Source organism: Streptomyces sp. NPDC057136 (genome assembly GCF_042670885.1).
Lineage (GTDB): Bacteria > Actinomycetota > Actinomycetes > Streptomycetales > Streptomycetaceae > Streptomyces.
Genome location: NZ_JBHUUV010000025.1, coordinates 1 through 57,671, shown reverse-complemented (window position 1 = coordinate 57,671; position 57,671 = coordinate 1). Strand labels below are relative to the sequence as shown.

Sequence of the window (57,671 nt, the reverse complement as noted above, 5' to 3'; positions counted from 1 at the left end):
ACGCGTTCGAGCAGCGCCCGTACGCGTTCCCGCTCCTGTGGTTCCACTGATCCGGCCATGCTCAGATGACTCCGTTCGTCTTCAGCAGCCGCAATTCCTCGTCGTTCAGGCCGAGTTCGCCGACGTACACCTCCGCGTTGTGCTCACCCAGCAGCGGTGAGGTCACGACGTCGACGGGGGAGTCGGACAGCTTCAGCGGACTCCCGACCGTGGTGAACGTGCCGCGCTGCGGATGGTCGACGCGCACGACCATCTCGTTGGCGACGAGGGACTCGTCCTCGACGATCTCCTTGGTGGAGAGGATCGGACCGCACGGAATGTTGTGGGCGTTGAGCTGCTCCAGCACCTCCCACTTGGGGAGGGTGGCCGACCACTCCTCGATCAGCTGGAACATCTTGCCGAGTTTGGGCAGCCGGGACTCCGGCGTCGCCCACTCGGGATCGTCCGCCAGCTCCGGCCGGCCGATGAGAGCGGACAGTGGCTGCCAGCCGACAGGCTGCACGATGACGTACACGTAGTCGTTGGGGCCACCCGGCGCGCACTTGACCGCCCACCCGGGCTGTCCGCCACCGCTCGCGTTACCGCTGCGTGGCACCTCGTCGGCGCCCTCGGTGTTCTCGGCGTTCGGATACTCGGGGAGCGGCCCGTGCGCGAGCCGTTGCTGGTCGCGGAGTTTGACCCGGCACAGATTCAGGACGGCGTGCTGCATCGCCACGTTCACCCGCTGTCCGCGCCCGGTGTTCTCGCGCTGGAACAGCGCCGCGAGGATGCCGGCCACCGCGTGGACGCCGGTGCCCGAGTCACCGATCTGCGCACCGGTGGCGAGCGGCGGCCCGTCCTCGAATCCGGTGGTGGACATCGAGCCGCCCATGGCCTGCGCGACGACCTCGTACGCCTTGAAGTTGGTGTACGGACCCTCGCCGAAGCCCTTGATGGAGGCGTAGATGATCCGCGGGTTGATCTCCTGGATGCGCTCCCAGGTGAAGCCCATCCGGTCGACGGCGCCGGGCCCGAAGTTCTCCACCATCACATCGCTGCGCCGGATGAGCTCGGTGAGGATTTCCTTGCCCCGCTCGCTCTTCGTGTTCAGCGTGATGCTCCGCTTGTTGCAGTTGAGCATCGTGAAGTAGAGGGAGTCGACGTCGGGGAGGTCGCGCAACTGCTTGCGGGTGATGTCCCCGCCGGGCGCCTCCAGCTTCACCACGTCGGCGCCGAGCCAGGCGAGCAGTTGCGTGGCGGAGGGACCGGACTGTACGTGCGTCATGTCGAGGACGCGCACGCCCTCAAGAGCTTTGGTCATGCCAACGGCTCCTCTGCTGCGGCTACTTGTACATGGTCTGGTTCATCGTTCCGGGGGCGTACGCGTCGGGGTCGACCCAGACGTTGATCAGCGACGGCAGCCCCGACTCGCGGGCGCGCTGCAACGCGGGAGCGATGTCTGCGGGGTCGCGTACCTCTTCGCCGTAACCCCCGAGCATCTGGGCGAACTTGTCGTAGTGGACGTCACCGAGGGTGTTGCCGACCCGCTCGCGCTCGTCGCCGTACTTGGCCTTCTGGCCGTAACGGATCTGGTTCATCGAGGAGTTGTTGCCGACGATGCCGACGAAGGGCAGGTTGTAGCGGACCAGGGTCTCGAAGTCCCAGCCGGTCAGGGAGAACGCGCCGTCGCCGAAGAGCGCCACGACCTCCTTGTCGGGCCTGGCCTGCTTGGCGGCCAGCACGAACGGCACCCCGACACCGAGCGTGCCGAGCGGCCCCGGGTCCATCCAGTGGCCGGGTGTACGCGGCTGTACGACCTGCCCGGAGAAGGTGACGATGTCGCCGCCGTCCCCGATGTAGATCGAGTCCTCGGTGAGGAAGTCGTTGATCTCGCTGACCAGCCGGTAGGGGTGGATCGGCGAAGCGTCCGACTTCAGTTGCGGCAGTCGCTTCTCGATCGCCGTCTGCTCGGCGGCCCGCAGCTCATCGAGCCACGCCTTGCGCTTCACCGAACCGCCGTTGATCCGCCCGCTCGCCGCTTCCGCAGCCGCCTTGAGGATCAGCGAGGCATCACCGACGATGCCGAGATCGATGTCCCGGTTCTTGCCCACGGTGCGGTAGTCGAGGTCGATCTGCACGACGGTCGCGGTCGGCGAGAGGCGCTTCCCGTACCCCATGCGGAAGTCGAACGGCGTACCCACGATCACGATCAGATCGGCGTTGGAGAACGCGTAGCGCCGCGACAGCTGGAAGTGGTGCGGGTCGCCGGGCGGCAGGGTGCCGCGTCCGGCCCCGTTCATGTACGCGGGCAGATTCAGCGTCCGTACGAGCTCAATGGCGGAATCCGTGGCCCGCGTCGTCCACACCTGACTGCCCAGCAGAATCGCCGGCTTCTCGGCGTGTACGAGGAGATCGGCCAGCTTCTCGATGTCCGCCGGGTCGCCCGCCCCGCGTGTCGAAGCCCGGTACTGCCCGGCCTGCGGTACGCGCGCCTTGCTCACCGGCACCTTGGCGTCGAGGACGTCGCGGGGAATCTCCAGGAACGAGGGCCCCGGGGCGCCGTGGTAGCACTCCCGGAACGCCATCGACACCATGTCCGCCGCACGGGCGGTGTCCGGCACCGTGGCCGCGAACTTGGTGATGGGCGTCATCATGTCGACGTGGGGCAGGTCTTGGAGAGAGCCCATCTTGTGCTGCGTGTGAGCTCCCTGACCCCCTATCAGCAGCATCGGTGACTCGGCGCGGAAGGCGTTGGCGACCCCGGTCACCGCATCCGTCGTACCAGGCCCCGCGGTGACGACGGCGCATCCCGGCTTCCCGGTGATGCGCGCGTAGCCGTCGGCGGCGTGGGCGGCGACCTGCTCGTGGCGTACGTCGACGACCTCGATGCCCTCGTCGACACAGCCGTCGTAGATGTCGATGATGTGGCCGCCGCAGAGGGTGTAGATGCGCTCCACCCCCTCGGCCTTGAGTGCCTTGGCGACCAAGTGCCCACCGGAGACGAGTTCCTGGCTGTCGTGGCTGTCATCGGGCATGGCGATGTCCTGTCCCTTCGTAGGGGAGTGCGGGAGCCGCTGTGCCGCTCTCGCGGTACATTGCATACAGTCGACGAATACTGTATGAAACTTGTTATCCCGCATCCGGTGGGTGGTGTCCAGGGGGCGTGCGGCACTTTCACAATCGGCACGATCGGGAGTGGCTATGGATCTGTACGAGCACCAGGCAAGGCAACTCTTCGCGGATTACGGCATCGCGGTACCGGATGCCGAGGTCGTCGACCGGCCCCGGGCCGCCGAGGAGGCAGCCGTCAGGCTGGGCGGCCGGGTCGTCGTGAAAGCACAGGTGAAGACCGGTGGCCGAGGCAAAGCGGGCGGGGTGAAACTCGCCGCGGACCCGGCGGCTGCGGCGCTCACCGCGCGCCAGATCCTCGGCATGGACATCAAGGGTCACCGGGTACGGACGGTCATGATCGCCCAACCCGTGGACATCGAGGCGGAGTTCTACGTCGGGTACGTACTCGACCGGGCGGCCGGAACCTTCCTCGCCATCGCGTCCGCCGAGGGCGGCATGGACATCGAGGAGGTCGCGGCCACTCGGCCGGAAGCGGTGGCCCGTATCACCATCGACCCGGCCGAGGGAGTCACCCCGGCCAAGGCCGCGGAAATCGCCGAGGCGGCATCACTCCCCGCAGCCGTCGCCCCCGTCCTCCAGTCGCTGTGGCAGGTCCTCACCCAGGAGGACGCCCTGCTGGTCGAGGTCAACCCGCTCGTCCGCACCACCGACGGCCGCATTCTGGCCCTCGACGGAAAGGTGACACTCGACGACAACGCCCGTTTCCGCCAGTCCCGTTGGGGAGCGGACACCGACGACCCGCACGCCGAACCCCTGGAGGCGGCCGCGGCTGCCAAGGGCCTCAACTACGTCAAGCTCGACGGCGAGGTCGGCATCATCGGCAACGGCGCGGGACTCGTCATGTCGACTCTCGACGTGGTGGCCGGCTGCGGCGCCCGCCCGGCCAACTTCCTCGACATCGGCGGCGGAGCCTCCGCCCGCGTGATGGCCGACGGCCTGACGGTCATCCTCTCCGACCCGGCCGTGAAATCCGTCTTCGTCAACGTCTTCGGAGGCATCACCGCCTGCGACGCCGTCGCGGACGGCATCGTCCAGGCGCTGGAGACCGTACACCTGACCAAACCGCTCGTCGTACGGCTCGACGGCAACAACGCCGCCCGGGGCCGCGCCATCCTCGACGACCGGGCACACCCCCTGGTCCAGCAGCTCACGACGATGGACGGCGCAGCGCACCGAGCAAGCCAACTGGCCCTGGGAGGGCACTGACATGGCAATCTTCCTGACCAAGGAGAGCAAGGTCCTCGTCCAGGGCATGACCGGCGCCGAAGGCATGAAACACACCCGCCGGATGCTCGCCGCGGGCACACTGATCGTCGGCGGCGTCAACCCGCGCAAGGCCGGTCGCACGGTGGACCTGGACGGCCGCGCGATCCCGGTCTTCGGCTCGGTACGCGAGGGAGTGGAGGCGACCGGGGCGGACGTCACGGTGGTCTTCGTACCCCCGCCGTTCGCCAAGGCGGCGGTCATCGAGGCGGCCGACGCGGGCATCGGCCTGGCCGTGGTCATCACCGAGGGCATCCCGGTCCACGACGCGGTCGCCTTCCACGCCCACGCACGCACCCGGGGCACCCGGATTCTCGGCCCCAACTGCCCGGGTGTGATCAGCCCGGGCCAGTCGAACGCGGGCATCATCCCGGCTGACATCGCCCCCCGCCCCGGCCGCATCGGCCTCGTCTCCAAGTCGGGCACCCTCACCTACCAACTGATGCACGAACTACGGGAGACGGGCTTCTCCTCCGCGGTGGGCATCGGCGGCGACCCGGTCATCGGGACCACCCACATCGACTGCCTGACGGCCTTCGAGAACGACTCCGACACCGAACTGATCGTCCTCATAGGCGAAATCGGCGGCGCCGCGGAGGAACGGGCCGCGGCCCACATCGCCGAACACATCACCAAGCCGGTGATCGGCTACATAGCCGGCTTCACGGCCCCGGAGGGCAAGACGATGGGCCACGCGGGAGCCATCGTCTCGGGCTCATCGGGCACGGCAGAGGCAAAGAAGAAGGCACTGGAGGCAGCAGGGGTACGGGTCGGCTCCACGCCGACGGAGACGGCGAAGCTGGTACTGACCCATCTCGCGACACGCAGCCCGTCCAGCGTTTGAGGGCATCGTCCGCCCCTACCCACGTCCGCCCCGCGCCTCGGGGCACCTTCAGCCCGTCCGGCGTTTGAGGAGCGGGGCCCGGGGCGGAGCCCCGGTTACGGGAAGGGGCGGGCAGGGGACAAGGCCCGCCGCAGGCGCCCCCACCCGCACCGCCCCACCTCACCGCGCCGCATCACACCCACCGCCCGCCCCACCCCGCCCCGACCGTGCACCGAGAGCGGAGAACCCATGACACCTTCAGCAACCGCACCCCTCACCCCCACCCTCACCCTCAAGCCCGGCACCTCCTGGACCGACGCCTGGCAACGCTGCCTGACCGCCGCCCCCGAGGCGTTCCAGGATGACCACGTCCGCAACCTCTGGCAGGCCACCTGGCAGCAGGACGGCCGCACCCTCCCCGCCACGAGTCCCATAGACGGCACCCCCATCGCAGGCCCGCCCCGCCTCGACGCGCCCACCGCCCAGCACGCCGTACGCGCCTCCCTCGACCAGCACCGCGCCTGGCGCCACGTCCCGCTCCCCGAACGCCGCGCCCGCGTATCGGCCACCCTCGACGCCCTCACCGAGCACCGCGAGCTCCTCGCTCTCCTCCTGGTCTGGGAGATCGGCAAGCCCTGGCGCCTCGCCCAGGCCGACGTCGACCGCGCCATCGACGGCGTGCGCTGGTACGTCGACCACATCGACCGGATGCTCACCGACCGCACCCCGCTCCCCGGCCCGGTCTCCAACATCGCCAGCTGGAACTACCCCATGTCCGTCCTGGTCCACGCCATGCTCGTACAGGCGCTGGCCGGCAACGCGGTCATAGCCAAGACCCCCACCGACGGCGGCGTCGCCTGCCTCACCCTCGCCTGTGCCCTCGCCGCCCGCGAGGGCGTCCCGCTCACCCTCCTCAGCGGCAGCGGCAGCGAACTGTCGGCGCCCCTCGTCCGCTCACCCGAGATCGGCTGCGTCTCCTTCGTCGGCGGCCGCGACACCGGCGCCCGTATCGCCACCGCCGTCGCCGACCTCGGCAAACGCCACATCCTCGAACAGGAGGGCCTGAACACCTGGGGCATCTGGAACTTCACGGACTGGCCGGCCCTCACCGCCGTGATCCCCAAACTCTTCGACTACGGCAAGCAGCGCTGCACGGCCTACCCCCGTTTCGTCGTCCAGCGCACCCTGTTCGCCGACTTCCTGGCCGCGTACCTTCCCGCCGTACGCTCTCTCCGCACCGGCCACCCCCTCGCGGTGGAGCACCCCTCCGACCCGCTCCCCACCCTGGATTTCGGCCCGCTCATCAACGCGGCGAAGGCCAAGGAACTCGCCGACCAGGTAACCGAGGCCATCGACCGCGGCGCCGTGCCGCTCCACCGGGGCAGCGAGTCGGACGCCCGCTTCCTCCCGGGCCAGGACACGAGCGCGTACCTCCACCCGGTCACGCTCCTCAACCCGCCCCCGTCCTCCCCGCTCCACCACGCGGAACCCTTCGGCCCGGTCGACACGATCGTTCTCGTCGACACCGAGGCGGAACTCCTGGCCGCCATGAACGCCTCGAACGGCGCCCTGGTCGCCACCCTGTCCACCGACGACCCGGCCACGTACGACCGCCTGGCCCCGCAGATCCGCGCCTTCAAGACTGGCCACGGCACCCCCCGCTCCCGAGGCGACCGCGACGAACTGTTCGGTGGCTTCGGCGCCTCCTGGCGCGGCGCGTTCGTGGGCGGCGAACTACTCGTCCGGGCCGTCACCGAAGGCCCCGGCACGGAACGGCTCCCGGGCAATTTCCCGGACCACCACCTCATGCCATAACGCCCCTTCCTCTCAGCCGATCCCCTGATGGTCAGGGAACAGCGCGAACTCCCGCTCGGCCGCCTCCGGCACCGTGCGCTCCACCGACTGCACCAGGAGCGCACGGTGCCTGACCAGTGGCGTCCTGCGCCCCTCGGGGGCCAGCAGCATCAGATCCCCGATCCCGGCCAGCAGCCGCCGCGAAACCTGCGGACTGCCGACCGCGCACCAGCGGATCTCCTCGAAGGCGAGATCCACCAGATCCGTCCAGCCGGGCACGTCCTGGACGAGCCTGACCTCACCCCGGCCGTCCCGGTGATGCACGGTTCCGAGCGGCCGGTCCACCACGGCGGCGAGGAACTGCACGATCCGGTCCAGGCACTGCACGGCGGTCGTCGGATCGTTGATGGCAGGCGACAGGGCCCGCAGTGCGATGTCCGACAGCTGGCGCAGCCCGAACGCCAGATCCTGGTGCAGGGTGCGCTCGACCCCCACGGAGATCGTGTACCGCAGCGTGCGCCGGGGCGGCGCGGTACCACCGTGGACGGCGAGCACCGGAATGCCCGGCACCACGAAGTCGCCGATCCGCGGGATCAGCCGCAGTACGACACCCTGCCGGCGCGCGGCCCGCACCAGCCGCGCCACATTCACGTCCTGGAGGACACCCGCCCGGCCCCAGTGCATGATCTGCCCCGTCTCGGCCGCGAGCGGCGCTCCTTCGGGCGCGCCTACCGGCATCCGCCCGAGGACCCGGAACGAGTGGCGGGTGATGTGGTCGACGACCGGCCCGACCTGCATGAGCCGCAGCGTGGAGCTCACATAGGCGATGAACAGGAGCAGGCTCAGCCCGACCATCGCCAGCGTCAGCAGACTCTGCAGCAGAGGCACGGACGTGACCCGCCGGGGATCGGTCTCGCTCTCGTAGGAGGTCAGGACCAGCAACGAGAAGGAGAACGTCGCCAGGAACACCGTGAGCGTGAGCTTGCTGATCCGGCTCCGCACGAAGATCCGCACCACCCGCGGCGTGAGCTGCCCGCTGGACATCTGCACGGCCACCAGCGAGATGCTGAAGACCACACCGATGAAGGTCATCATCGCCGAGCTGATCGTGGTGACGATCGTCTTGGCATCCGCGGCGAACGAGATCAGGTCTCTGACCTCTTCGTACGCCCCCGCGTCCTGGAGGTGCTCGACGATCTCCGTATCCAGGGTGGACGCCACCCACCACAGCACGAAGGTGCTCAGCAGTCCCAGCGTCGGTGCGAACCAGAACGTGTCGCGCAGATGCTCACGCACCGGGGACAGCAGGCGGGGCCTTCGGTAGCCGCGATCACTCATGGTCGCGAAGGTAGCCGTGACCACGCGCCGCACACGGCACGCCACGGACCGTACACGCGTCGGACCACACAGCCGCCGATCTGCTTCCCGGCGCCCCCCGCACCGCACTGACCACCGAAAACGCAGGTGAGAGGCACGCCAAACCCCTGGTATTGTTTTCTTTGTCGCCGCGGGGAACACACCGCGAACGGCAGACACCTTGTCCGGGTGGCGGAATGGCAGACGCGCTAGCTTGAGGTGCTAGTGCCCTTTATCGGGCGTGGGGGTTCAAGTCCCCCCTCGGACACCAACTGGTCCAACTGGTCCAACTGGTAGCCCACGGGTTGCCGCACAGTGCGGGTTGAGATTCATCTCAACCCGCACTTCTTTTGTTGGTCACGTTGGTCACGAGCGTGGCCCAGGGGCGTTCGATCCTGAGGGCAGGCTTCCTCTCTTCCCGGTTCCCTCGGGGTGTCTGGCCAAGGAGTTGAGCGGTACTCAGGTGACGGTGGTCAGGAGAAGAGAGCGAGCTGCTCGTCCTCCGGTGCCTGACCGAGGCCCGGCTCCTCCGCACATTCCGGGTCCAGGTCTGCCGGTTCGGTGTCCGTGGCCTCGGTGATGACGCCCAGTGCGGACACCACCCTGTGTCCGTTCGCGCTGCTCTTGGCTTCTGCGGTGGCCGCTTCTGCCCAGGAGGGTTCTTCGGCTTGGATGTCGGCCTCGCTTTCGGTGACCGTCGGCAGTACGTAGTGCTGGGCGAGGCTCGCCAGGTGCAGGGGCAGAGGTAGGGAGAGGGCGTCCAGGTAGTCGGGTGCCTGACGGAGCTGGTGCACCGCGAGGGCGAGGGCTTCGGGCGAGTCGCCGTCGGCCGGGTGGCAGCCCAGGACGGCGATCTCCACCATGCCCGGGTTCCAGGCGGGGATGTGGGTGTCGATCGTCGGTTTGCCCTTGTTCGGCCCCTGTCGCAGTGGTCGGGGAGCGATCTTGTCGGCCTCGACGGCGGAGTCCCTGAAGGTGCTCGCTTTGGGAGTGGTGCTGTAGAAAACCCGGCCCGAGGAGTGGATCGCGTCTTCGGCCTCCACCCACAGCCCCTGGGGCAGGCCGTTGACCTCGCCGGGGGCCGCGTTGCCCCACCACTGCGGAGTCTCCCGGCCCGCCGCGGTGCGGATGCGGATCAGCCTCAGGTCCGGATCGAGGCCCACCGGCTGGGCGTGGCCGGTCTTGATCAGGTCCTGTTCGGCCCGGCCGTCCTGGAGCCAGGGCCAGTGCAGCCGACTGTTCTGGGAGTGGGTGAGCAGGGCGGTCGGCCGGCCCCGCAGGGAACGGACCATCTTCTGGAGGTAGCGGGCGGTGGCTCGGCGCTGTTCGTCCATGTTCTGGTGCCAGACGCGGTACTTCGAGCGCTGGCGGGGGAGGGCGACGGTGTCCAAGCCGGTCGATGTCCGTCCTGCGAGGGACTTGGTGTCCGTGGCCGTCACGGGCGTGGCGGAATCGGTCACCTCCGGGATCTCGGCGGTCTTGACCAGCCCAAGCAGGAAGTGGGGGTACGGGACCCACCGACCGGTCCGCTCTTCCCAGCCCGTGACAGCCGCCAGGCCACTGCCGGGTGCGAGCGGCGTGACCATGACGGACACCGGTGTGTGGCGGGGCAGTCCGGTGGGGCCGTCCTTGCGCCGCTTGACCATGTGCGTGGCGACGTAGCGAAGGTCCTCGGGAAGCGCGGCGCCGAGGGTGTGTTCCGGCAGCACGCGGACACCGTACTGGCGCAGGGCGTCCTCCCAGCCCGACCGGACTCGGTGGGCGAGGTTCTTCTCGGAGTTGTACCCCTTGGCCTTCTTGGGAACGAGTGCGAACTGGGTGAGTACGCCCGCGTCCGCGCAGCCGAGCCGCAGCGCGTACTTGGGGTCGTCCAGGCGATGGGCGAAGTCCTGACGGCGGTCGATCTCCACGAGAGCGAAGCCGGGACGGAGCGGGACGGCGCCGTCGTCGGCGAGGAACGCCTCGACCACCTTCCGGCGTCGGGCGATCCCCGCTTCAAGCGCCTTGCCCTTCGGCCGGGCCCCGGGATCAATGCCCAGGGTCTCGGCGATGCCGGAGGTGGTTCGCAGACAGCGGAGGCGGAGAGTGAGTTCGGGAGTGTTCCATTCGAGGACGACCGGACTTCCGGGGGCCGCCTGTTCGTACACCTCCTCGGCGGTGGCGGCATCCGGGCGGCCGACGCCTCCGTCGAGGCCGAGGATTGCGGCGAGGGCGTCGACGGCCGCTTCACGGAAGGACGCGGACTGCCACAGCAGCCGTGCCTCCACCAGGACGCTGTCGCCCGTGACCGCCTCGGCGGGGTCCTGCCCGTCATTGATCCTGGCTGCCACCGCGAGTGCCGTCCGCCGGGCGAGGGCCTCACGCTGCGCTTCGACGGCCTTGTCCGCTCCCTGGGGCTTGGGCCGGGCATTGGCAGGGGCGGGGCTGCCCGCGCCGGCCCGGCCGAGGGAGGGAACCCGGCGCAGCGACTCCGGCAGTGCCTGTTCGGCCCACTCGACGATCTGGGAGCGCTGGTGCGACATGAGGCCCGTACCGATTCCGTGGGCTCCCATGTGCGTGCTGTGGACGACTGCGGCGCGTGTGCCAGGACCGTCACCGATCCATTCCTCGGGTGCGGTGAGCAGACTGTCCGGATCGGGGAAGGGGCGATTGAGAGCGAGCCTGCCGAGGATGTGGGCGGGGCCGTTGTTCTTCCAGGCGTGGCTTTGGGCCTCGCGGTTCCACGTCAGACGTGCCACCGCGTACCGGTCGCTGGTGGGCGTGCCGGGAAGCCAGGGGATGCCGGGCAGGAGACAGACGGAGGTGTCGCGGCCGTACGGTAGGCGCAGTCGCTGCTTCTTCGCGTCGAGGCGGGTTGCCCAGCGGCGCACCCCGGTGTGGAGGTGGAGCCGCGGCCTGGGATCGAAGGGGACGGTGTGCAGCGAGATGTTGAGCACGATGGAGAACCACCATTCGCGTCCCTTGACCGGGTGCGAGAGGGGCTGTGAGAGCAACTCGGCGCCCTGCTGCCGCGGTCCGCGCGGTACGGCGCGGAAGTGCAGGTTGCCGGCGCTGTGTTCGTAGGGGCCCAGGGCGAGGATGCGCCGGGCCAGCGCGTCGGTGGCGAGTTGGTACTGGCGGTCGCGCGGGGCGGCGGTCCCGCCGTCGGTCGTGGGGCAGCCGAGCAGGTCGACGGTGACGTCCTGCCACTGGGGTGGGCAGGCACGCAGCGCGGTGTGGGTGTCCATGACGGCGCGGTGGTGTTCGGGTCCGGGACGCAGGTCCTGGAGCCAGGGGCCGGTCAGCCGGTCCAGGGTGTCGCCCGGCAGGGGGTGGGGGGCGTCCCACGGCGCGTAGAGCCAGAAGTCCTCGGCCTGCTGGAGCGGGTCCCGGGGACGCCCCCTCACGACCAGATCGGGGGCGAGGCTCTGGAGGACCCCGTTGAAACCGGCGACGGGCGCGGTACGGAACGGCTCGCGTTCGGGATCCCGGCCGAGGTTGCAGAGATCCAGGATGCTCGCGTGCCACTGCTCGGGTGCGGGCAGCGCCCGGTAGCGGGCGGTCCAGGGGGCGGCGTCGGGCTTGAGGACGTAGGCGGCTCGGCTGGCGTCACGGTACTTGGCGGCCATGGTCACAGGCTCCTTCTGGTGGGGGCGGGGTGGTTCGCGGTGGTCGGCGCGTGGGGAGTGGCCGGTCAGTTTCCGGAGCTCAGTCCGCACAGGGCGTCGTAGAGCGGGTGGTAGAGAGTGCGTACCAGTGCGGGATCGGCCACGTCGCCGAACGACTGGGGGGCTGCCGCGTCGTCGAAGTAGGGAGCGAGGACGTCGCGGAGTTTGACGAGCAGGCCGTCGTCGTTTCGGCGGCGACCGCTTCGGGTCGCCGCGGCTGGCGGGGCCCCGGCCTCGGCGAGTGCGGGGGCGAAGGCCGCGTCGACGAACACCACGCGCGCGGGTACCCCGCCTCGCACGAGGCGGCCGATGACCTGCCAGATGGTGACGAGCTGGTCCCAGGCGAAGGAGGTCTTCTCCGCGTCGCTGAGCCGGGAGTAGATGTAGCGCCGGGAGAGCAGCCGACGCCATTCCTTGCGGGCCGCGAGGCGGAAGGCGAGCCCGGCGGCGTCCAGGTCCGCCGCGTCGGCCACCAGTTTGCCGAAGGTCCCCCCTTCGGAATCGGGCCGGTCGCGGACGAAGCGGGTGACCCAGTCGTTGACGGCGAAGACGGCCAGGGAGAGGTCGTCGGGGCGCGGGTGGGGCCGGGCGAGGAACAGCACGGTGCCGAAGGCCGCCTTGTGGCTCTGGTTGAGGATGTTGTGGCCTCGCTCGATGGCCATCAGGGGGGCGACCAGGACCTCGGCGTCCTCGTCCTGGGCGAATGACGCCAGGTCACCGCGTCGTACGGCGGTCGCGCCGACGAAGTCCCCCGTGGCCGTGTCACCGGGGCCGGGGTGGTCCAACTCCGCCTTGTCGGAGGCCAGGACCCGGACCTTTCCCCGCCAGCGCGGCATGCGTTCGAGGAGGTCGGCGGCGATTCTGGCGTCGCGGTAGCTGCCGACCAGGACGAGCGCCCGGCGCCGCTCGCCGTCCTCGATCTTCCTCAGTTCGCCGTCGAGGAGCGAGGTGTCGCCGGGGGACGACTTCCCGAGCTGGGTGACCATCTGGGACAGCACCCGCTCGCGGGTGTCGAGACGCGCTCCGGACAGGGTGAGCGGGGCTCCTTCGCCGTCGTAGAGGAACAGGGTCCTGAAGAGGGTCCTGCGAATGGAGTCGACTGCGGCTGGGTGCGGTTTGAGGATTGCCCCGACCGGGGCCATGACGTGCGCCCGGGTCGAGGTCCCTGCCCAGCTCGTGCCGGACATGAGGAGCACATGCGGTCCGGGCCGGCCCACGGCGGGATCGGCTCCCAACGCGGGCAGGTTGAGCAGGAGTTCCCGGCCGACCCCGGCACACCGGAAGAAGCGCAGGGTGCCGCTTCGCTGGTCGTCGCCCCGGGGCCCTCGTTCGGGGTCCTCGGGCAGGTACTGGAATCCGAGGACGTTGCCCATGGGGGCTTCGGGTACCACCGGTGCGTAGTCCAGGGGAGGCCGACGGGACAGTTCGTTGTCGGCGGTGTCCAGGTGAAGGGCCGCCTCGGCCTGCGGCCACAGGAAGGTGACGCGTTCGAGGCGCTGGTGGAGCGCGGCGAGTACGAGAGTGAACTCCAGACGCCTGGCCTCCCGCTCCAGCCAGGGCTCGGTTCCCCAGGTGTCCACGGGGTCCCGGTCGGGCCGGCCGGGGGCCGGATCGTCCTGGCGCAGCGAGCCGTCGAGGAGGGGGGAACCCGTGAGGAGTTCGTCCAGTACGGAGCGGACGCGCTGCCCGGTGGTCGTCTGGTCGAGGTTGTGCAGGAGGTCCCCGGCCCTGCGGATCAGGGTGTCGGTGACAGCGCTGTGCGGGCCGCGGTCCCCGAGCGGGTCGTCGCGGAAGGCGTCGAGGTCGGCGACCACCGCACTGCGGCGGGCATCCCACGGCTCCGCCCCCGGGGTGCTCGGCACGGCGGTGAGGGGGGCGGACTCGTCCTCCGTGTCGTACACCTCGGAGTCGCAGGAGACGCCGTCGGGGAGGGAGCCGTCCGCGCGGAGACGGGGGTACCAGGTGTTGATGAGCTTCTCCTGGAGGGTCCAGGCGCTGAAGTACTCGATGTCCGCCCACCGGAGGATGTCGTCCTCGGTGATCAGCCTGCGGTAGAGGCGGTTGGCGGCTACGTGGACGATGTCCAAGGAGGCCGACCAGCGTTCGACGTCGCGCGCAGAGAGAGGGAGGCGGCCCTGCCTGGCCAGTTCGTCGATCTTGTGGATGCCGAGCCGGTCCAGCCATGATTCGGGGCCGCGCACGATCAGCGTGGCGGACGGCGCGAACGCGGTGTCGAGCTGCATCTGCACACGGTCCGCCTCGTCGACGATGACGATGTCGCTGCGCAGACACGCCAGTTCGAGGTGGCGCAGGCGTTCCGCGTTGAGGTGGCGCGGCACGGCGCTCTGCAGGAGACTCGCCGGGTTGGCCACCCAGATCAGGGCGTCGACCAGGTCGCGGTCGGTGGCGTGCCGGGGGCAGGCGCTCCATACCGGACAGCCGTGGTCGGGCCGCAGAGGGGCCGCTTCTTCGCGCCGAGCGGCTCCGTCCGCGCCGTGGTCCCTGTCCGTGTCGTGCCGGTACTCGGGCAACGGGATGTCGCCGACGGCCGTGGCGCGAGGCTTCTTCACCGGGTGCAGTTCCGTGCAGGGGGCGTCGACGTACCGAAGGGGTTCGGCCGCCTCCAGGCCGCGCTGCGCGTCCAGGACGCACACCGTGCTCAGGAGGTCGAAGGCCGGATCGTCGTGCTGGAGCAGGGAGCTCTGGCCACGTGCGGCGAGCCGTCGGTGCAGCCGGGAGGCGTGCTGCTCCCGGGTGGTGGTGCCGATAACCGGTGCCGCGGCCAGCCCGAGGCCCTGGAACAGGCCGACCAGGGTGAGCTGTTCGGCGACGTCTCCGACAACCAGAGTGGTCCGCAGGCCCTGACGCGCGCCCCAGACGGCGATGAGATGCATCAGGGTGCTCTTTCCCGCCCCCACCATGCCGACGAGGTGGAGCAGCCGGTCCAGGCGCAGCACGGTGGCCCCTTCGAAGCGCACCCCGTCGGCGGACAGGACATCGAGTTGCAGATCGGCAAGGCGCTGGACCCAGTTCCCCGTGGGGGTCTCCCGGGCGGCTTCGGCCTCTTCCATCCACCGTGCGGTGTCGGCGAGTTCGGCCAGCGGGATGTCCAGGGGGCGGCCCGTGGTGCGCGGGACAAGGCTCAGGTCGTGGCCGGTCGGTGCGGGGAAGCACAGCTGTTCGGGAATGGTCACGGAGGCTGGAATATGCCGTTCGGTGAACCGCGCCTGTCCTGCCGGGGCGAGTGTCAGCAGGCGCCGGTCGAAGTCCGGGAGCCGCGACAGGGCACGTTCGTACGTCGCGAAGCGGCTGCCCGCCACGGTCGGTTCCACCCGCCGCGGCGGTCCGCCCCCGTCCGGGATCCGGTACCCCCGCAGTCGTTCGGGCAGTTGGGCGTACGCCTCCAGGCTCTGGTGCCACATGCGGCGCCGCCGCAGCCGCCACAGCAGGTGGCGGGCCACGTCCAGCCGGGCGCGCTGTGCCGGTGAGGTGGCGAGGCCCACGGCCACGGCGAAGGGGTAGCCGCCCAGCAGCGTGTAGACGCCGCGGGCGTCGCGGGAGGCGTCGATGCTCTCCATCAGGTAGATGCCGAGTTCCACCTGGCAGAGCAGGGAGGGTTTCACATCCTGGTTCTCCTGGGGCCAGACCGGCTCCAGGGCCTGGGTCAGCGGGAGGTACCACTCGCTGCTGTCACGCACGGTCTGGTCCGTTCTCCGAAGGGGGGTGTGATCTTGGTAGTGGGTCCCTCAAGAAGCCTTCAGGCACAGGGCGTTCGTGCCTGTGGTTTCCTGCGTATGGCCGTCATGCGAGGTCCGTCAGCTGGGGACCCCGCGCTCCACCGAGGCGGGTGGCGGCGAGCGCGACCAGCCGGTCGTCGGTGAAGAGGGGCAGCCCCGCGGCCGCGGCCGGACGATTGCGCCGGTACGTGCCGAGGTAGTCGCGGTGGGCCTCGGCCTGTTCGCCGGGGACCACCCAGCAGGCCTCGTCGTACGGCGGCTCCGCGCGTACGGGCTGTGCGGCACGACCGAGCAACCCGGGGTGCTTCCAGTCCTTGACGTCGACGGCCCAGACGTGTCCGTCCGGGAAGGTGATGCGCAGGTCGTACGCGTCGAAGCCGGGCCAGAGCTGAACCCGGAGTCCGAGAGCGGTCAACCGGGCCTCAAGATCCACCTCGGCCCGGCCCGGACTGGTGACGAACTGACGTAGCGGGCGGGCCAGTTGCAGCAGTCCGGCCGCGTCCGCCCCGTGCACCGTCCGTCCGTGCGGGGGCGCTCCCCGACGTCGGCACCGGTCGCGTTCGCACCACCAGCCGCCTCCGGTGAGTGGAGTGAGCAGGGTCAGGCAGCGTCCGCAGGTGACGTAGGCGCCCTCGCGCTCGTAGGAAGCGGGGACCGCCGCGTAGCACTGGTCGAGAAGCTCCTGCACGGGGGCGAGGTAGAGGTCGGTCTCCGTCTCGAAGCGCTCCACCCCCGTGAGTACGGGACGCTCGACCAGGAGCCTGCGGAAGGCCACATACGACTCGGGCGAGGACGCGTTGCGGCACAGGCGCATCGCCGTGTGGACGACCTCCCGGTCGAACTGGGCGGCGCCGCCGTCCTTTCCCCTGATCCACCATTCGTGGCACAGCTGGGTGGGGACCAGTGCCTCGGGGTCCACCAGGCAGTCGCCCGGCCCGAAGGCGTCGGGCGGCAGGTCCAGGGGCCAGTCCTCCAGGGGGCGGCTGTGGCACCAGAAGAGCAGTTCCGGAAGGCTGCGCGGGACCTCCTCGACACCCCGCAGGAGGCAGGCGAGGACGGTCCGGTCCAGGGCCCGCTGGGCCTCGGCGGGGTAGGGCAGCGAGAAGGCGGAGAGGGTGCCGAGGTCGGCGAGCTGGATCACCGCGCCGGCCAGGGTGCGCACGAGACGGACGTCCGGGTAGTCGAGCCAGCTTCCGTGCGCGCCGGCGGGGGTGTGCGAGGCGTGGGACATCAGGACTCCCCTTCCTGTGCGGCTTCCGTCTCGTGCGAGGGAGTCGCCTCTTTCGCGGCTTCCGTCCCTTGCGCGGGTTCCGTCGCCGCGAGATGTGCGGTGCCCGGCCGGCACCAGTCGAGGGCCTCGCAGCCGGTGCAGTGCCGGCCGGGGGTCGTCGGGTAGTCCTGGTCGACCGCCCAGGGGCGGGCGAGTTCCGCCATCACTTCGCGCGCCTCGTCGACGACCCCGGGACGCGAGGGATCCAGCTCCTCGAAGGTCACGTCGTCGGTGTGCAGCAGTTCGAGTTCCACCCGGGAGCGCGCGACGTCTCCGCCCAGGACGCCTGCGGCCAACATCAGTACACCCAGGGCGAGTTGTGGGTAGCGCTTCATCAGCGTCTCGCCCTCGTAGAGGTACCGGCTCGCCGTCTTGGTCTCGCGCCAGATCCATCCCCCGTGCCGGGTGTGGAGCAGGTCGGGGGTGGCGATCAGGACGAGGTCGAGCCCCGGGTCGTAGCAGGTCAACTGGTGCTGGACTCGTACCTCTTCCGTCGGGGCGAGCCCGTCCAGCGGGCAGTAGAAGTCGTGCTGTTCGAGCATGGCGGCGCCGTCGACCGCTTCCTTGCCGCTCAGCCGCAAGGAGCCGGCCCCCCAGGATGCCGGGTCCGCCGGCCCGGGGAAGTCCGCGCAGCTTTGGTACGGCGTGCTGCCGTGCCGTTGGTTCAGGACGTCGTCGACCACGCGCCCTCGCCGTACCTCGGGGCTCTCGGCCCGCGCGGAACGGAGCTTGAGCTGCCGGGTCGCGTGGAATTTCCCCGGGCAGTCCCGGTGGGCGCGCAGGTCGGAGACCGAGAGGCTGCGGCGGGGCCGGCGGGGCTGCGGCGGCGCAACCGTCAGCAGACCGGGGGTGCGCGCTATCGCGTCGCAGCGCGCCAGCGCCTTGCACTCGACGCAGCCGCTTCCGGGGCGGACGCCGGCCCCGTCGACGGCCCGGCTCAGCGCGGGCCACCCCGCTGCCACGAAGCGCCGCCTGGCCTCCTGCTGGTTCCAGTCGAGCAGTTCCTTGTACGCGCCGTCCCCGCAGCCGAATTCGATGACCCGCACCCGCTCGGGGACAGCCGTACGGTACGGTTCGAGCCGCTCGGCCGGGACCACGGTGTACCGCTTGCGCCATCCTCCGCTCACCGGCCGCCCCTTCGCCGCGACGTACGCGGCCACCGCCTTCTCCGCTTCGGGGCGGTCCTCCTTCGCCGCGCCGAAGGTCAGCAGCCACAACTCCCTGGTGGAGCCGTCGACCGCGGCGTACCGGCGCCCCCAGGCCGTCGTCTCGTAGGTGTCCGCACCCCGCCCGTCCACCGGACCGGGGTCCTTGCCGAGCGCCCAGACGTCGCGGACCGGGACGGTGAGCGGGAGCCCGGCGGCGCGCCGCGCGCGCTGGTCCGCCGTACGTGCCGCGAGATGGTGCCGGACTGCCTGGGCGGACCAGGACAGCAGCAACGGGTGGCCCTCCCGGCGCCGGTAGAGCCCGAAGGTTCCCTTCGTGCGCCGGAGCTCTTCGAGGACCTCCGTCGGGTCCCGGCGGTCGTGCTCGATCAGGTCGAGTGCGTCCATGAAGACCTTGAGGGTGAAGTCCTGGAACCTTTCGGCGAGTTCGGGCGGTTCGGGATGGGCCGTCAGCATTGGGCGGGCGTCGCTGCTCAGTCTGGTCGGGCAGTCGCGGTGGTCGAGCCGGGCCGCACCGAGGTTCGTGCGCACCAGCGTGGTGTCCCCACCGGTCCCGGCGGGGCGTGGCCAGCTGCTCATGGTCTCCTCCAATCGGTACGGCAGGACTCCGTGGCGCGGCATCTCGGGGCGAGGTGCGCCGAGTTCCGGAAGACCAGCATGACACATGGGTCACTGTGAACTGAGTCCATGCATGAAATGGTCAACCCGGGCCTACACTGAGTGCATCCGTCACACACAGAGCAGGCGGACCCAGAGGCCCGACACGTCACGCCTTCCTGTCGTGACGTCCGCGGGACGCTTCGGAGCAAGGGGCGGACATGAAGAAGGACGACGTGCTCGGCGGCCGGTACCGGCTGCTCGACCGTCTGGGCAGCGGCGGCATGGGGGTGGTCTGGCATGCGGAGGACCTGCGGGACGCCGGGCGGCCGGTGGCCGTCAAGTGCCTGCGCGCGGAGGGTGAACTCCTCGCCTCGCTGGACGGCGACGACGCGCACGCCGAGCTGACCCGCATACGCGGACGCTTCCGGCGGGAGGGTGCGCTGCTCGGGCGGCTGCGGCACCGGGGCATCCCCGAGCTGTACGGCCAGGGCACTTTCGACAGCGAGCCCTATCTCGTGATGCGCCTGGTCGACGGCATGGCGCTGCACACCTTCCTGGACCGGTACACCCCCACCGTCGCGGTCGCCGCCGCCATCGGGGTCCAGATCGCCGAGGCGCTCGCCCACGCCCACGACCTGCCGGTGGTGCACCGCGACCTCAAGCCGTACAACTTGATCATCGATGGGGACGGCGTGGTCGTCCTCATCGACTTCGGCATCGCCAAGCCGCTCTGGCCCGGCGTCACGGACTACACGCAGAGCGGCTCCACGGTGGGCAGCCGGGGGTACGAGGCTCCGGAGCAGATCCTGGAGCGGCAGATCACCCCGAAGACCGACCTGTACGCACTGGGCTGCATCCTCTACCACCTGTTGACCGGCCACCCGCCGTTCTACGGGGACCGGCTGAGGGACCAGCACGTCCACGACGAGCCGATCCCTCCGACCTGCCACATCGGCCACATCCCGGACGAGCTGGAAGGGCTGGTCCTGAAGCTGCTCGCGAAGGAGCCGCAGGACCGGCCCGCGGACGCCGGTGCGGTCGTGGAGGTACTGCGGCGGTTCGCGCCGCGCCCCGGCGACGCGGCCCCCTCTCCCCGGCTGGAACCGGACCCCACACGCCCGTTGAGGCTCCCGGAGGCATACGCCGCGCAGGTCGGGCCCGTGGCGCCGAAGGCCGCTCCCAGGTCGAACCGCGGACACCGCGATGCGCGGTTCCTCAGCCGCAGGGTGTTCCAGGAGCTCACCGACGGGGCCGCGGCCGAGACCGATTCCGGTGAGCCCGCGAGCGCGGTGGGCAGGCTGGCAGAGCTCCTGCCCGCCGCGCGTCGGAGCTGGGGCGCCTGCGATCCGCAGGTCAGGGCGGCCCTGCGGGTGGCCGCGAACGGCATGCGGATCGCGGGGCGTTGCCAGGAGGCGATCACGCTCTACGAGGCCCTGGCCGCGGTGCCGTCCGGCGGCGGCGTGCATCCGGACGATCTGGCCGACCATCTGGAGGGTGTGCTCGGCGCGGCGGAGTGCCGCATTCCGTTCGGCGACCTGTTGCCCGCGGCGGCCGCACGGGCAAAAGTGCTCGAAGCACTGCCCCGCGTGGCCGGCGTCCGCGCCGTGCTGCTCGCGGAGAGGTGCCGTGAGCTCGGCACCGAGCTGGAGGAACTCCGGTTCGAGGCGGAGGGGCAGCGGGAGATGCAGGAGCAGCGGGAGACGGAGGGGGACTCGGCGTAGACCGCGCCGGGGCCCCAGCCCCGTTGCGCCGGTGTACGAGACTGCTCCGCCGGGCCGCGTCCTTCCTCAGCGGGACACGGCCCGGCGGGCCGAGGTCTTACCGTCCCGGCCGGTGCAGCCCTCCCGCCGCGAGCGCGTCGCCGAGGCCCCTTACGAGATCCTCGCCGACCGCCGCCACCGAGCGTAGGGATTCCTCCAGCGCCAGGAGTTCCCTGAAGGCGGCCGCGTACGGCTCTTGTTCGGCGAGGGAGAGCTGGAGCACCTGCAGTTTGCGTACGTCGATACGCGCCGAGCTGGAGGTGTGGGAACCGGCCTGCCGCGCGTTCGCCGGTGCGCGCAGGCAGCCCGCGAGGAACCAGGGGTCAAGGAGTTCGGGGTCCGGCCGCAGCGCGTGGAGCTGTGGCCCGAGTACGAGAGGAGTGTCCTTCTGCACCCAGACCCGGAACGCCCGCTCGACGCCCACCACGACGACGTCCCCGGGCTCGGCGACGGTGAGCGAGCCGCCGGCGACCCCGGCCTCCACCTCATCCCTGGTGAGCCAGCCGCCCGGCTGCCCGTCCAAGATCAGGTCGGGAACGCTCAGTACCGGCACAGCGCCCCGAGGGTGTGCGTCGATGAGCAACAGATCATCGCTGCGCAGCAGTTCGCCGGAAGGCGTCTGTCCCTGCCGCGCCCTGAGCGCGTGGGCGCGGTCCAGATCCGCGACCGTGACGGTGGACGCGGAGTCACCGCGCTCGGACAGGTCGATCCCGGCGAGGAACCGCGCATGCCGGCGCACCTCGCTGATCAGCCCTTCCAACCGCCCCCAGGATTCACCGAGCACGTCATGGGCCTCACGTGCCGTCTCCGGTACGTGGCGGGCCGGCGTGAGGTCCGTCTCCTCGTCGAGCAGATCCACCACGGGTACGGTGACACACCGCTCGGGCAGCGGGGCCTGTGCCTCGCCCCTCCGCTCGCCGTCCCAGGAATGGGAGCGCACCGCGTCCAGGACACGACCGCTCAGCCGGGGCCAGTCGATGCTCTGGGCGCCCTTGGCGGCCCCCTGCCGCTCGACGGCGTCGAACAGGAAGAGCCGGTCGCCCGCCGCCGTCCTGCCATCGGCGCCCGGTGCCCTGAGGATCCACAACTGGAGCGAGACGCTGTGCGGTGGAGCGGCCCCGGCGGGCAGCGCGACGACTCCCCGCAGCGCGCCCGTGCGCAGCAGCGCTCCCCGGATGCGCCTGCCCGCGCGGCGGGAAGCCACTGCGGGGGGCAGCAGGACGACGGCCGTACCACCGGGTGCCAGCCGTGCCAGGGTGTGCTCCACCCAGGCGAGTTCGGGCTCGGTCCTCGGTGGCAGTCCGTACGTCCAGCGGGGGTCCGTGGCCAGTTCCTCGTGCCCCCAGTCGCGTGCGTTGAACGGCGGATTGCACAGGACCACGTCGGCCCGCGCGTCTGCCTGAGGATCGCCGCGGAGCGAGTCTCCCGCCCTGATCTCCACCCTGGCCCCCGTGCGCGCGGTGCCTGGGATTGCGCTACCTGGAACTGCGGTGCTCGCACCCGTCGTACCTGTGCCTGGCGAGCCCGTGCCCGCGAAGCCCAGGCGGACCGCTGCCAGTGCGGCGAGCACCGGGTCGATGTCGGCCCCGAGGAGAACCGGAGCCACGGGACCCGGCCCCCCCTCCGGATCGCCCACGCGTTCACCGGCGGCCAGGAGCAGTCCGCCGACCCCGCACGCGGGGTCGAGTACGGTCACCTCGCCCGTCCCGGCTCCCGCATCCGTCCTTACGGAGGCGGCGATGTCCGCCATCAGCCGGGCCAGCGGTTCCGGGGTGGTACTGACCTGCCGCACATGGGCGTCGAGCCAGCGAGACAGCAGGAAGTTGAAGGTCTCCCTGCCGCCCTCCTGGCGTGCGGCCTCCACCGTCTCGTCCACCACCCGCGCGGCCTCCGGCGGAAGAACCGGTTCGCCGGACCCGGCGCGGCGTGCTGTTACGAAGCCCTCCGCACCCTCCGTGGAAAGGATCCGCCCGCCCGCTTCGGCGAGGGCAGCACCCATGACCGCGCGGTCGCCCAGCGCCTCGTAGTGCGGCCACAACCGCTCCCGCAGCCCGATCCGCTCGATCTTCCCGTTGGCGTGCAGCCATCCTTCGACATCGGCCAGGGAGAACTGTGGGCTGGCGTCCGTCCCGCCGACCGGTGTCGGGAAAGAGTCGTGGCGGCGCCGCCAGTTGCTCACGGCGGCCCGGCCGACGCCCGCGATACGTGCGATTCCCGCCAGGGTGACGGGTGCGTCATGGGGCTCTGACATGAGGTTCTCCGGGTGAGGGGGCGAGTTTTGGACAAGCCTGACACGGGACGGCCACACCGTAGCTCAGCCACCCCGCACCCGGTCAACGTTGACAGAGTTCACAGTGATTGTCTCGCTGGCATGTCCCTTTGGCCCCGGCCGCCCCTACACTGACCGACCAGGAGGTCCGATCATGGAATGCGTGGGGCGCGGAACCGTCCTCGGTGAGCGCTACTGCCTGGAGCAGCCGCTGGGCCGCGGCTCCATGGGGCAGGTGTGGAGCGGCCTCGACCGGCATCTGCAACGCCGTGTGGCGGTGAAGACCCTGGCCTCCGACAGGTTCGACGATCCCGCTGACCGTGCACGCCTGAAGCTCCGTTTCGAACGGGAGGCGAAGGCGTCGGCGGCGCTCGACCACGACAACGTCGCCACGGTGTACGACGCCGACATCACCAGTGAACTGTGCTGGCTGGTCATGCAGTTGATCGACGGCACCACTCTGGGAGTCGTCCTCGACGAACAGGAGCGCCTCGCCCCCGACGCCGCCGCGGCGGTCACTGCCCAGATCTGTTCCGGTCTCGCGTCGGCCCATGCGGCAGGTCTGGTGCACCGTGACCTGAAGCCGGAGAACGTGATGGTCAGGCGCGACGGCGTGGTGAAGATTCTCGACTTCGGCCTGGTCAAGCACATGACGGAACAGGGCGCGCGGCTCACGGCGAGCGGTGAGTCCCCGGGCAACTTTCGTTACGCGTCGCCGGAGTTGCTCACCGGTTCCTCGGAACTCGACGCCCGCAGCGACCTGTACAGCGTCGGCTGTCTCCTGCACCACCTCCTCGCCGGCTCGGCGCCCTTCGGCACGGAGCCCCCCGTCGTTCAGCTGCGCAGCCGTCTCACCGGACCCCCGCCTTCCCTGGCCACCCTCGGCATCCAGGCTCCGCCGGACCTCCAGGACCTGCTCGCCGCGCTCCTCGCGCCCACTCCCGCCGACCGCCCGGCCTCGGCCCGCGAGGTGTACGCAGCGCTCGGCCCGCACCTCCCCGCCTCCCGGTGTGGTGATGCGCAGGCGCTCGCCGCGTACGGCCCCGAGGACCCGCGTCGGCCGTTCGCACTGCCGCAGGGGCCACCCCTCGATTGACGGCGGCGACAGGGTGACGGAGCGGGGGACGTGGGGTGGAAGGATGCAAGGTGCACAGAGCGCGGGGGCGCGGCGCGCGGGACCAGCAGCCGGTGCCGGGCGAGGGAACGTCGGACACAGGTGACACGGGGGACGGGGCAATGAGCACGATGATCCTGGAACGGTACGAGCTGGCCCACCGGCTCGGTCGGGGCGGCATGGGCGAGGTGTGGTCGGCCCGCGACCACAGCCTCGACCGACAGATCGCCCTGAAGTTCATGCACCGCACCGACCATCAGAGCGCCCCCGCCCTGCGGGAGGAGCGCTTCCGCCGCGAGGCCCGCTACACCGCCCGCCTGGGGCACCCCGGCGTCCCCGCGATCCACGACGTGGGCAAGCTCCCCGACGGCCGGCTGTACCTGGTCATGGAGCTGGTCAAGGGGGACACCCTCACCAAACTCCTCAAGGAGCACGGCAGTTGCCCAGTCGACCAGGCGCTCTCCATCACCGAACAGATCGCCTCCGTGCTGGCTGCGGCCCATCGCTCGGGCCTCGTCCACCGTGACCTCAAGCCCGCCAACCTCATGCTGACCCCCTCCGCCAAGGTCAAGGTCCTCGATTTCGGCATTGCTGCCGCGCTCACCCCCTCGTCGCAGGAACCGCCCCTGACCAGCCCCAGCGGAGTGGTCGGCACCCCCGGCTTCATCTCCCCCGAGCAGGCCGTCGGACAGCCGGCCACCGACCGCAGCGACCTGTACGCACTGGGCTGCGTCCTGTACGAGATCCTCACCGGCCGCCCGCCGTTCCGCGCCGACACCCCGCTCGCGGTCGCCTACCAGCATGTGTACGAAGTCCCGCCGCCGATCGCTGAGTTGAAGCCGGGCGTCTCGGACGCCCTCGCGGCCCTGGTGATGCAGCTGCTGGCCAAGGAGCCCCAGGCGCGTCCGTCGGCGGGGGAGACGGTCGTCGCGGTCAGGGCGATGAGCGCGGCGGCCGAGGCGGCCGCCCGCAGGACGACGACCGTACTGCCGCGACTGCCCGGAGGGCCGACGCAGGCCCGACCCGCACCGGATGCCCGCCCGGCTTCCGCGTCGTCCGGCCCCGGCCTACCCCCGCACTCGGGCATCGCGCCGCCGCCCCACAGCCAGTCCGCCCTCCCACCGGCGCCCCCTCCACGCAGACCATCGGTCGTCGCGCCGGCGCCCCCGCCCCGTAGTCAACCGGTCGCGCCGGCGCCCCCGCCCCGCGTGCGCCCAGGCGCCATGTCGCCTCCGCCCTCCGTCGCCGACTACGGCTCCTTTTCGGGCCCCGAGGAGATCCAGGCCCGGCTGGACGAGTGCCGTGGGCTGCTCGCAGCCAAGGACTACAGCCAGGCGTACGAGAACGTCCGCATCCTCGACGAGGAGCTCTGGGCCACTCCGGCCGAGGCGGACGAACTACGCCTCGACTGCCGGACGCTTCTGGCTCTCAGCCTGGCGAAGCTCGGCCGCACGGCCGAGGCGCTCAAGGAGTACGAGGGGATCGTCCCCCGCAGGCTGGAGCTCTTCGGTCCGACCGACCTCGCGACCCAGCAGGCACGCCTCATGTTCTCCTCACTCCTGGGCCAGAGCGGTCGCTACGCGGAGAGTTTCGAAGAACTCAACCTGCTGCGGATCGACCTCAAGGCGCAACGGCCCGACGATCCCCGGATCGTCAAGATCGACGACCTGGCCGCCCGCCTGCGCCGACTCCTGACCGCCGCTCAGCGCCGACAGCAGTAGGCCCCGCGCACCTGCCCCGCACCCCCGCCCCACCCCTTCCCGCCGTCCCCTCCGTCCGCTTTCACCGCATTGCCTACAGTTGACGCCCTACGCCGAGCCCCCAGAGAAGGTCGCTCACCCATGACACAGACCGCCCCGCCGCCCCGCCGTACCCCTGCCGCCGCTGCCGCGCCCGCGTCCGGCGAGGTGCTCCCGCAGCCCGGCGCCCTCGTCGAGGTACGAGGCCAGAGCTGGGCGGTCGTGAGCGTCGACCCCTCTCCCTCGGCCGTCGACCCCTCTCCCTCGGCCGCCCCCACCGCCCCCACCCCCATCACCCCCACCACCCTCGTCCACCTCCAGTCCGTCGCCGACGGCCGCTTCGGCGACACCCTCTCGGTGATCTGGGAGGTAGAGCCGGGCCGCCGCATCCTGCCCGCCGGTTCCCTCCCCGACGCCTCCACCGGCCGCTTCGACTCGCCCTCCCGCCTCGCCGCCTTCCTCGACGCGGTCCGCTGGTCGGCCGTCGCCTCGGCCGACGCCAAGAACCTCCAGGCCCCGTTCCGCTCGGGCGTCGCCGTCGAGCCGTACCAGCTGGAGCCCGTCTCCCGCGCCGTCGGCGCCCCCCGCGTGAACCTCCTGCTCGCCGACGACGTCGGCCTCGGCAAGACCATCGAGGCCGGTCTCGTCGTCCAGGAGCTGATGCTGCGCGGCCGGGCCCACCGCGTGATGGTGGTCTGCCCGGCCGGGCTGACCCTGAAGTGGCGCGACGAGATGGCCGAGAAGTTCGGCCTGGACTTCACCATCGTCGACTCCCAGCTCTGCGCCACCCTCCGCCGCACCCACGGCACGGCCGCCAACCCCTTCCGTGTCCACCCGCTGACGATCGTCTCGCTGCCCTGGCTGCGCCGCCCCAAGGCCCAGCGCCTCCTGGACGAGGTGCTGCCGCCCGACACCCCCGGCCAGGACACCGGCCCCGGCCCCGAGCGCCGCTTCTTCGACCTGCTCGTCCTCGACGAGGCCCACCACGTGGCCCCTGCCGCCCCCAAGCAGGTGTACGCCGTCGACTCCCAGCAAACGAAGCTGATCCGCCGCCTCGCCCCCCACTTCGAGCACCGGCTGTTCCTCTCCGCGACGCCGCACAACGGCTACCCCGAGTCGTACACCGCCCTCCTGGAACTCATCGACAACCAGAAGTTCCTGCGCGGCGTCGAGCCCGACCGGGCCGCCCGCGACGAGACGGTCGTCCGTCGGCTCAAGTACAAGGTCACCCGCCCCGACGGAACCCCGCAGTTCCGCACCCGCCAGACCAAGCAGCTGGAGGTCGAGTACACCGACCGCGAACGCGAGATCCACACCCTCCTCTCCGACTTCGCCACCCTCCGCAAGCAGCGCATCACCTCCAGCGCCCGTGGTGGTCGTCGTGCAGCCGACCTGGTCACCCTTCTCCTCAAGAAGCGCCTCTTCTCGTCCCCCGCCTCCTTCCAGCGCACCGTGAAGGTCTACCTGGGTCACCTGGAGGACTCCACCGCCCGCCCCGTCACCGGCGCCGACGACGTCCCCGAATGGCTGGAGGACTACGCGGACCTCGCCGCAGAACTCGACGACGAGGAGCTGGCGGGCGCCGAGGACTCCGCGCTGACCCTCTCCACCCGCCTCACCCCCGACGAGGACGAGGGCGAGCTGACCCTGCTGCGCGAGATGCAGCGCTGGGCCCTCACCCACGAGGCCAACGCCGACTCCAAAGCGGCCCGCCTGATCTCGTACCTCAAAGCGGTCTGCCGCCCCGACGGCGGACTCTGGACCAACAACCGCGTGGTGATCTTCACCGAGTACCGCGACACCCAGAAGTGGCTCGTCGACCTGCTGCGCCAGGAGCAGCTCACCGACGGCGGCCGCGTCGCCCAGCTGCACGGTGGCGTCGACAAGGACGAGCGGGAGCGCATCCGTGTCGGCTTTCAGTCCGAGCCCAGCGTCGAGAACGACGAGTCGGAGGAGGGCCGGGTCCGCATTCTCATCGCCACCGACGCGGCCGGCGAGGGCATCGACCTCCAGCGCCACTGCCACCGCCTGATCAACTACGACATCCCCTTCAACCCCAACAAGCTCGAACAGCGCATCGGCCGCATCGACCGCTGGGGCCAGCGCGAGGACCCCGAGATCCACCACTTCGTCGGCGCGGGCTGGCAGCAGGCCAAGGCCGGTTCGTACGAGGCCGACCTGGAGTTCCTGTCCCGCGTCGCGAGGAAGGTCGCCCAGATGGAGGCCGACCTCGGCGAGGTCAACGCCGTCATCGCCGACGCCGTACAGCGCCGCATGACCGGCGACACCACCCCCGTCGATCTCGACAACGCCAAGCCCCGCCCCACGTCGGGCCGACGGCCCAGCGGGAAGATCGCCGACGAGCAGAACGTCACCGCCCAGGCCGTACGGCTCAAGAAGCAGTACGAGGAGACCCGCGACACCCTCGGCCTCACCCCCGCCAACATCCGCCGCGTCGTCGACACCGCGCTCGCCCTCGACGACCAGCCGCTGCTCATCCCCACCGGCCACGACAGCTTCGAGGGCGACCTCTACGACGTTCCGCAGCTCACCGGCACCTGGGAGCGCGCCACCCGAAGCCTGCCCCACCCCCTGCGCACCGCCGAGCGCCGCCCCGTCACCTTCGACAGGGACGTCGCCTCCGAGGGCCGCGACGACGTGGTCCTCGCCCACCTCAAGCACCCCCTGGTCGACCTCTCCACCCGGCTGCTCACCGCGGCCGTCTGGAACGCCGACTTCGTCGGCCTGCACCGCACCGCCGCCGTCGTCAGCGACGACCCGGCCCTGGAGACCACGCTGGTCAGCGCGTACGCCCGGTATGTCCTCACCGGCACCGACGGCACCCGCCTGCACGAGGAGATCCTCTACGCGGGCGGCTGGTTCGGCGACACCGGCCGTTTCCGCCGCTGGGAGTCGGTGAACGCCCAGCGCGAGGTACTCGCCCGCGCCCTCACCCACGGCTTTGACGCCGCCCCGCACCTCAAGCAGCAGCTCGCCGGCGACTTCGGCAAGCTCCGCGACCCACTGCGCCGCTCCCTGGATGCCCGCGCCGCCGAGCTGGGCGAGAGCCTCAAGCGCCGCCTCTCCGAGCGAAGGGCCGACGAGGAGCGCCGCATCACCGCCACCCTGGACCGCTTCGAGGCGGGCGTACGCGCCAAGCTCACCCAGGAGGGCGACGCGATCGGCCAACAGATGGCGCTCGTCCAGGAGCACGAGGTCAGCGAGGTCGAGCGACGCCAGTACGCCGAGGACAAGGATCGCTGGAAGGCCCGCCTGCGCACCCTCGACGCGGAGCGCGCCCGGGAGCTCGCCGCCATCGAGGCGCGTTACCGTGATCCGTCCCCGCACCTCTTCCCCGTAGCCGTAGTCTTCGTCGTTCCCGCCAAGGAGGCCCGCAAGTGAGCCGCCGTACCGCCGCATCCGCTTCCGCTTCGGCCTCCGCTTCGAGCGGCAGGCCCCGCGGCCCCGTCGACCGAACCGCCCTGGGTATGGCCGCCGCCCGCGCGAAGGCGCTCGACGGCGTCGGCCAGCACCAGGAGTGGCTGGACCTCACCGACGTCTCGGGCCCCTTCCTCACCCTCCCCGTGCTGCTGAAGACCTGGCCCCAGCTCGACACCCCCGAACGGGACCGGTTCGACCGCCTGCGCGCGCACCACGCGGACTGGCTGACCGACCCGGCGGCCGGGCAGGGCGCCTGGATCACCCACCTCCTGCGCGACCTCCTCGAATGGGGAGACGCGCTGACCGTGCGCCCCGGCCGGGCCGTGGACGGCGACGAACCGCTCCTGGACCGCTTCACCGTCCACGTCGACGAATACGACGCGACCCTGCGCGCCGACTTCTGTCTCACCGACCCCGGCACCGACGCACTCGCCGAGCCGGACACCGCGACCGCCGCCAAACACGTACGCCTGCTCGGCATGGTCCTGCCCTCCGGCACCCCGCCCACCCTGCGTGACGGCTCAGCGGGCGGTGGTGCGTGGGCCGCCACCCCCGCCGACCGCCTCGCCCGGCTGTGCCGCCAGCACAACGTCCCCCTCGGCCTGGTCACCGACGGCCGCTGGTGGTGCCTGGTCTGGGCCCCGGTCGGCGGCGTGACCAGCACCGCCGTCTTCGACACCATCAGCTGGAACGAACGCGCGGACCGCAATCTCGTACGCGCCTGGGTCTCGCTCCTGCGCCGCTCCCGCTTCTTCCAGTACACCGAGTCCGAAACCCTCACCGGCCTCCTCCGCGAAAGCCTGGAGGCGGGCGAAGAGGTCACCACCGCCCTCGGTATCCAGGTCCGCCAGGCCGTCGAACTCCTCGTCGACGCCATCGGCCGCGCGGACGCCCGCGCCATGGAGAAGGGCGCACCCGGCCTGTACGCCGACGGCGTCAGCGCGGGCCAGGTCTACCGGGGCTCCGTCGCCGTCATGATGCGCGTCGTCTTCCTCCTCTTCGCCGAGGAGTGCGGCCTGCTCCCCGCCGACAACGAGGTGTACGCCCGCTCCTACTCCGCCCGCTTCCTGCGCACCGAACTCAAGGCCCGCGCGGACGCCGAAGGCATGTCCTCGCTGGAGCACACCACCTCCGCCTGGCACCGGCTGATCGCCCTCTTCCACGCCGTCCACGGCGGCGTCGACCACCCCGAACTCCTCCTCCCCGCCTACGACGGCTCGATCTTCGACCCCACCACCTACGCGTGGCTGGAATCCGACGCCCGCCCGCTGCCCATCGACGACCTCACCGTCCTGCACATGCTCCAGGCCGTGCAGGAGGTCCAGGTCGGCACGGGCAAGAACCGCGAGTCCCGCACCCTGAGCTTCCGCGCGCTGAGCGTCGAGCAGATCGGTTACGTGTACGAGGGCCTGCTCTCGTACGGGGGCGAGCGCGCGACCGAAGAGGTCGTCGGCCTCATCGGCCCGGTCGGCCGGGAACACGAAGTGCCCCTGCGCGAGCTGGAGTCGATGGCCGAGCAGAGCCGTGGCGACGTGAAGAAGCTCGCCAAGCTGATCTGCGAGGCGTACAAGGAACCGAAGCCCGGCATCGGCACCGTCGGCAAGATCGAGAAGCTGCTCGCGCCGCTCACCGGCGGCGAACGCGAGGAGGCCGACGACAAGCTCTTCGCCGCCTGCAAGAACCGCGAACTCACCGAGCGCCTGCTGCCCTTCTTCCGCCTTCTGCGCCAGGACCTGCGTGGACTGCCGCTGGTCATCCCGGCCGGCCGTCTGTACGTCACGGAGTCCGCCCTCCGCAAGAACACCGGCACCCACTACACCCCGCGCAAGCTCGCCGAGAACGTCGTCACGCACGCCCTGGAACCCCTGGTCTACGAGCCGGGCCCGCTCCAGACCGCCGAGCGGAGCGAGTGGGTCCCCAAGGCGGCTGCGGACATCCTTGAGTTGAAGGTCGCGGACATCGCGATGGGCTCGGCGGCGTTCCTGGTCGCCGCGTGCCGCTACCTCGCGGACCGTCTCATCGAGGCGTGGGAGCGGGAGGAGGACAACGAACACCACGAGGACGCGATCCGCTACCGGGCGGGCAGCGAGGTCGACGCGCGGACGGCGGTCGACGCCGAGTCCGACCAGGTGGTGATCGATGCGCGCCGCCAGATCATCGAGCACTGCCTGTACGGGGTGGACATCAACCCGATGGCCGTCGAGATGGCAAAGCTGTCGCTGTGGCTGGTCTCGATGGACCCGAAGCGGCCGTTCACGTTCCTGGACGACCGCCTGGTTGCGGGGGACTCGCTGCTCGGGGTGACGAGCCTGGAGCAGTTGAAGGCGGTCCATCTGGACGTGGGGAAGGGGGAGTTGCTCGGGTCGATGGCGGGGGCGGAGGAGCGGGTCAAGTCCGTTGCGGACGAGCGGAAGGCCATCACCGAGATCGCTGGTGACGGTATCGCCGCTCTGGGGAAGAAGCGGAAGCTGCTGGGTGAGGTCGTACGGCACACGGCCCGGCTGCGGCTGATCGGCGACCTGCTGTCGGGCGCGGCGCTGGCGACGTGCGCTTCGGGACGGACGGAGTGGTACGAGGGCGGGGACCGGTTGCGGGACCTGTTCCCGACGGCGGCGAAGGTCGCGGCGAAGCTGGGGGAGGAAGGCGCGGAGTCGGGGTCGGGAGAGCAGGGGGAGAGGAGCGGGCTTGGGGAACTCGTGAAGGCTGCGCAGGAGAGGGCGCGGGAGTGGTTGGCGAGTGAATTGCCGGAGGGGGGGATGGAGCGGGAGCCGGTGCACTGGCCGTTGGTGTTTCCGGAGGTGTTTATGGACCGGGGTGGGTTTGATGCGGTGATTGGGAACCCGCCGTTTCTGGGCGGGCAGAAGCTCACCGGCGCGATGGGGGAGGCGTATCGCGAGTACCTCGTGGACTACCTGGCGGGTGGTAGGCGGGGGAGCGCGGACCTGGTGGCGTACTTCGAACTGCGGGCGCACGCGCTGCTGAACGGGGGTGGGCAGACGGGATTGGTTGCCACCAGCATGCTGGCGCGGGGCGAGTCGAGGGAAGTTGGGCTTGATCAGCTTGCAGAGCAGGGGATCGAAATTCGCCGGGCAATCAAGAGTGCTCCGTGGCCTTCCAGCTCCGCAGTGCTTGAATATTGCGCCGTATGGACAAGTAGGAAAGCAGTCGGAAGAGCATCCGAGCGGGTCCTGGGGGATTTGGTCGTTCCGCGTGGAATCTCGACGTCACTCAGCCCTGGGACACGGGAGGCGTCATGGGCGGAGTCATTGGATAGAAACAGTGCCATGTCATTCCAAGGCTCTATCGTTCTAGGGCTCGGTTTCACTCTTTCGACAGCAGAGGCTCGTTCGTGGATTGCCGAGGATGAGCAGTGTAAAGAAGTCGTATTCCCCTATCTCAATGGCAAGAGTGTAAATAGTCACCCTGTGCACGATACTGAAAGGTGGGTCATTAATTTCCGTGATTGGTCAGAGAGTCAGGCGGCTGAGTATGCCAAGCCTTACGAGAGAGTGCTAGAGCGCGTAAAGCCGGAGAGGGATGGGAATAGCCGGAAAGTATACCGTCAATATTGGTGGCAGTATGCGGAGAAACGTCCTGCGATGACTGCCGCGCTCGCGAACCTAGAGCGATGCATCGTCATGGCTCAAGTGAGTAAGACCGCGATGCCAATTATGATCAACACCGGTGTGGTTTTCGATCAGCAGCTCGTCGTATTTGCTTCAGATAGCTACGGCACCCTTGCTCTACTTGATAGTGCTCTCCATTACTGGTGGGCTTTGGATCGCGGATCGAACAAGCGCACCGACCTTACATACACTCCATCTAATATCTTCGAAACTCTAGTAAGGCCCTCCGGTACCAGTGCTCTGAACGCAGCTGGCGTCAAACTCGATACCTTCCGACGTGAACTCATGCTCCGCCGTAACGTTGGCCTTACTTCCACGTACAACCTCGTTCACGACCCCGAATGCGACGACCCCGACATCGTCGAACTCCGCTCCATCCACGAGGAGATCGACCGCGCCACCATCGCCGCCTACGGCTGGCACGATCTCCTCGACTCGACCGGTCAGACACCCCCGGCCGACCCCACCCACCTCACCGTCCCGCTCGACCACGGTTTCCACGAGACCGACCAGGGCACTCGCTACACCATCGGCCTTCTCGCCCGCACCGAAATCATCGACCGCCTCCGCCAGTTGAACCACCAGGCGTACGCGGACGAGGTCTTCCTCGGCAAGCACAAGAAGCCGAAGAAGCACCCGGACATGCCGCCCGCCTCCGCCAACGCGCGCGCTCAGCGCGCCGCACGCCCGATCGGCGCCCAGGGCTTTGACGACGACGGCCTCTTCACCCCCGACAACGCCCTCTTCTGAGCCGATCGCGACATGAAAGTGCCCTCCGCCAGTTACCTCGGCGGAGGGCACGGCCGTGCGATTCCGCTGTCAGCAGCCGGAGCCGTCCCGGCTGCTTGCGAACGAAACGAACGTCGCCCACACGCCAGCGCCGACCTGAAGCGCCGGGCCGGTACCTCGCTTCGAGTCCCGGACTCGCACCGCATCGGGGGCGACTGCAACCTCCACGCAGTCCCCACCGTTCGTCCCGCTGTAACTGCTCTTGAACCAAGCGGAGTCGACCGCCCCGTTGGCTGACTGCTCGGTGCTCATAGCTCTCCTACCACTTGCTCGATCAAGCGCGTAGACCCGTCGGTGTCCAGGGCCTGCGATCGCAGCATGCCATAGCGCATGGAGAACTCGCTGACCTCCTTCCGGTCCGAGATCACGGTTCCCACGCCCTGTGCCTCCAGGTACGCCACCTGTGTGCACTCCACGGTCTCCAGCAGCACCATCGAGCCGTTGAGGCCACTGTGTGCAGCCCGAGCTGTCGGCATGATCTGGATCTCCACATTGCGCAGTTGAGCGCAGACCAGCAGGTGTTGAAGCTGTGCCTTCAACACGGCGGCCCCACCCACCGGTCGGCGCAGTGCGCTCTCCTCCATGATGAAGACGAACACCATCGGAGGGTTCGCACGATGGAACAACGCCTGCCGTTCCATGCGCGCCGAGACAAGCTCCTCGATCACTTCCTCGTCGAGCGGCGGGAAGTGGGCGTGAAGCAAGACGTTCGCGTACTCCTCCGTCTGCAAGAGGCCGGGGATCAGTAGCGGATCGTACGAGAAGCGGCTGAGCGCCTCGGCCTCCATCGCCTTGAAGTTCTGGAAGAAGCGGGGCAGTCGTGCCAGGTCCACATCCACCTGCAAGGCCGCCAACACGCCACCTGCGCCGAGCACTTCTTCCGCCTGCTCCGTGAAGCGTGCCTTCGCAGGTCGTCGTCCTTGCTCGATCGAGGCAGTCTGCTCGTACGAGTAGCCCACGGCCTCCGCAAGGGCCTCCTGGCTCATGCCCGCCTTCTCCCGGAACAGCTTCAGCAGCTTGCCGTAGGCGGCCCAGACCGCCGGCCGGTCGTCGTCGGGCTTCCGCCCCTGCCGTGCGCGCGACCCGGGCCGCCCACCCGCACTGCCCCTCGGAACCATCCGCCTCACGCTCCCACGTCCGCGCCGCACTCCCGTACGATCCGATACCAACGCGCCCCGCCCACGCCCGGTCACGGCCCGCACCCCGTACAAAACAACACCCCACCCGTACCCACCGATTCGGTACGCCCGGATGACCTGGTCAGGCTATCCACGTAACGCGACGGTTACGCTATGAGGCCGAAAACTCCCACCCTCGCAGCCCCACTTCACCCCGCGACCACCCAACTCGCCCCCTTCCGTTTGCAGTTCAGCTCCACCCTGCGCGGTGCCCGCCTCGCCCGCCTGCTCGCCGTACAGCACCTCGCCGAGCACGGCATCAAGCCCATCGACCCCACCTCCCGCGCGGTGGCCACCGTCGTCGCGGAGTTCGCGGCGAACGCGATCACCCACGGCCGCACCCCCGGCCGTGACTTCGAGGTCCGGCTCGCCCTCGCCGCAGACCTCGTCCGTATCGAGGTCGCCGACACCCGCCCCGACCGCTTCCCGCGCACCCCCGCCGACGGCTGTCTCCCCGAACTGCCGTCCCCGTACGCGACTTCCGGCCGCGGCCTGCTCCTGGTCGCCGCGCATGCGGACCGCTGGGACTGGTTCGTCCGGGACAACTGCACCAAGACCGTCTGGGCCGAAGTGGCCCGGCGGTAGGCGCCGCACCCACGAGCGAGCAATCCACTTGTGAACTGAGTCAATGACCTGCATCCTGCTCCAGGGTCGATTGTCAGTGGCCCCGGCTAGTCTCTGGATATTGCCTCACCCGTACGGAAAGGGCCGTGATCCGCTCCATGCCCGCACAGTCCACGCCTCCCCCCGCCCCCACGGTGCCGCACCCGCTCAACGAGGTGCCGCACACCTTCCGTTCCGGCGGCTCCTACGACGTCCGGGGCGACCTCGGCACGTACATCCGCCGTGATCTCCTCGGCCCCTGGGACGGGGAGAAGGAGCAGCTGCCGCAGCGTTCCGCCGGGCCGCGCGACCGCTATCTGGTCGGGATGCTCGGGCCCCGGCCCGGGGACGACACCCGCAAGCGGATCGCCAGGGACGCCGCGCAGCAGGGCGACATGGAGCAGGGCGGGGACGCGGAAGGCGACGACGGCGAGCTGCCCGAGCGGCTGACCCCGCAGGCGTCGGGACGGATCTGGGCGTCCTCGATGGGGATGTCCTTCGTCGTGCCCGCCTCGATCGGCACGCTCACCCTGACCGCCTCCTGGGGTCGGTACACACTGACCGAAGCCCGCGTCGAGAGCGAGCAGGCGGACAAGAGGGAGCAGGTGGCAAAGGTCGCGGAGGGCGAGAGCGAGGGCGAGCGGGAGCAGCCGGGGGCCGCCCATCCCCGCACCCGCCGCGTGTGGGAGCGCCAACAGGTCACCCACACCCGCGACATCGACGTCACCCAGGCAGGCAACCTCACCTCCGAGCCCCTCGAAGGCGAACCCGACAACGGGATCGTCCTCGACGTGAAGGTGTGGGAGCGGCCCGGCGCCCCCGGCACCGAGGACCTGCGCGTGGTCGAGGTCTCGCTGGTCAACCTCCTCGAAGAACTCAACGAACACCGCGACGGCAACTGGCTGTTCCAGACCGCCCTCACCGCCACCGCCTTCGTCGACGACACCACCGCCGTCTTCCTGCCCGTCGACGACCCGCTGACCGCCGGGGTGGGCAAGGGCGTGGCCGCCGAGGACGCCGAGGAGCGACGCCTGCGGCTGCTCTACCGCGACAGCCTGCGGCACGCCGTGGGCCGCAACGTCGCCGTGCAGGCCGCGGTGCGGCCCGGCGAGCGGCGGGCGTACCGCATCGAGACCACCTGGCTGCCCGAGTACGACGTACGGGACACCACCGCCCCCGACCTCGCCACCGAAGAGCGGCTGACCGGTCTCGAACTGTCCATGGACGCGCTGGCCGACCTCGCCGTCCCGCACCGTCGCGCCGAGCTGACGGCCGTGCTCTCGCCGCTCGCCGACGGGTACCGGCTGTGGCTGGCGGAGCAGCGGAAGAAGGCCGACACGCTGCCGGAGGACCTGCGGCGGGCGGCGGGCGCCGCCATCGACGAGGCCGAGGACGTCTGCCTGCGCATCGGCGCGGGCATCGCCCGGCTCGGCTCCGAAGACGCCCTGGGCGACACCGCACTCGACGCGTTCCGCTTCGCCAACCGGGCGATGGCGCTCCAGCGCCGCAACACCGCCATCGCCGCCGAACGGGCCCGCCTCGGCACCGAGGACGACCCCGCGTCGTACGAGAGCGCCCGCGAGGCCGTCTACGACAAGGGCGCGGCGGGCGCGAGCTGGCGCCCCTTCCAGCTCGCCTTCGTCCTGCTCAACCTCGAATCGCTGACCGACCCCGCCCACCCGCACCGGGGCACCGGCCGGGACGCCCTCGTCGACCTGCTGTTCTTCCCGACCGGCGGCGGCAAGACCGAGGCGTATCTCGGTCTCGCCGCTTACACCTTCGCGCTGCGCCGCCTCCAGGGCGTGATCGGCTCCGGCACCCAGGCGTACAGCGGGGAAGCAGGCGTCGGCGTCCTCATGCGGTACACGCTGCGGCTGCTCACCGCCCAGCAGTTCCAGCGCGCCGCCGCCCTGGTGTGCGCGGCCGAGAAGCTGCGCCGCGAGGAGTACGGGAAGGAGTGCTGCGAGCGTGCCGAGTGCGAGGCGCGCGGGGCGTGCGAGCACCCCAAGCGGTGGGGGAAGGAGCCCTTCCGGATCGGCCTGTGGGTGGGCACCTCCGTCTCGCCGAACTGGTACCCCGAGGCGCGCGAGCAGATCGCCGGGTCCCGTGAGAGCGGCAGCGACAAGCACGCCCGGGTGATCCAGGTGCTGAGCTGCCCGTGGTGCGGGCAGGGCCTCAAGGCGCACCGGGACATGCGGGAGGACGACGACCGGCGCAGGGTGCTGCTGTACTGCCCGCGGGGGGAGGGCACGGAGGAAGCGCGCTGCCCGTTCTCGCGGCTCAGCTCCCCCAGGGAGGGCATCCCCGTCCTCACCGTGGACGAGGAGATCTACCGGCTCGCCCCCGCCATGGTCATCGCCACCGTCGACAAGCTCGCCCAACTCCCCTGGAACGGCTACTCCGGACTGCTCTTCGGCCGCGTCACCACCTGGTGCGAACGCCACGGCTACCGCCACGACGACCTCGACGAACAGACCGGCTGCGGCAGCCGCCACACCACCCGCGGCGACCTGCGCGCCACCACGGCCAGGCCCGTCACCCGGCTGCGCCCGCCGGACCTGATCATCCAGGACGAACTGCACCTCATCTCGGGCGCACTCGGCACCACCGTCGGACTCTTCGAGGCGGCCGTCGACCAGCTCTGCACCTGGGCCCACACCACCCCCGAAGGGCAACGCGTCGAGACCGGGCCGAAGATCGTCGCCTCGACGGCCACCACCAAGCGCGCCGCCGACCAGGTGCGCGGCGTCTTCGGACGGCAGGTCGCCGTCTTCCCGCCCCAGGTGGTGGACGTCGGCGACACCTTCTTCTCCCGGCAGGTCGAGCTCAGCCGCAGCCACCCCGGCCGCCGCTACCTCGGCATCTGCGCCCACGGCACCCGCCTCAAGGCCGCCGAGATCCGCGTCGCCGAGATCCTGCTGCTCGGCGCGCAGCAGCTCTTCGACGACTACGGCGACCCGGCCGACCCGTACATGACGCTCGTCGGCTACTTCAACGCCACCCGCGAACTGGCCGGCATGCGCCGCTATTTGGACGACGACATCACCACCCGGGTACGCCGCAACGGCAGCCGCAAGGGCCGGCACACGATCGCGGACCGCATCGTCTCCCGCACCGGCATGCTGGAGATCCAGGAGCTGACCTCCCGTATCTCCTCAGCCGAGATCGGCGCCACCCTCAAGCGCCTGGAGTCCGGCTTCGACCCCGACTACGAGACCTCGGCGCGGCGTCGCGCTCTGATCGCCGAAGCCCTCGAAGCCCGCAGGGACAAGCGCGACCCGCGTGCCCTGCCCACCCCCGGACAGAAGCGGGCCGTGGACGTGGTGCTCGCCACCTCCATGCTCCAGGTCGGCGTGGACGTCTCCCGGTTCGGGCTGATGCTGGTGGTCGGCCAGCCCAAGAACACCGCCGAATACATCCAGGCCTCCTCCCGCGTCGGCCGTGACAGCAAGCGCCCCGGCCTCGTCGTCACCCTGTACAACTGGTCCCGTCCCCGCGACCTGGCTCACTTCGAGGACTTCGGGCACTACCACGCCACCTTCTACCGCCAGGTCGAAGCCCTCTCGGTCACCCCGTTCACCCGGCGCGCCCTCGACCGGGGCACCGCCCCCACCTACGTCGCGGCACTCCGTCAGGCCGCCTACGAGCACTCCCGCAACGGCGACGCCGCCACCCTCGACCTGGACGGCGAGATCGCCGCACGCGTCGAACAGCGTCTCCTGGAGCGTGCGGAGCGGGTCGACGGTGAGCGGGCCAGGGAGTACCTGTCCGACCGCATCCAGGCCCTCAAGGACGAATGGCGCAGCCGCCGTTCGGCCGGCGGCGCGCTCGGCTACCGCAAGGAGAAGAAGAAGGACGCCCGCTTCACACCCCTCCTGCGGCGCGCCGACGGAGCACGCTGGGACGTGCTGACCGTCCCGATGTCCATGCGCGAGACGGAGAACGAACTCAACCTCCTGCTCCCCGGCAGCGGCCCGAACGGAATCTTCCTGGACCAGCCCTCGCACGGCGGCCCCCGCTGGAACTTCGGCGCGGGCGGAGCGCCGGGCGCGGGGGACGACGGCGCGGACCTGGGCGACAGCCCAGTGGGCAGCGACGAGTACGGACAGCAGCCGGGCACCGGCAGCACGGCGAACGACAAGCGCAACGGCAAGGGACGGGGAAATCGATGAGCTACTTCCGGAAGGTCGGCTCGGCCCGGCCCAGCCACCTGATGTTCACGGCCGGCGTCGGCTCCCTCGTCGACCTGCCCAACTTCTCCGTCCTCGTCAAGGGAACCGACTTCTGGAGCCACGCGGGCCTCGCCGACTCAGTCATCGAGGAACCCCGGCTGCGCGCCGCCGTCAACCGTTCCCTCCAGCTCTACGGCGAGCACCAGATCACCGAACTGCGCGCCGCCCCCTGGCTCGAAGGCGGCGACAACGACCCCAAGGGCCTGGCCGCCCAGGGCGTCGGTGTGCCGGTGAGCCCGTTCCCGCAGTGGCTGCGCTGCACCGCCTGCGACGAACTGGCGCCCATCGACACCGAGGCGTTCACCTTCGTCAACAACAACCCGCGCGCCCCGCACGAGGCGAAGTTCGTCCACGACTGCCGCACCAAGGGCAAGAAGCCCCTGGCGGTGGCCGCCCGCTTCACCCTGGTCTGCACGGCGGGCCACCTCGACGAATTCCCCTACCTCCCGTTCGTCCACCACGGCGGCGAATGCACCCACGCCCCCCGCCCCCGCCTGCGCATGCGCGACCACGGCGGCAACCAGGCCGCCAACGTCACCCTCGAATGCCTGGCCTGCGGCACCCCGCGCAACATCCGCGACGCCATGGGCGAAAAAGGCCGCCGCAACCTCCCCGCCTGCCGTGGCCGCCACCCCCACCTGGGCACCTTCGACCGCGAGGGCTGCGACCAGGAAGCCATCCTGATGGTCGCCGGCGCCTCCAACCAGTGGTTCCCCATCACCCTCAGCGCCCTCGCCCTGCCCCCCGGCAACACCGAACGCGTCACCGAACTCGTCGAGGAACGCTGGCCCGAGCTGAAGGCCATCACTTCCACCGCCGCGTACGACCTCATCTCCTCGCTCCCGGCGTACGGCTACCTCAAGGAGTACGACGCGGGCGTGATCATCGACGCGGTCCAGGCCCGCCAGCGCTTCCTCGACGCGGACCCGTGGGACGTCGTGCCCGCGCCGGCCGCCGTGGCAGCCGACCTCCTGGGCCCGGAATGGGCCGTCCTCGCCGCCGACCAACTGCCCACCCCTACCGACGACTTCGCGCTGGAAACCGTCAAGGTCCCCGCCGCTCTCGACGGGCTCTTCTCCCATGTGCGTCAGGTCCAGCGGCTCCGCGAAGCCCGCGCCCTGACCGGATTCACCCGGCTCGACGCCCCCGACCCCGAGGCCCCCGAGATCGCCACGCCGGTCCGGCTCAGCCGTGGCGCCCAGCAGTGGGTGCCTGCCAGCGAAGTGCGCGGCGAGGGCATCTTCCTGCGCGTCCGCGAGGAGCTCATGGCGCAGTGGGAGGGCCGGATCGTCAAGTCGGCCGCGATGGACGCGCACCGCGAGGCGTACCGGCGCTTCCGCACCAACCGCAAGTCCGACCGCATCACCAGCGGCTTCGACGACATGCACGGCTGGCCGGGCCCGCGTTACCTGGCCCTGCACACCCTCTCCCACCTCCTCATCCGCACCATCGCCCTGGAATGCGGCTACAACTCCGCCTCGCTGGCCGAGCGGATCTACGCGAGCGACGCCGAGGACCCGCGCACCGGCATCCTCATCTACACCGCCGTCCCCGACTCCGAAGGCACCCTCGGCGGACTCGTCTCCCTCGCCGACCCCGACCCGCTCCAGCGCATCGTGCGCCGCGCCCTGGGCGACGCCTCGCGCTGCTCGTCCGACCCGCTGTGCTCCGAGCGGCTCCCGCAGCACCCGGCGGACTTCCTGCACGGGGCCGCCTGCCACGTCTGCCTGTTCGTCTCCGAGACGACCTGCGAACGCGGCAACCGCTACCTGGACCGCCGCTTCCTCGTCCCCCTCGGCGACGCCTCCGCGGAAGGCGACGCGGCGGACCTCGTACTGACCCCGGTGGAGCTCCGGCCGTGACCCGCCGCGCGTTCGAGGCCGCGGCCCACGTACTGGTCGACGCCCTCGGCCCGTCCCGTACCAAGGACGTGGCCGGGGTCCTCGCCAGGGGCCGGGGCCTCGAACACGCCCTGTCGTCCGTCCGGTTCGCCGGTTCCGTCGAACCGGTCACCGCCCTCTACCGCGCGGCCGACCAGGCAGACCTCCCGTACCCGGAAGCCGCCGCCTACCTCCGCGGCTACGTCGCGGGCTGGACCCGACGGCGCGACGAGGTCGACGTCCGTACGGTGTGGAGCGGCCCCGCCACCCCCGGGGTCCCGGTCCGGGCGACCGCCCAGGTCCTGATCGAGGTGGTCGCCTCCGCCCGTACCGAACTCCTCGCCATGACGTACTCCGCCCGCGCCTACCCGCCCCTGGCCACCGCGCTCAACGCGGCCGTGGCGCGCGGGGTGGAGGTGCACATCGTGGTGGAGACGCACCGGGGTGCGGGCGGACTGCTCAGCGGTCCGGAGCCTGCCGCCGCGTTCGCCGGCATCGCGGGCCTGCGCCTGTGGCACTGGGACCCGGCGGTGCGCGAGTCGCCCCGTGCCCGCCAGCACGCCAAACTCGCGGTCGCCGACCGACGCACCCTGTTCCTGGGAAGCGCGAACCTCACCCAGTCCGGCGTCCAGAAGAACCTCGAAGCCGGGGTGCTGATCCGTGGCGGCTCCGCCCCCGAGCGTGCCGCCGACCACATAAGGGAACTCCAGCGCCGCCACATCCTGAAACCCCTCTCACCGTAACGCTGTGAACTAAGTTCACGAAGTTGATAGCCTCGTCAAGCCTCGTCAGGGCATGGGAAGATTATGTGAATGCTGGCGTCTGAGTGAGCGTCAGTTCTGCAACCATGACGACCCGTTGCCCGTGTCCGGTGCCGGGGCTGTGCAGGGTGATGGGTTCGTAGGGTGCGACGACTCGCTCCTACCTGTTTGTTTGGGAGTGGGCGTGAGCGAGCGCGGTGATGCCGACAGCGATGCGATCTGGCAGGTCGGGACGACGTACACGTACGGAGACGGACTCCAGGTACGGGTCGAGGACGTACGCCCGTACCGTCCGGGCGACCCGGCGAACCTGATCGACCACCGGGCAGGCGACGACCTCGTGGCCTGCACCCTGGTGCTGACCAACGGCGGCAGGTCCTGGCTGGCCCTCGAAGGGCTGAGGCTGCTCGTCACCTGCGGTCCGCGAGGCCGCATGGCGCGGCAGGTCGAGGAGTACGACCATTCCCAACTCGATCCGTCGGACCCGCAAGGCAGCCTGCGGCCGGGGCCCCCACCTCCCTGAGGTGGGGGTTCAGCGTGCCGCCCGGTACGGGTGAGCACCTGGACTTTGAGGTCGTGATCCCGTCCGAGGACGGGGAACGCCCCAGCGTTACGTTCAGCACGGTGGCGGTGACCGCTGCTCCGGCTGCCCCCGTCCCCGCTCCCGCCCACCACCCGCAGGTCGTTGACACCGTGGACACAACCGCCGTCCGGCGCACCTCCACCGGGTTGCCCGCAGCGGACCGGCTCGCACCCCCGGCCCCGCCCTCCGTCGGCCGGGGAGGCGACCTCGACGTCCGCCGCGTGCAGCAGATCTTCCGCTTCCTTGCCGAGGCGGAGGAGACCCGGGTCCGGCCGGTGCGCACGCTGGACACCGCGGCCGGGGCGGTCTGGTTCGACGAGCTCCCCGACGACACGGGCGTGGTCGTGATGACCGAAGGCCCCCTGTCCGACGCGCACGGAGGGCCCGCGTGGCTCACGGTGCAGCGGCCCCGGCGCGAGGAACCGCCGATGCCGCACCGCGTCCTCGCGCCCTGGGTGGACACCACGCTCGTCCGAGACTTCCAGCCGTGGCAGGCCCCTTTGCTGAGGCGTCGCATCGAGGCCGAGCCGATCGCTTACGCGAGAGGCGTGCTCCTGGACAAGACGTACACGGAACTCGACGACCACCCCGACCGCGAGAAGATCGAGAAGCGGTACACGGAGTGGAGTGCCGAGTGGGGCGCGTGGGCCGAACGGCGACGTGCGATCGACCCGCTGGTACGGCTCTACGACAAGCTGCACAAGATGCACGAGGACGCCGCCAACCTCGGCGAGAGCTACGAACTCGTCCTCGGCGTCGGCAGACTCACCTGGCAGTCCCTCGACGGTCAGCGCGTGGAACGGCACCTGTTCGTACACCGGGCCACGCTCCAGCTCGACCCCGCCACCGGCACACTCACGGCCACCCCCGACCCCGGCTCACCCGGCGTGCGATTCGAAGAAGGCATGCTGGACGGCGAGCAGCGCGTGAAGAGCGATGTCAGGGAGGAGATCGCACACGCCCTCGACACCGCCGCCGACGCCTCCGAGGCAGAGCACGTCGAGGCCCTGCACCTCGCGCTGGGCAGCTGGACCAATGCCGTCCACTCCGCCGCCCAGTACCTGCCCGGGATCGAGAGACAGAAGCCCCGCAGCCTCGACGTGCCCCAGGTCTGCTTCGCCCCCGCTCTCGTCCTGCTGGAACGCAACCGCCGGTCCATGCTCGACGCCCTCCAGGCCGTCGCGGGCCAGGTCGAGCAGGGCATGCCGCCGACCGAACTCCTCGCGTACATCGCCGGACGCGGCGGCGCACAGACCGTCGCCGATCTGGGTGGCGACCGGCCCGCGCACACGCCCGCCGAGGTCTTCTTCGCCCTGTCCGCGAACGAGGAGCAGCGGACCATCGCCGAGCGGCTCCACGACAACCGCCTCGTGGTCGTCCAGGGCCCGCCCGGCACCGGCAAGACCCACACCATCGCCAACCTCGTCACGGACCTGCTCGCCCAGGGCAAGCGCGTACTGATCACCAGCCACACGCCGCGTGCGCTGCGCGTGCTGCGGGACAAACTTCCGGAGTCCGTGCGCGACCTGTGCGTCAGCCGCACCGAGGACGGCGCCGCCGCCCAGCGTGAGCTGGAGGCGTCCGTGCACACGATCCTCTCCCGTTACTCCGGCTACGACCCCAAGGCCTCCCAGCGGGAGATCGACACCCTCCAGGCACGGCTGAACGCCGCCCGTACGCGACAGAGACAGCTCCTCGACGATCTCGCGGCGGTCCGCGAAGCGGAGACCTTCCGGTACTCCGCCGAGATCGGCGACTACCGAGGGAGCCTCCAGGACATCGCCGAACGTCTCGCGGCCGAACGCTCGCAGCACGAGTGGCTGGGCCCCGTACCGGAAGGCCCGCCCGCCCTCGAACCGGCCGCGGCGCTCCGCCTGCTGCACGCCGTCCGAGGTTTCACCGCGCACCACCGCGCCCTGGCCGCCGACGTTCCCGGCCCCACGGACCTGCCGACCGCGTCGGAGTTCGAGTCTGCGGTGGCCATCGCACGCGAAGCGGAGGCGGCGCACGCCGAAGCCGCGCAGGACACCACCGCGCGGGCCTACGACAGGCAGGTGCGGGGACTCGACGAACCCGCGCAGCGGAAGCTGAACGAGGCTCTGCACACCTTCTCGGCGGCCCGGGCCCGCGCCGCATCGCTCGCCCGGCCCACAGGAGGCTGGGCCCTGGCCGCACTCGGCCAGGCCGCCGCTGGCCTCGACTGGGAGATCCGCAGCCGCCGCGCGGAAATCGCCGACGCACTCAGCACCGCCCAGGGCTGTGTGGACGCGCTGGGCACGGCACTCGTCACCGGACTCGAACCCTTCGACCCGAACACCGCGCTGGGGTTCGCCACCGCTCTGCACGACGGGCTCGGCCAGGGACAGCGTCTGACCGGCATGTTCGGCACGACGAGCAAGCTGGGCAAGGCGGTCGCCCCGTTCGTGGAGGGGGTCAAGGTCGACGGCCGCGCCCCGACGGACCAGGCCACCGCCGCCGTGGCGCTCGCCCGGGTTCAGCTCGAACTGCACCTCGGGCGCATGGAGCGGGAGGGAGGCCACCCGGTCACCCCCTGGCAGGGGCACAGCTCGCGGCTCGCCCGGCTCCAGCAGGACCTCAAGGTCCTGGACGCCCTGCTCGCAGTGGCCGACGCCCGGACCGACGTGCTTGCGGCAGCCGCCACCTCGCCCGAGCTCGCCACCGCCCCCTGGCACGAGCCCGCCGTCGAGCAGGCCGTGCACTCCCTGCTGAGGGTGGCCACCACCCTGCGGGAGGCCGAAGCGGCCAAGCAACTGGTCGCCGACGCCGAACAGTTCCTCCACGCCTGGCTCGACCGGCCCGGCGTCTCCACCGCGGTCGCGCGTGCCCACGACGCGGTCCGGGCTCGCGACCCGGAGGGGTACCGGGCGTTCTGCGAGGAGCTGGCTGAGGTCCGCGAGGCGGTCCGGCTGAGGGCAGCACGGCAGTCGGCGTACGACGAGGTGCACGGCGTGCTGCCGGACCTGGCCCGCCGTATCGAGGACTACCCGCAGGACCCCGCCTGGGACACCCGGCTGCCGACGCTCCACGAGGCGTGGGCGTGGAGTGCGTGGTGCGCGCGGATGGAGCGGATGACCGCACCAGGTGTCGAACAGGATCTGCGCAGGCGGCTCACCGAGGCCGACGACGAGGCCCGCATCACCCTCGCCAGACTGGCCACCGCCCGTGCCTGGCACCGGTGCCTGGGCCTGCTGACCGGAGACCAGTCGCTGGCGCTTTCGGCGTACCAGCACGCGGTCAGGAAGATCAAGGGCAAGTACCAGCACCGGTACCGCCGCGACGCCCAGGAAGCGCTGCGGGCCGCCCAGGGCGCCGTACCGGCCTGGATCATGCCGCTGCACCAGGTCGCGGAGACCGTACCGCTGGACCGGCCGGGAATCTTCGACGTCGTCATCGTCGACGAGGCGAGCCAGTCGGGCCTGGAAGCGATGCTGCTGAGCTGGCTCGCCAACCGTATGGTGGTGGTCGGCGACGACAAGCAGGTCAGCCCCGCCAACGTGGGACTCAAGCACGAGGAGTACTTCCAGCTCCGTGACCGCCTGCTGCCGACCCTCACCGAGACCCGGCGGAGCCTGTTCGGCCCGGACACCAGCTTCTTCGACCTCAGCCACGCGCTGTCGGCGGGCCGCGGCACGCTCATGCTCCAGGAACACTTCCGGTGCATGCCGGAGATCATCTCCTTCTCCAACCACCTCTGTTACGCGGACAAGCTCCAGCCTCTGCGGCAGTACGGCGCGGACCGGCTCGCTCCCGTGCGCACGGTGTACGTCGAGGGCGCCGCGGAGACCGGCAGTGGTACCCGGCTCGTCAACAAGGCCGAGGGGCGGGCCCTGGTGGACGCCGTCGTGAAGTGCTGCGAGGACCCCGCCTACGCCGGGCTGACCATGGGCGTCATCAGCCTCCGCAGCAGCAACGGCCACCTCACCGAGCTGGAGAACCTGCTGGCCGAGCGCCTCTCGTACGAGGACCGGGAGGACCGGGGCATCAGGGTGGGCAAGCCCGAGGACTTCCAGGGCGACGAGCGGGACGTCGTGTTCGTCTCTTGCGTCAACTCGGCCACCACGAAGAGCGGAACGGCGCAGGGCGGCTTCACCGGGAAGTCGTACGAACAGAGACTCAACGTGGCGGCGTCCCGGGCCAGGGACCAGGTGTGGATCTTCCACAGCGTGACCGTGGGCCAGTTCCACGAGAACGACCTGCGCCGCAAGTGGATCGACCACGTCGGCCAGCCCGCCGAACCCGAGGCAGTGGCCGCCGTGCCGGGGGAGGTGCTGCCGGACGTCCGGCACGAGTCCTTCGACACCCTGTTCCAGCAGCAGGTGTATCTGGAACTGGTGGGCCGCTGCTACCGGGTACGGCCCCGCTACCGGGTCGGACGCCACCGCATCGACCTCGTCGTGGAGGGCGGCACCCGGAGGCTCGCGGTCGCCTGCGACGGTGATGCCTTCGCGGAGGGCGAGGACGCGGGTACGGCAGCTGCCCGCCAGCGCGATCTGGAACGCGTGGCCTGGGTGTTCGTACGTATCCGGGGCAGTCGCTTCGCCTTCGACCGGGAACAGGCCCTCGCGCCGCTGTGGTTTGAGCTGGCACGGCTGGGCATCGAGCCTCAGGCGCAGGCCGGGCCGGGCGTCGTACGGGGAACGAGTGATGAGCCGGACGACTTGGGGGCCGGGGACGGGCGGCATGCTTATGAAGTACCCGTCCCCGAAGGATGGGCGCTTGCCGAAGCTGAAGCCGAAGTTGAAGTTGACGCCGAGGAAGTTCCCTTGACGAACGAGTCGCTGCCCGGACTCCCCGGGGCGTTCCCCGTCACGTCGGTGCCCGTCTCCGTCTACACGCGTCTCTTCACCGAGATCCAGCAGCTCCAGAGCGCGCTGCACGCCGACGATCCGTCGACGGCCGGGGTCGCTCCGGACGAACGCCGGCTGCGGGCCGACCGGCGGGAGCGCAGGCGTGCACATCTGGACACCCTGCGGGCGTTCGTGGACGAGGTCTCGGTGGACGGTGAGCCGCTCACCGTCGCCGTACCGGGCGCCCTGCTGGAGCTGGAATTCGACGGAGAGGTCGACACGGACACCACATACGTCCTCGCCGAGTTCGCCCCGGACGGTGCGAGGGCAGTACCGCCCGCACTACCGCTGGGAGCCTGTCTGGTGTTCCAGCGGGTCGGAGCCGACTGCACCTACGAGACCGACGGCAAGGCCCGGACGGTCCGGATACGGGCCATTCACGCCTGACCACGGTGCGAGGGGGGCGACGAACGGCGCTGGCCGCCCCCCTCGCGCGCAATTCAGATTCAGCCGGCCACCGGGTCCAGCAACGGGCTGCGCTCCCCGTTCCACGACACCACCAGCGCGTCGCGCGCCCGCGTACACGCCACGAACAGCAGGCAGTGCTCGGCCAGCAGGTCCTGGCGGTGCTGCACCGGGTCGACCGAGGCCGGGGTCACCTGCTGGGCGTACGGCAGGACCGACGACGTCAGGCCGACCACCGCGACGCAACGGAACTCCAGCCCCTTCATCGCGTACATCGTGGCGACCCGGACCCCCTCGGCCTCCGGCCCGGGATCGTCCTTCACGGCCACCACCGGCAGCCCCTCCCGGCGCAACCGGGAAATCACGGTGTCGGCAAGGGTGTTGAAGCGAGCGCACACCGCGATCTCCGACGGCTTCACCCCACCGTCGATCCATGCCCGCACCTGCTCGGTCATGGCCGTCAGCTCCTGCTCCTGGGAGGAGTGACCGACCGCGTCCGGCATCCGGCCGTGCAACTCGGAGCGGTAACCCCGCAGCGTGTCAACGGACGCGTCGTCCTGCCCGTCCTCGCCGAGGCGCACCACCGGCTGGCCGTCCAGCAGCGAGGCAGACCAGCGCAGGATCTCCTCCGTGGACCGGTAGTTCACCCGCAGCCGGGCGGAGCGGCCGGTGATGTGGATTCCCAGCGAACGCAGCGACACCCGTGTGTCGTAGATCCGCTGATGCGGGTCGCCGACCAGGAACAGGTCGTCGGCCTGCGGCGCCACCACCGCGCGCAGCACCCGCCACTGGGCGGGATGCAGGTCCTGCGCCTCGTCCACCACCACGTGCCGGTAGCGCGGCCCGGACGCCGCGAGCAGACCCGCGGCCCGGTCACAGATCATGGTGTACGTGGCCTGGTCACGCGCCAGTACGTCCTTGGCGAACCGGTCCATCACCTCCCACAGCTGGGCGCGCTGCACAGGCCCGAGCTGGGTTCCGCGGCCCGGCCGCCGGCAGGCCAGGTACGCCTCCTTGGTACGGATGCCCTGAGCCAGCACCACGTTGCGGTACTCCTGCACCATGAACTGGGGCGTCCAACCGCCCGCTTCGCCCCGCAGCGCCCGCTCCCACGCAGTCTTCTCGCTGCCTGCCGTGAGCGCCTTCGGCACGCTGCCGCGCGAATCGCGGACGATCCGGGAGGCCAACGAGTCCACCGTGGTGACGTCCACCCGGTCGAGAAGACGGGCGTCCGCGTCCCCGATCAGCAGCGCCAGGCTGTCCCGCAGCGAGGCGGCCATGGCCCGGGTGAAGGTGGTCAGCAGGACGCGGTCGTCCGGACCGCCCTGGCGCAGCAGGTGTCGCACCCGGTGCAGGGCCACCACGGTCTTGCCGGTACCGGGACCTCCGGTGACCTGGGCGGGCCCGTTGAATCCCGCGTGCAGGGCATGGCGGCGCTGCGTCGGGTGCAGGAAGACCCGCCAGCGCACCAGGTCTTCGGTCAGGATGCGCTCCAGTTCCTGCGGCCCTGACACCTCGACCAGCCGGTGCGGTGTGTTGCGGACTGCCTGGGTGAGGGTGACGGGCTCACGCTCGTCGGCCGAACGGACCGTCTGGCCGCGCGGCGCGATCAACTGCTCCCACACCTCCTGGGGCCCGAACCCCTCCGCGAGGAACTCCAGAACCTCGTACTGGTCGGCGGGAAGGATGGGGGGTTTCATCAGCCGCAGATTGTCGATGTCCACGCACAACCGGGCCAGGCCCAGCACCTGCTCGTCGATGCCCAGGTCGCGCAGAACCGTGTCGGAGTGCGCCGCGAACAGCCGCTCGGGTTCCGGAGCACCGGTGGCCGATCCCCGCGCCGTCTTCTGAGCCTCCGACGCCAGATAGGTCTCCAGCTGTTCGAGGACCTCGATGTTGCGGACCTCCAGACCCCCGGTGGCGTTGTTCGCGGAGAACACACGCTTGCACGCCCACTTGATCGCCGCGTCGTGCGGCGCGACGCGCAGGAAGGTGTACAGATCGCTGCCGTCGTCCGGCGCGAGCAGCACCCCACGCACGCCCTTGGTGATGCGGATCGTACGGATCCGGGAGTCCCGTGCCTGCTCCAGCTTCTCCAGGTGCAACCCCTTGCTGGAGTGCAGGGTGTGCGCGTCGAGCGAGCGGAAGTGCTGCACGGCGTCCCGCACTTCCTTCTGGACGGGGCGCTGAAGGGAGATCAGATCGGTGAAGAAGTCCTCGGACAGGGCGAGTCGGGGCATACGGGTGCCTCCCTGAGCGGTGGAGCGCCGGTTGCTCCGCAGGGCTCCCACACTACATTCTGTGTACACCGTCAACGCAAGTGTTTATTGAATCTGTTCACGCCTGCGTGTACGGTGCCCCGTATGAACGAAGACGCCGCTCTCCCCGCCGACCCGCTGGTCACCGGCGCCGAGATCGCCCGTATCGCCGGTGTCACCCGCGCCGCCGTCTCCAACTGGCGGCGGCGGTATGAGGACTTTCCCGCGCCGGCGGGCGGCGGCGCCCACAGCCCCGTGTTCGCTCTCGCCGACGTACAGGCATGGCTGGACCGGCAGCAGAAGGGGCGGGAACCGTCCGTCGAGGTCCAGCTCTGGCAGGCCCTGCGCGGCGCGTACGGCGACCAGATGATCGGCGCGCTCGACGACGTCTTCGGCGTACTGAAGGACCCGTCGGCACCGGCGCCGCCCGGACTGCCTGAAAAAGCGGTCGAGTTGGTGCGCGCACTCGCGGCTGACGCGACGGTCTCCGACGTCGCCTCAGCCCTCACCGAGCGCTTCACCGACTCGGTCCGCCGCACCGGTTCGGACCAGGTCACCTCACTGCGCGTCGTACGGGCGCTGCGCCACTTCGCGGGTGAGGTGGCAGGTGACGCGACGCTCTTTGACCCGGCGTGCGGAATCGGGTCTCTCCTTCTCACCATTGGGCCCGCCGACGGCGCGACGAGGTACGGACAGGACCTCGATCCACGCAGCGCCTCCTTCGCCCGGTCGCGCGCCGACCTCACGGGCCACCCCAAGGTCGCCGTGGCCACCGGCGACTCCCTCCGGGACGACCAGTGGCCCGACCTGCGCGCCGATCTCGTACTCTGCGATCCGCCCGCTGCCGTCACGGACTGGGGACGGGAGGGCCTCCTGCTCGACTCCCGGTGGGAGCTGGGCACCCCTTCGCGGGCCGAAGCGGAACTGGCCTGGCTCCAGCACGCCTACGCCCACACAGCCCCTGGCGGTCGGGTGCTCATGGTCATGCCAGCCTCGGTCGCCTACCGCAAGGCGGGACGGCGGATCAGGTCCGAGCTGATTCGGCGCGGCATTCTCACGCAGGTCGTCGCGCTGCCGCCCGGCACTGCCGCCGCGCACGCGCTGCCGGTACATGTCTGGCAACTGCGTCGTCCACAGAGCCGCGGCGACACCGTCACTTCCGTCCGCATGATCGACCTCACCGGCAATGACCCTGACGGCTCCCTGGAAGCGGGCGCCGGGCAGCTGGCTGACGTACCACTGATCGACCTGCTGGACGACGTGGTGGACTTGACACCTGGCCGCCATGTGGGGGAGTCGCACCGCGACCACGGGGCCGAATACCTCTCCCTGCGCGCAGAGTTGGCAGACCAACTGCGCGAGATCGTCGCACTGCTCCCGTCGCTCGCGGGAGGAGGGGACGCCGACGTGCTGGACGGGCCCACCGTCAGCGTCGGCGAGCTCGCGAGAGCCGGTCTCGTGGAGTACGGCGACCCGGAGCCGGTGTCGGCCAGCGGACAACTCGACACCGACTACCTCCAGGGCTTCCTGCGCAGCGCCTCCAACACCCGTCGCTCCACGAGTGCCAGCGGCACCTTCCGGTTCGACGGCAAGGGTGCCCGTATCCCGCAGATGGACATCACGGAGCAACGCCGGTACGGAGCTGCATTCCGTTCGCTCCAGGAGTTCGAGACGCGGATGCGCCGGGTGACGGAACTCAGTCAGGAGGTGACGACCCTGGCACGCGTCGGCCTTGGCAGCGGCACGCTCGTGCCGGAGCGCTGATCCAGCACGGCGCGCTTCTCCGGGCGTTTCTTCGATCGGCGCTATGCCTGCCAAGTGCCGTCGTGGAGGCTGCCGGGGTGCGGGCACGGGCCGGTGAGGCGGAGGCGGCGCTCGCGGTGTTCGACTGTCCGCTGGGCGGGCCATGGGGCGGCCCGAAGGGTTCAGTCTCTCCGTGGCCATCGGCTGCCTGGGCCGCGAGGCTCCGCCCCACCCGTGCGCCACGCACGCACCAGCGCGGTACCGACCGTGAGGTGACCCGCAGTTCCCGCGCGATGTCCTCGGTACGGTCCCCCGCGGCTGAGACGAACTGGTCGTGCCCTGGGACGGCCGGCCGGGCTGCTTCCTGCCCCGCGATGTTCGCAACACCGACAACATCGCGCACAGCACAGCACAGCACAGCGAGGCGATGACCCACCGTCTTGCACTTCGGTAGGCCGACCCACCACGAGTCGACAGCCGCATCCATCAAGGCAGTCGATCGTCCGGGCCAAACTGACCGGCCGCGGCCACGGCATCGACGAGGTGACGGACACTCCGCCCACCGCTCGAAGAGGGTCCGCGACTGGACGGCCGCACCCCGACAGCATCGAGACGCACGTCCTGCCCCCTGCTCATCCGAGCTCAACCCCGACGAACTGGTCAACGCCGGCCTCGCGCAGCCTGCCCAGGCGGCACCGGGCCCGCAATCGGGCTGAACTCGCCGCTGAGACCCGCCGGTTTTTCCGTAGACGCCAACGCCAGCCACACCTTGTCCGCGGCTACTTCGGCGGACCACGCGTCCGCTACGTCCTGGACGAGAACCCCATGCGTTTCTGATCGATAGAAGAAGTGCTTGGCGTTTCTGGTGGTGATCAGGAAAGCGGGAATTCGCTCGGTACCACCGGCATGTGCGTATGCAGTGAGTCGATCCTCGGACACGTAGCGGATTCGCTTCGCGAATTCTGCGTAGTTGTAGAGAGTGCCCGCTCCTGGCTTCGGCCAGGGGCGGGCATTTTTCGTTGCAGTGAACCGCGGATCGCCACGGGCTCGGCTGCGGGGTCTCGATCATTTCCGAAGCCCTTCCCGCACGCCGGAGCGGGTCTGCCGAGCCGTGGGTGGGCCCGGGGACGGTGCAATGGGGTGGAATCGCGGAGGCGCCCGGTGCGCGCGGCTCCGGCCGCCGGCGTCGGCGGCCTACGGTCCGCTCATGACAGAACGTGAGATGGACCGTCGCCGGGTACTCGCCCTCGGCGGCGCCGTGCTCGGGGCCGCGGGCCTGGGCCTGACCGGCTGCTCGGGTTCCTCCGAGAAGGAGACGTCGAGCGCGCCCGCGCCCGCTGCGTCCGCCTCTGCGTCCCCCTCTCCCTCCGGGAGCGGGCGGTGCGTTCTCTCGGCGAACGTCACCGAGGGGCCGTACTACCTCGATGGCCAGTTGTTCCGCAAGGACATCACGGAGGGGAAGGACGGAGTGCCGCTCACCGTGCGGCTCACCGTTCAGGACACCACCGCGTCCTGCGCTCCGGTGAAGGGGGCGGCCGTGGAGATCTGGCACTGCGACGCGTGGGGTTACTACTCGGGCTTCACGACGGCGAACCCCGGTGGCAGCGCCCCGGCCGAGAGCGAGGACGCCGGCGATGCGAACGACAAGACGTATCTGCGCGGCTATCAGCTGACGGGGGACGACGGGGCCGTCGAGATCACCACGATCTACCCGGGCTGGTACACGCCGCGCGCCACCCACATCCACGTCAAGGTGCACACCGGTGGCGCGAAGAAAGGCGACACCTACGAGGGTGGCAAGGCGAACTTCACCGGCCAGCTGTTCTTCGACGACAAGTACGGGGACGAGGTCTACAAGCAGGAGCCCTACTCCCAGCACACCGGGACCGCGACCGCGCTCGACGAAGACATGGTCTACGGCGGGGGTGGCGCCAGGGAGGGGCTGACGACCGTCACCGGTTCGGTGGCCCAGGGATACACCGCGACGCTCACCCTCGGCGTCGACCCCGACAGCGAGAACTCGGGGGCCGGGCAGGGGCGACCCAGCGGTGGCACGGGCGAACCGCCGAGTGGACCGCCGAGTGGACCGCCCCCGAGCGGTACGCCCGGCGCCTAGTGTCTCTCGGGTGTCAGCCGATTCATCCGACTGATGTCCGATCAAATCTGGTGACAGGGCTTGTCTGCGGCTCCCAGGGCCTCTAGTTTCCCAGAGACATCGGATCTATGGCGGCGGCGTCCAGTGAGCCGACAGGCCCCAACGGCCCGCCGGCCCAGGGAGGGCTCGTATGCCGCAGTACCCAAGGGGGGTCGGCAGAGCGGGAACCGCGCTGCTGTCGGCTCTGATACTGGTTCTCACCGCCTTCGGGATACCCGGACCGCAAGCGGTCGCGGCGGAGGACGCCTCGCTCCTCGACGTCTCCTACAGCGGTTCGTTCTCGAACGGGAACAGGTATACGGCGGCCACCGGCGAGACCCTGGGGGGCACGCTCGCCCGCCGCGCCGGTTCGGAGACCCTCGATCCCGAGCGCGGGCTCGTACTCGGAGGCGGCGGGGCGGGCGCCGGCTTCACCCCCGCCGATGCCGCCTTCGGAACGGCGACGCTCGACCGCGGCTTCGTCGTCGAGGCGGAGTTCCGGCCCGGCGCCACCCAGTCCGAACTGGCCACCCTGCTCGCCGTGGGCGGGAACCTCGTCGTGCGCTACCAGGGCGGCAAGCTGCGCTACTCGTACGACGCCCAGGTCGGCGGCGCCTGGACCAGCCGGATCGGGCAGGCCGAGGTCCCCGCGCCCGGGGCCAAGCATGTCTTCTCCCTCGCCTATCTGCCCACCGCCACCGGCGCGTCGATGGTTGCCTATCTCGACGGGGCCCAACTCCCCGACGTCCAGGCATCCGAGGGCAGGGCGGCCCTGAACGTGAATCGGCCCGATCTCGTCGGCATCGGCAACGACGTCCACCCCAGCGCTCTGAACCGCGGCTTCGCCGGCAGCGTGCGCAAGACCCGGTTCGCCCCTGTCAGCGGTGAGTTCTCGCCGTCGATGTTCAACTACCAGAACGCGGGCTCCTACCTGCGTCATCATCTGCACACGTCGTTCTCCGGTGCCGTGACCTCGGGTGCGTACGAGCCGGCCGCCGGTGAAGTGGTGGACGGGCGGCTCGCCGTCCGGGGCGGGGAGATCGAGCAGGCCGGTGCGCTGAAGCTGGCCGGTGCCGGCAGCGGGCTGAGCTGGGACGGCTCCACCCTGGGTGACGCCCCGCTCGGCAGGTCGGTCCTGGCCGAGGCGGTGATCGCGCCCGGCGCCCTGTCCGGCCCGGCCACGCTGATCGACATCGCGGGGGCCGTCCGGCTCGAACGCATGGACGGCGATACGGTCCGGCTCCGGGGCGGTACGGCCGAGGCGACGCGCGAACTGCCGCCGCCGGCCGACCGGTCCGGGCTGACCTTCCATCACCTCGGGCTGCTGAGCGACCTCGACGCCACAGGTGACGGGACCCTGACGTTGTTCGCCGCAGGAAAGGCGGTCGGCGAGCCGGTACCGGTGACCGGGGTGAGCGTCGCGGCGCGCACCGTGGACTTCCTGATGGGCGCGGCCGGCACGGCGTACGGCGTGGCCGTGACCACCGGTGCACAGGCCGGTGACCTCCAGCTCGGCGGGCTGCCCTGTACCCGCAGCGTCATCGATCCGGCCAACCGGATCTCCGTGACCTCGGGCGAGTGCGCCGCCTCCGTCCTCTCCAAGGCTTCGGCGCTGCGGCCCTCGCAGCGGCAGACGTCATGGCAGGAGGCCGAGCGGACGGCCTTCCTGCACTTCGGGATGAACACCTTCACTGGCAACGAATGGGGTCACGGCGACGAGAACCCGGACCTGTTCGACCCCACCGACCTCGACACCGACCAATGGGCCCGCTCGCTCAAGGACAACGGGTTCCGCTACGCGATCCTGACGGTCAAGCACCACGACGGCTTCGTGCTCTTCCCGTCCCGCTACACCGGCCACGACGTGGCCGCGAGCACCTGGAAGGACGGGCAGGGCGACGTACTGAAGTCGTTCACCGACTCCGCCCGCCGGTACGGGCTCAAGGTGGGCCTCTACCTCTCGCCCTCGGACTGGAACCAGTATCACGAGGGAGTCTTCGCCAACGGCTCCGCCAAGTCCGAACGCACCATCCCCACCCTTGTCGAGGGTGATGACCGTGCGGGCCAGGACATCCCCTCCTTCACCTTCAAGGCCTCCGACTACGGCGCGTACTTCCTGAACCAGCTCTACGAGACGCTGACCCAGTACGGCCCGGTCGACGAGGTCTGGTTCGACGGGGCGGACGGCGGTATTCCCAACGCGAGCCGGGAGAGTTACGACTTCACGGCCTACTACGCCCTGATCCGGGCCCTCGCCCCGCAGGCGGCCATCGCCGTCGCCGGACCGGACGTCCGGTGGGTGGGCAACGAGAGCGGGCTCGCCCGCGAGAACGAGTGGAGCACCATCCCCGTCGAGAGCAAGGCCACGGGCGAGCAACGGGTCGTTCCCAGCGGGACGGCGGCCGACATCGGCAGTGACGAAGCTCTGGTCAAGGCCCCAGACGCGGGTGCCAAGGAGCTGGTGTGGTGGCCGTCCGAGGTCGACGTGTCCATCCGACCGGGCTGGTTCTACCACGACAGCCAGAGCCCCAAGTCCGTGTCCCAGCTCCGGGACATCTACTACCGCTCGGTCGGCCGCAACTCGGTGCTGCTGCTCAACATCCCCCCGGACCGCCGGGGCCGTCTCCCCGACGCGGACGTGAAGCGGCTGGCGGAGTGGAACACCGCGCTGCGCAAGGACATGCCGGTGGACCTGGCGCTCGGCGCCACGGCGACGACCGACGGCACGCCCGCGCCGCAGGTCACCGACGGCGACAACCGGACGGCCGCGGTCCTGCCCGACGGCTCCGGCCGGAGCGTCACCCTCGACCTCGGTGCCGCGCGGACCGTCGACCGGCTGGTGATCAACGAGGACATCGCCGACGGCGGGCAGCAGGTGCGGACCACGACCGTCGAGGCCCGTGCGGCGGACGGGTCGTGGACGCAGGTCGCGACCACCGGAACGGTCGGCTACCAGCGCATTCTCGCTCTGCCCGCCCCGGTGACCACCGACGCGATGCGGATACGGTTCACCTCCGCGCGCGGACCGGTGCACCTGGCGTCCGTGTCGGTGTACGGCGCGGCGGCGGAGGCCCCCGCGCAGCAGACGGCGTACTACGTCGACTGCACGGCGCCCCGCGCGGGCACCGGCAGCGCGGACCGGCCGCTGAACAGCCTGGGGCAGTTGCGGGAGATCAACCTCCCGCCGAGCGCCGAGGTGCGGGTAAAGGCCGGTACGACCTGCCGGGGCGGCCTGGACCTGCAGGGGTACGGAACCGCCGAAGCCCCGGCCGTACTGGGGATGTGGGGCGGGGGAGCGGCGCCGCGGCTCATCGGTGCAGGCAATGCGGCGGCGGCCGAGCGACTGCGCTCGCAGGGCTGGGAGATCCGTGGGGTGCGGATGTCCTGACGTCGGGACGGTCCGGCCGGGGGGGGATGCCCGCCCCCCCCGCCCCGCGCGGGAAAAACCGGGCCCCCCACACCCCAACGGTGGGTGACCCCCGCCCCGGGGCCGCGCGGAATGACGCCCCCAACCACAGCCC

29 protein-coding genes, 1 tRNA gene and 1 pseudogene (1 of these 31 running past the window's edge) are annotated in these 57,671 nt (G+C 70.5%); 19 read left to right on the top strand and 12 right to left on the bottom strand.

Translation table 11 applies throughout. The features are described 5' to 3' along the window. The 3 genes in view from ACFT7S_RS26245 to ACFT7S_RS26235 are tightly spaced (at most 22 nt apart) and all read right to left on the bottom strand, a layout consistent with a single transcriptional unit that may run on beyond the window. On the bottom strand, positions 1-59 hold the beginning of the coding sequence (locus tag ACFT7S_RS26245) for an acetate--CoA ligase family protein (protein WP_382735888.1). 2,086 nt of this gene lie to the left of the window's left edge; the window shows 59 of its 2,145 coding nt (coding positions 1-59); its start codon is at positions 57-59; its stop codon lies off the left edge, out of view. A 2-nt stretch (positions 60-61) separates the two neighbouring features. Next, complete coding sequence (gene frc, locus ACFT7S_RS26240) at positions 62-1,300, bottom strand: formyl-CoA transferase (protein ID WP_382735886.1); 1,239 nt, start codon at positions 1,298-1,300, stop codon at positions 62-64. 22 nt (positions 1,301-1,322) lie between these two features. Next, positions 1,323-3,014: a thiamine pyrophosphate-binding protein gene (locus ACFT7S_RS26235; protein ID WP_382735884.1), complete on the bottom strand. Its 1,692-nt coding sequence runs from the start codon at positions 3,012-3,014 to the stop codon at positions 1,323-1,325. 166 nt (positions 3,015-3,180) lie between these two features. Between ACFT7S_RS26235 and sucC the strand changes: the two genes are divergently transcribed. The 3 genes from sucC to ACFT7S_RS26220 all read left to right on the top strand — a co-directional run bounded on the left by sucC (position 3,181) and on the right by ACFT7S_RS26220 (position 7,012). Next, entirely contained in the window at positions 3,181-4,317 is a 1,137-nt protein-coding gene (gene sucC, locus ACFT7S_RS26230; RefSeq protein WP_382735882.1) for an ADP-forming succinate--CoA ligase subunit beta, read from the top strand. Between the two features lies 1 nt (position 4,318). Then, complete coding sequence (gene sucD, locus ACFT7S_RS26225; protein ID WP_382735880.1) at positions 4,319-5,218, top strand: succinate--CoA ligase subunit alpha; 900 nt, start codon at positions 4,319-4,321, stop codon at positions 5,216-5,218. Between the two features lie 228 nt (positions 5,219-5,446). Next, the gene (locus ACFT7S_RS26220) at positions 5,447-7,012 is read left to right on the top strand and encodes an aldehyde dehydrogenase family protein (RefSeq protein ID WP_382735878.1); all 1,566 of its coding nucleotides are present in this window, start codon (positions 5,447-5,449) and stop codon (positions 7,010-7,012) included. A 12-nt stretch (positions 7,013-7,024) separates the two neighbouring features. Here the strand turns inward: ACFT7S_RS26220 and ACFT7S_RS26215 are convergent, their stop codons facing one another. After that, positions 7,025-8,329: a DUF2254 domain-containing protein gene (locus tag ACFT7S_RS26215; RefSeq protein ID WP_382735876.1), complete on the bottom strand. Its 1,305-nt coding sequence runs from the start codon at positions 8,327-8,329 to the stop codon at positions 7,025-7,027. Positions 8,330-8,530: 201 nt separating this feature from the next. Between ACFT7S_RS26215 and ACFT7S_RS26210 the strand changes: the two genes are divergently transcribed. After that, positions 8,531-8,618, top strand: a tRNA-Leu gene (locus ACFT7S_RS26210). Between the two features lie 202 nt (positions 8,619-8,820). Here ACFT7S_RS26210 and ACFT7S_RS26205 read toward each other — a convergent pair. From ACFT7S_RS26205 to ACFT7S_RS26190, 4 genes are all read right to left on the bottom strand, one after another. Next, positions 8,821-11,955, bottom strand: a complete 3,135-nt coding sequence (locus tag ACFT7S_RS26205) for a pPIWI_RE module domain-containing protein (RefSeq protein WP_382735874.1) — start codon at positions 11,953-11,955, stop codon at positions 8,821-8,823. Between the two features lie 65 nt (positions 11,956-12,020). Further along, positions 12,021-15,692 carry a hypothetical protein gene (locus ACFT7S_RS26200; protein ID WP_382735872.1) on the bottom strand — a complete coding sequence of 1,224 codons (3,672 nt, stop codon included), beginning with the start codon at positions 15,690-15,692 and terminating at the stop codon, positions 12,021-12,023. A gap of 103 nt (positions 15,693-15,795) precedes the next feature. Beyond that, positions 15,796-16,962, bottom strand: coding sequence for a hypothetical protein (locus tag ACFT7S_RS26195; protein WP_382735870.1), 1,167 nt, complete (start codon positions 16,960-16,962; stop codon positions 15,796-15,798). Then, on the bottom strand, positions 16,962-18,746 hold the full coding sequence (locus tag ACFT7S_RS26190; RefSeq protein WP_382735868.1) for a PD-(D/E)XK nuclease family protein: 1,785 nt from the start codon (positions 18,744-18,746) through the stop codon (positions 16,962-16,964). The genes ACFT7S_RS26195 and ACFT7S_RS26190 overlap by 1 nt, the downstream gene beginning before the upstream one ends. 239 nt (positions 18,747-18,985) lie before the next feature. On the opposite strand from ACFT7S_RS26190, the gene ACFT7S_RS26185 reads away from it, so the two are divergent. Continuing rightward, entirely contained in the window at positions 18,986-20,488 is a 1,503-nt protein-coding gene (locus tag ACFT7S_RS26185) for a serine/threonine-protein kinase (RefSeq protein WP_382735865.1), read from the top strand. 97 nt (positions 20,489-20,585) lie between these two features. Here ACFT7S_RS26185 and ACFT7S_RS26180 read toward each other — a convergent pair whose 3' ends face one another. Beyond that, a complete protein-coding gene (locus ACFT7S_RS26180; RefSeq protein ID WP_382735863.1) occupies positions 20,586-22,778 on the bottom strand; it encodes an N-6 DNA methylase in 2,193 nt (730 codons plus the stop codon). 172 nt (positions 22,779-22,950) lie between these two features. Here ACFT7S_RS26180 and ACFT7S_RS26175 point away from each other — a divergent pair, with 172 nt between their 5' ends. The 4 genes from ACFT7S_RS26175 to ACFT7S_RS26160 all read left to right on the top strand — a co-directional run bounded on the left by ACFT7S_RS26175 (position 22,951) and on the right by ACFT7S_RS26160 (position 33,466). After that, positions 22,951-23,892 carry a serine/threonine-protein kinase gene (locus ACFT7S_RS26175; protein WP_382735862.1) on the top strand — a complete coding sequence of 314 codons (942 nt, stop codon included), beginning with the start codon at positions 22,951-22,953 and terminating at the stop codon, positions 23,890-23,892. Between the two features lie 140 nt (positions 23,893-24,032). After that, entirely contained in the window at positions 24,033-25,631 is a 1,599-nt protein-coding gene (locus tag ACFT7S_RS26170) for a serine/threonine-protein kinase (protein ID WP_382735860.1), read from the top strand. Positions 25,632-25,751: 120 nt separating this feature from the next. Continuing rightward, positions 25,752-29,051, top strand: a complete 3,300-nt coding sequence (gene drmD, locus ACFT7S_RS26165) for a DISARM system SNF2-like helicase DrmD (protein ID WP_382735858.1) — start codon at positions 25,752-25,754, stop codon at positions 29,049-29,051. Next, positions 29,048-33,466 (top strand): Eco57I restriction-modification methylase domain-containing protein, encoded by a 4,419-nt coding sequence (locus ACFT7S_RS26160; RefSeq protein WP_382735856.1) that lies wholly within the window; start codon positions 29,048-29,050, stop codon positions 33,464-33,466. Before drmD ends, ACFT7S_RS26160 begins: the two co-directional genes overlap by 4 nt. Positions 33,467-33,535: 69 nt before the next feature. On the opposite strand, the gene ACFT7S_RS26155 is transcribed toward ACFT7S_RS26160, so the two are convergent. Together ACFT7S_RS26155 and ACFT7S_RS26150 are read right to left on the bottom strand one after the other, a co-directional pair. Next, the gene (locus tag ACFT7S_RS26155) at positions 33,536-33,757 is read right to left on the bottom strand and encodes a DUF397 domain-containing protein (RefSeq protein ID WP_382735854.1); all 222 of its coding nucleotides are present in this window, start codon (positions 33,755-33,757) and stop codon (positions 33,536-33,538) included. Beyond that, the gene (locus ACFT7S_RS26150; RefSeq protein ID WP_382735852.1) at positions 33,754-34,623 is read right to left on the bottom strand and encodes a helix-turn-helix domain-containing protein; all 870 of its coding nucleotides are present in this window, start codon (positions 34,621-34,623) and stop codon (positions 33,754-33,756) included. Before ACFT7S_RS26150 ends, ACFT7S_RS26155 begins: the two co-directional genes overlap by 4 nt. 174 nt (positions 34,624-34,797) lie before the next feature. Here ACFT7S_RS26150 and ACFT7S_RS26145 point away from each other — a divergent pair, with 174 nt between their 5' ends. The 6 genes from ACFT7S_RS26145 (at position 34,798) to ACFT7S_RS26120 (ending at position 47,997) form a co-directional block, all read left to right on the top strand. Then, positions 34,798-35,268: an ATP-binding protein gene (locus tag ACFT7S_RS26145; RefSeq protein WP_382735850.1), complete on the top strand. Its 471-nt coding sequence runs from the start codon at positions 34,798-34,800 to the stop codon at positions 35,266-35,268. A 125-nt stretch (positions 35,269-35,393) separates the two neighbouring features. After that, complete coding sequence (gene drmA / locus ACFT7S_RS26140; RefSeq protein ID WP_382735848.1) at positions 35,394-39,458, top strand: DISARM system helicase DrmA; 4,065 nt, start codon at positions 35,394-35,396, stop codon at positions 39,456-39,458. Beyond that, a complete protein-coding gene (gene drmB, locus ACFT7S_RS26135; protein ID WP_382735846.1) occupies positions 39,455-41,380 on the top strand; it encodes a DrmB family protein in 1,926 nt (641 codons plus the stop codon). Before drmA ends, drmB begins: the two co-directional genes overlap by 4 nt. Beyond that, a complete protein-coding gene (gene drmC, locus ACFT7S_RS26130; protein ID WP_382735844.1) occupies positions 41,377-42,141 on the top strand; it encodes a DISARM system phospholipase D-like protein DrmC in 765 nt (254 codons plus the stop codon). Before drmB ends, drmC begins: the two co-directional genes overlap by 4 nt. A gap of 202 nt (positions 42,142-42,343) precedes the next feature. Then, a complete protein-coding gene (locus tag ACFT7S_RS26125; RefSeq protein ID WP_382735842.1) occupies positions 42,344-42,682 on the top strand; it encodes a hypothetical protein in 339 nt (112 codons plus the stop codon). Between the two features lie 14 nt (positions 42,683-42,696). Beyond that, positions 42,697-47,997, top strand: coding sequence for an AAA domain-containing protein (locus ACFT7S_RS26120; protein ID WP_382735840.1), 5,301 nt, complete (start codon positions 42,697-42,699; stop codon positions 47,995-47,997). A gap of 59 nt (positions 47,998-48,056) precedes the next feature. Here the strand turns inward: ACFT7S_RS26120 and ACFT7S_RS26115 are convergent, their stop codons facing one another. Continuing rightward, positions 48,057-50,255 (bottom strand): UvrD-helicase domain-containing protein, encoded by a 2,199-nt coding sequence (locus ACFT7S_RS26115; protein WP_382735838.1) that lies wholly within the window; start codon positions 50,253-50,255, stop codon positions 48,057-48,059. Positions 50,256-50,378: 123 nt separating this feature from the next. Here ACFT7S_RS26115 and ACFT7S_RS26110 point away from each other — a divergent pair, with 123 nt between their 5' ends. From ACFT7S_RS26110 to ACFT7S_RS26095, 4 genes and pseudogenes are all read left to right on the top strand, one after another. Continuing rightward, positions 50,379-52,037: an N-6 DNA methylase gene (locus tag ACFT7S_RS26110; RefSeq protein WP_382735836.1), complete on the top strand. Its 1,659-nt coding sequence runs from the start codon at positions 50,379-50,381 to the stop codon at positions 52,035-52,037. Between the two features lie 524 nt (positions 52,038-52,561). Continuing rightward, positions 52,562-52,853: pseudogene (locus tag ACFT7S_RS26105) on the top strand (transposase); the annotation flags it as partial. A gap of 370 nt (positions 52,854-53,223) precedes the next feature. After that, positions 53,224-54,132: an intradiol ring-cleavage dioxygenase gene (locus tag ACFT7S_RS26100; RefSeq protein WP_382735834.1), complete on the top strand. Its 909-nt coding sequence runs from the start codon at positions 53,224-53,226 to the stop codon at positions 54,130-54,132. A 169-nt stretch (positions 54,133-54,301) separates the two neighbouring features. Continuing rightward, complete coding sequence (locus tag ACFT7S_RS26095; protein ID WP_382735832.1) at positions 54,302-57,538, top strand: alpha-L-fucosidase; 3,237 nt, start codon at positions 54,302-54,304, stop codon at positions 57,536-57,538. Positions 57,539-57,671 lie beyond the last annotated feature (133 nt).

Coding starts and splice junctions, on each gene's coding strand:
- frc (WP_382735886.1), bottom strand. CDS start 1,300: ATGACCAAAGCTCTTGAGGGCGTGCGCGTCCTCGACATGACGCACGTA.
- ACFT7S_RS26235 (WP_382735884.1), bottom strand. CDS start 3,014: ATGCCCGATGACAGCCACGACAGCCAGGAACTCGTCTCCGGTGGGCAC.
- sucC (WP_382735882.1), top strand. CDS start 3,181: ATGGATCTGTACGAGCACCAGGCAAGGCAACTCTTCGCGGATTACGGC.
- sucD (WP_382735880.1), top strand. CDS start 4,319: ATGGCAATCTTCCTGACCAAGGAGAGCAAGGTCCTCGTCCAGGGCATG.
- ACFT7S_RS26220 (WP_382735878.1), top strand. CDS start 5,447: ATGACACCTTCAGCAACCGCACCCCTCACCCCCACCCTCACCCTCAAG.
- ACFT7S_RS26215 (WP_382735876.1), bottom strand. CDS start 8,329: ATGAGTGATCGCGGCTACCGAAGGCCCCGCCTGCTGTCCCCGGTGCGT.
- ACFT7S_RS26205 (WP_382735874.1), bottom strand. CDS start 11,955: ATGGCCGCCAAGTACCGTGACGCCAGCCGAGCCGCCTACGTCCTCAAG.
- ACFT7S_RS26195 (WP_382735870.1), bottom strand. CDS start 16,962: ATGTCCCACGCCTCGCACACCCCCGCCGGCGCGCACGGAAGCTGGCTC.
- ACFT7S_RS26190 (WP_382735868.1), bottom strand. CDS start 18,746: ATGAGCAGCTGGCCACGCCCCGCCGGGACCGGTGGGGACACCACGCTG.
- ACFT7S_RS26185 (WP_382735865.1), top strand. CDS start 18,986: ATGAAGAAGGACGACGTGCTCGGCGGCCGGTACCGGCTGCTCGACCGT.
- ACFT7S_RS26180 (WP_382735863.1), bottom strand. CDS start 22,778: ATGTCAGAGCCCCATGACGCACCCGTCACCCTGGCGGGAATCGCACGT.
- ACFT7S_RS26175 (WP_382735862.1), top strand. CDS start 22,951: ATGGAATGCGTGGGGCGCGGAACCGTCCTCGGTGAGCGCTACTGCCTG.
- ACFT7S_RS26170 (WP_382735860.1), top strand. CDS start 24,033: ATGAGCACGATGATCCTGGAACGGTACGAGCTGGCCCACCGGCTCGGT.
- drmD (WP_382735858.1), top strand. CDS start 25,752: ATGACACAGACCGCCCCGCCGCCCCGCCGTACCCCTGCCGCCGCTGCC.
- ACFT7S_RS26155 (WP_382735854.1), bottom strand. CDS start 33,757: ATGAGCACCGAGCAGTCAGCCAACGGGGCGGTCGACTCCGCTTGGTTC.
- ACFT7S_RS26150 (WP_382735852.1), bottom strand. CDS start 34,623: ATGGTTCCGAGGGGCAGTGCGGGTGGGCGGCCCGGGTCGCGCGCACGG.
- ACFT7S_RS26145 (WP_382735850.1), top strand. CDS start 34,798: ATGAGGCCGAAAACTCCCACCCTCGCAGCCCCACTTCACCCCGCGACC.
- drmB (WP_382735846.1), top strand. CDS start 39,455: ATGAGCTACTTCCGGAAGGTCGGCTCGGCCCGGCCCAGCCACCTGATG.
- ACFT7S_RS26115 (WP_382735838.1), bottom strand. CDS start 50,255: ATGCCCCGACTCGCCCTGTCCGAGGACTTCTTCACCGATCTGATCTCC.
- ACFT7S_RS26110 (WP_382735836.1), top strand. CDS start 50,379: ATGAACGAAGACGCCGCTCTCCCCGCCGACCCGCTGGTCACCGGCGCC.
- ACFT7S_RS26100 (WP_382735834.1), top strand. CDS start 53,224: ATGACAGAACGTGAGATGGACCGTCGCCGGGTACTCGCCCTCGGCGGC.
- ACFT7S_RS26095 (WP_382735832.1), top strand. CDS start 54,302: ATGCCGCAGTACCCAAGGGGGGTCGGCAGAGCGGGAACCGCGCTGCTG.